This window comes from Prevotella sp. AM34-19LB (assembly GCF_003468525.1).
GTDB lineage: Bacteria > Bacteroidota > Bacteroidia > Bacteroidales > Bacteroidaceae > Prevotella.
Genome location: NZ_QSIG01000005.1, coordinates 57,672 through 115,342 on the forward strand (window position 1 = coordinate 57,672; position 57,671 = coordinate 115,342).

Below are 57,671 nucleotides of genomic sequence, written 5' to 3' on the forward strand. Positions count from 1 at the left end.
CTATATAGTCGTACAACTGTAACTTTATAGTCGTACAACTATAGGGGTTTTTGTTGTACAACTGCAGTTTTTTATTTATGAAATAGGGGAGTGATGTATGTTGAAGTCATTTTTTCGCTTCTAGATTACCTACTGATCAATAGACAAAATATGGATATAAATACTTACATCAACTGATTTTATTAAAAAATTAAAAAACATTTGGCTATCTCGTTTTTTATTGCGTAATTTGCGTTGCGTAAAAAGCGCAATGGTTGTAAGTGTAACGAAAACAATAAGATAAAAGCAATAATATGGCAACATTGAACAATCCTTTTGTAGTATATGGTTATAAAGGCACCGAGTATTTCTGCGACCGTCAAAAAGAAACCGAGAAGATGATTTCTACGCTGCATAACGAGCGTAATATCACGCTTGTTGCTCCTCGCCGTATGGGCAAGACGGGCTTGATACATCATGTCTTCCATCAGATGGAGGAGCAATATGAGGGGGTGAAGTGTTTCTATCTCGACATCTTTGCCACCAAGAACCTGGAGCAGATGGTGCAACTGATGGCTTCTGAAATCATCGGCAAACTGGATACGGTTTCCCAATCTGCTCTCCGAAAGGTACAGGAATACTTCAGCAGTTGGCGACCTACCTTGACGATTGATGAATTAACCGGTATTCCAACCTTTTCTTTGGATTTGAAGCCGAGCGAGGGAAGGGAGAGTTTGAAGCGAATCTTCGAGTATTTGAAGCAATCGGGAAAGCGATGCTATATTGCGATAGATGAGTTTCAGCAGATATTAAGTTATCCGGAGGATGGGGTAGAGGCGATGATCCGTTCTTATATCCAGTTCTTGCCGAATGTATATTTCGTGTTTTCTGGCAGTCAGCAGCACATGATGCAGGAGATGTTCCTGTCGGCAAATCGTCCTTTCTTCCAGAGTTCGCTGGTGTTGTCATTGCCTTGCATCGAAGAACCGGTTTATCGTAAGTTTGCCAATCGTCTGTTGTCATCTCAGCATAGGGTGATAGACGAATCCGTCTTTTCTTATATCTATCAGCAGTCGGGCAGTGTAACCTGGTATGTGCAGGCGATATTGCATGGCATTTACGAGCATGGTTCTTATGGGATAACGAAGCCGTTGGTAGATGAGGTGATTCAGGAGTTGATAGAGGAGCAGGCGATGGCTTATCAGAATTATTGTGCCTGGCTTACGGAGAACCAGCAGATGCTGTTGCTGGCTATAGCTAGTGAGAGCCTGGTATCTTCGCCTTTGAGCCAGCAGTTTATCAGCACCCACCATCTGCCAGCCACAAGCAGCGTGAAGACGGCATTAAAGGCATTGATGGATAAGCAGCTGGTAAGCAAGACCCCAAGCGGCTATTTAGTAAGCGACCGCTTCTTTGCGAAGTGCTGGTGAGAGGGGGAATCACATTATAGTCCAGTCATATTTCTGCTGGCATATTGATTATGATATGTAAATAATATTTCAGAAAGAGACCGTCAAGGAGAAACTCCCGGAAAATGGGAAAAGAAGAGATTGAAAATTTTCCCTTAAGGATATTTATTTTTTTCCTTAAGGGAAAATGTTTTTTTCCTTAAGGGAAATAAAATCTTCCCTTAAGAGATTTTTTTCACCAGACTTTACTTGTAAAGCTATTTTTATTACTAATCTTATGTTTTATAAGGTCGTGAACGCAATATTGCTATTCGTTGGCAAAGAAAATGCAAACGAGCGCAAAGAAAGCTTGCTTTCAATTTGCCGAGTGCAGCTTTTCTTCTGCAAAGATACGACTTTTCCTCGTAACTTCCAAGGTTTTAGGGAAAAATGTAGGGATGATGATAAAGAAAAATAGGCGGCTCTCGGAATTGAGAGTCGCCTATTGAATATTATTCTTGATTCCATTCGTTGAGTCCCTTTTCGATTTCTTCAATGGAAGGAAGGCTACTGCGAAAATCTTTCGGCAGAGCTTGACCTAATTCATAGTCAGATACACCAATTGGCTTCTGTATATCACGAAGCGCATATTCTGCTTTTATTCTGTCTTTGGTCTTGCAGAGAAGCAGGCCGATAGTCTTGTTGTCGCCTTCTCTGCAAAGCGTGTCATCTATGGCAGAGCAATAGAAATTGAGCTTACCGATGTATTCGGGCATGAAGTCTGTGGCTTTCAGTTCTATAACTAAATACCTGTGCATAAAGGTGTTATACATCAGCATATCGATATAATAGTCATCACCTGAGACCTCAATGTGATATTGTCTTCCCATAAAAGCGAAGCCAGCTCCCATTTCGACCAAGAACTTTTCGATATGTTTGATGAGCCCAATCTCAATGTCTCTTTCGTCATATTGGTCGGTGAAAGTGAGCATGTCGAAAATATAAGGGTCTTTCAACAACGATTTTACCTCTAGTGCTTCTGTAGCAGGGAGCGTTGTGTCGAAGTTATTGGCGAGAGCGCCATGCTTGCCATAATAATCGAGCTTGATGGCTTCTGTTAAGTATCTTGTCTGCCAATGCCCTATAATGCATTGTATCATGTACCAATATCTTGCTTGAATATTTTTTACTTGCTGTATGAGAATGATATTGTGAGTCCAAGATAAGTGCTTGATAGGTAGTTCGGTCGGGGCGTTTCCTAATTGCGCAATCATTGATTGCGTAATTGGGATATTTCTAACTTTAGCCATGGTCAACTCCTTGTTGTACTCATTATAGAACTGCATCATGCACTGCATGTTTCTTACGGAGAATCCTTTCCTTTCAGGATACTCATTCTTAAGATCTACAGCTAGGCGCTGTAGAGTCTTCTTGCCCCAACCATCAGTCTCTTGGCTTTTGGTAAGCATTTCACCGATGTCCCAATTCATACGGAGCAACTCCTCGTTTGCTGCGTACATGGCTTTCTGTTGGGCAAAAGAAACACGATGCTTGATTTGTCTCAACAAAGAAGGATAACCTTGGAAGTTTCCCATGCCTAATTCTTTATGTTCAATTTCTTGTTTCATATAGAAGATTGTTAGTTTTAATCTGCAAAGAAAATGCAAACGAGCGCAAAGAAAGCTTGCTTTAAATTTGCCGAGTGCAGCTTTTCTTCTGCAAAGAAAATGCAAACGAGCGCAAAGAAAGCTTGCTTTCAATTTGCCGAGTGCAGCTTTTCTTCTGCAAAGATACGGCTTTTCCTCGTAACTTCCAAGGTTTTAGGGAAAAAATACTTGAAAAGGGGGAGGAGAAAAAGAAAATAGGCGACTCCCGAAATTGAGAGCCGCCTATTGAATGTTATTCTTTAATCTTCTAATAATCTCCAAATGTTTAGGGGGATATTATTCTTCCTTGTTTTTTAGCAAGTCCATCATTTTCTTCATATCAGGCAAAGCCTTGCGTAACCTTTCAGGCATGTCATCCAACGTCTTGTAGGTAGCAACTCCCATCGGCTTGCTGTAGTCTCGAACAGCATATTCTGCATAAGAGTAGTTTGCTGATTGGCAAAGAATGATTCCAATAGACGGATTCTCGTGTGGCTTACGCACCTTGTCGTCGAGAATTTGGAGATAGCCAAAAAGTTGCCCAAGATAAGAGGTCTTAAACTCGCCAAGTTTTAGCTCTATGCAAACCATAGCGTTCAATTCTCGATTGAAAAACAGCAGGTCTGGGAATTGTTCAACACCATAGATTTCCAAATGGTATTGGTTGCCGATGAAAGCAAAGTCTCTGCCAAAGGTCATGATGAAATTCTTGATGTTCTGAACGATGCTTTGTTCTACAACTCGTTCGTCGACATCTATTTTTTCGCGTTCCCCAATCTCTTCTACATTGATAAAGTCAAGTAGATATTCATCCTTGAACATTTCTACTGCACGTCGAGCTTCCCTAGGATTGTTGATGGTCCTGGTAAAATTGTTAGGCATGCGTCCTTGGCTATGGTAAGCATCCTCCTTTATAAGTTGGCGGAGCTTCTTTACGGAAAGATGTTCCTCTACAGTGCGGTGAATATAATAAAAGCGTGCCGAAGTTTCTTTTGGTCCACTAATGATGGCAGAGTGGTGTGTGAATGGTACTTTAAAGAAGTCCTCAACAGGAAAATCTGGAATATTAGAAATAGATAAAGTATGGAATATATCTATTTGATTTTCACTATTTTGTAATTCAGCGGTTGCAACCGCTGAATTCTCAAAGCACAATTTAGCGGTTGCTGCCGTTGAATTACTGTCAAGCATATCCCATGCTTCATAAAAACGTCTCATGTCTCTTAGTTGAGTTTCCGAGAATCCTCGAAGACCTGGTAGTTCCTTGCGAAGTTGTTCGCTGATGGATGCTAATGCGCCCTCGCCCCATACTCCTTTGCGGGTATGTTGTGAAAGATATTTTCCGATGGCAAAATATAAAGCAAGTTGTATGCGGTTCACATCTTTGGCTGCTTCATATTGTCCTTGAAGTATGGCTGTCTTTATAGCGTTGACAGCATTGTTATATTGTATCAAACTATCCATAGAGTAATGTTTTAATTTGGTCTTCTAACAGAAGGCATACGGATTTTGGGACAAAGAAAATGCAAACGAGCGCAAAGAAAGCTTGCTTTCAATTTGCCGAGTGCAGCTTTTCTTCTGCAAAGATACGATTTTTCCTCGTAACTTCCAAGGTTTTTGGTAAAAATGTAGGGATGATGATAAAGAAAATAGGCGGCTCCCGATATGTTCGAGAACCGCCTAGTAATTTAGGCGTACCTGCATAGTTCCGTGGATGAGGTTATCCAAAGATGCAGCATAGCCTATACATAAAGAATTTTACATCAAGTACTCCATGCAGTTGTGCCCTAAAGTTTTTGAAAAAACTCTTCACTCTTCACCGGAAGAACATAAATATCTGTAACTTAGAAACTTGCACGGGTGAAGAGTTTGCGCCACTCTTCACCTCTCGCAACCCCAGTGTTTATCGGGGTTTCAGCCGATTTGGTGAAGAGTGAAGAGTAAAAAAGAGAGTTGTTGTTTATACCAGCTCCCGACGTATAGTTTTGTGCCTGGCAATGGCAGGTTATTGCCCTGGTAAGGGGCAATGTTGTGCCATAGTGAGGCAATAATCGCTACAAGCCGCTTTACGACTCGTCAGTACTATCATGGCGACCTCTCAGTAACGTCTTTGCACCTTGTAAGTACTATCGCTATTGCTTGTAAGTACTATCGTTGCGATGAGTTGTTGGAAAGGATGAGGATAAAGCTATTTAGGGCACAACAGTATGGTGTCATAGATGTCAAGTTCTTCCTGTTTAGATTCATTAACATAAAGCTCTAAAGCTGCCAAAGGAGAATAAGAGAGGTTGGAACGTAAACAGTTGGGAATGAGTAGATTTGCACAAAGTTGCCAAATCGGCATAAGGCAAGCGAGTGAGGAATATTGAAGTAGTTCAGTTACCAAATCGTGCACCCATTGGAAGTGAAAGCGTCTTGTTTTCCATCTCCTTATTTGGATACAAGACCACGTATGCACTATCTTGAATAGCATCTTTCGGTGTCGCCTTTAATATCTCATGGAGATAGAAACTTGAAAACTCCTCGTATTCCATCCGGAACAAGTTGGGGGACATTCCTGAGCGTAGCTTCCTTGGTAAGTTTGGGTTGGGCTCTATATTTGTAGTTATTGTTCAGTTGAAATCTTGCGGAAACGTTCTTGAAGTTCCGCCATTCTTTTCATGAGGGCAGAGAAGTCCAAAGATTCACCATAGATGAAGCTACCTCTCATCTCATTGTAGTCTGCCTCATAACTTGGCAAGAGCGCATCGCTTGGAACAATCTGGATGCTTTGTGGCAGTTCTTTGTCATAATCCACATACCCTACATGATAGAATTTGCGTCTGTGGTTGACGATGTCTTCGTATAATGCCACATCGTTGAGAGCCACTTCTGCGTATGGAGTCTGCATCAGTTTTTCCAAATCGTAGAAATGACGTGTCATCCGATGGGTACGTGGATCGGCCTTCTGATATTCCTCGCAGAGAAGAAATGCCTTTTCGAGGAAAGTGCGAGCAGGCGTAACCGTGCGAATGGTTTGAACCAAATCAGAGTCCACATCCTCGCCATCGAATGCTTGTTCTACCAATGACGATATGCGTCTCATTTCAAAAGGCTCAGCCATAGACAAGACGCTAATCTCAATTTTTACCGTTGGAGTGGCGTATGCAGCGTTGCTTTGGTAGAGCGAAGGATATTTGACGAAAATCACAGATGGGTCTTTGTCGTGAGGCACTTTGAGCGGCTCTCCATTCTCACCCAATACGTCATTGTCTCCAATAACCGTTACGGGAAGTCCCAATCTTTTCAACTCTTCCTTTAACTCAGACTTGAAGTCGCCAAGAATATAATCCTGTGCCTTTTCTCGCAAATGGTGGATTTGTGTATTCGAAGTACAGTTGGCACAGGCAAGGCTCTTGACATTCAAGAAGAAATCTCTTGAAAGTGCGAGGTCAATGTCCTCACTGAAACGATTGATGATATTCCATCCCTTGCTAAGGCTTGTGCCACCTTTGAACAAGAGATACTTGCCTATGCTGGTATGGAATATGGCATAGAGTACAGCCGTTACCCACCAGTCCTTTTCGGCAGATGCCTCGTCTATCTGCTTTTCCTCGCTGACAGCCTGTATCATTGCCTTGCGCTCATCTATTGTAAAATCTATCCATTTGCTCATAATGCCTTGCTTTTTATGTTTCTTCTGATAATATTTCTCATCCATACGGGAGCCAACAGCAGGTCGTGCTCTATAGTCTCCTCTTCAGGATTTTCCGCCAACAGCTTGGAAATTTGCTTCTCATCGTCAGCCGTTATGTTGTTTTCGCCAATACAGCGAAGTGCCTGTACAAGATCACGCATCAAGACACCTTTAAAAGCAAAGTTTCTTGGAGCGCCATGTTTCAATACTACCATGCGTTTTCCCATGGAGAGTTTTCTGCTGGAGCCTGTCGTGAGGAACTCGTTGTCATAGGCACTTGTGTAGAGAAGCCCAACAGGTTGGCTGCTGTCACTCCAGTAGGAATAATCACAGCCTTGTCTCTCTTGGCTATTTCTGATGCTAATTCAGAAGCAGAAGGGTACAGTATGCCAAAGCGAGTCTTGCGTGCCTTGACATACACACCTTTTGATATTCGGGAGATAATCCCCTCTTTCTCGAATATCGCCAGTAGCTTGGTGACGTATTCCACATCATACTGCGGAAAGGATGACACGAAGAACACCTCCCCGAACTTACAATGTGCGATTTTGCTCTTAATCTTGTTTACTACAGCTTCTTGCATAGCTTTACTATTTGATTTTTGGTCGGAATCATTGCAAATATTTCCGACTGCAAAGGTAAGGTTTTTATACCGTAAAGCCATACTTGTACTCTATTTTTTATAGATTATTATACAAATATTTGCTCAGATTTTTATATAAAGCATGAATATTAACCTAAAAAGTTCTAATTTCCATAGTTTTCTTCTTGCAAGCTATGCGAAATTTGGAAAAATGTCGTATCTTTGCACGCCAAATAAAGGCGTTCTTTGCATTTGTAAAATACAGAAACGAGCAGAAGTCCGCTCGTTTCCATATCGTTATCTATATAGAATAGGTAATTTTACAACTTCTTGATATTCAAGAGAAGTCCTATTTAGAGCGAGTTTGACTTACTAACATCTATGCCTAAACACTGGTTTATGCAAGTGCCCCTGGTTTTTGGGAAAAATATAGGGATGATGATAAAGAAAATAGGCGGCTCTCGATATGTTCGAGAACCGCCTAGTAATTATGAACACACACAACATATATGTGTGTACTATTTGTACAAAATGTTATTTCACTTCAACGAAGGCATAAGCACCTGTGATATCATTAAAGTAGATATTATATGTACCTGCAGGAACAGAAATGTTGCTGCTGCCACCAGAAGTGATAAGAGTACCCTTATTCTCATAGTTCTGACCTTCAGCAAAACCCCAGTTCCATCATCGCGCCACTTGTGATCAGCACGAATCTTCAAGCCACCAGCAGGAATCTCTTGCTTGGCAAGATACCAATTGTGAGGAGCCACTTGCTTCAAGTCGATGTCATCACCTTCATTCCACTTGCCACCTACACCTATCAGACTAACATACTTAAACTCTGTAGGATTCTGGTTGGCAAGTTTTGTCCACTTATAAGTCATGGTAGAGAAGTCGGCTGTGAATGTATAGTAAGCATCCTTCTCTTGGCAAACGTCACGTCCTTGATTACCAACTCGTCTTCAAACAGTCCATTCTTATGCAAAGATACGACTTTTCCTCGTAACTTCCAAGGTTTTAGGGAAAAATACTTGAAAGGGATGAGGAGAAAGAAAAAATAGACGACTCCCGGATTGGAGGAGAGTCGCCTATTCTATGAGTTTTTAACCAAATCAGTAAAGTTCGACCAACTTTCAACTTTGAATCCTCTTAGATCTCTGACGGATTTCTTAAACCACTCTATTTTAGAAAGCTCCATAACTGTTTTTACAAGTGCAGTCAAATCATCATTCATCGTCATGTATGTACTGCCTTGCACCCACTCGAAACCATTCTTCTTTAGAAGCTCTTTTATTTCGTAGTAAGCCTTGTTGTAAGGTTCGCCATAGTATTTCTGTAAATCAGAAATTACCATATCAAATGCTAGTGCGTACATATTGCCTCCTTTGCTGGCTCAAATAAGTCCTTATATCCAAAGAATATGTTCCCATCTGCGGTTTTTGCGGAGATGACAATTCCTACGAAAGGATTGTTCTCAACTTCAATCACTTCGCCCTGTGTCCAGTCTTTGGCATGTGTCAAGTCTGGAGATATTAATACTTTGTCGCCTGTTCTCATAATCATAAAAATATAAATGTTGTACTTATTCGGTGCAAAGATACGACTTTTCCTCGTAACTTCCAAGGTTTTTGGGGAAAATGTAGGGATGATGATAATGAAAATGAGGGTTTCAACATAAAGTTACCTTCAGAAATAGCTTCTCAAAAATAACAATTAAAATTTCATTCTCCTTTCACAATCATCAGAATATACTTATAATCAGTTGCTTAAGTGTGAAAGGAGAATTCTCTGAAACAACAATAATAATCAGTAGATAGGACTATTCATATAAGGAGAAAGCAACTTAGTCTAAGGGAGAAAGCAACTATCACAAAAGGAATAGAAAAGACTTCTTTCTATCGGATGACCCGGGTCATCCATATAGATGACGGTAGTGAGCCATATAGATGACCCGAGTCATCCATATAGACGAACTTAGTCGTCCAGCCGATAACTCACCCCTTTTCTCCTGCCAACATCTATCCCTCATCCTTCTGGTTACTATCCTTTATCCCAGCATTCATAACAAAGACACCCACTATTCATTATCAAAGACACCCACTATTCATTATCAAAACACCCACTATTCCCTATTGGAGCAAGGCACACCGCCATATTTAAGCTTAGCCATCAATTACCATCTCAAAATAAAGAGATTTTTCGGCTCAGGGGAGATTGTCCGTGGATAAGACAATCTCCCCTGAGCCTTTTTCTTTCCATTCTTGGTAATCGCTTTTTGAGTTATATACATTAGTTCATTCCTGCAGAATGGCACTTTTCTATATTTTGAGCATTAATAATTTAAACTGTTTTTGTCTAACAAGAAGTCTTTCAGCCCGATTGTAAGGATGCCATCTTCATTTCTCTTGGGCTTGATATCATCTTTCACAATGATTATTTTCTTGAAAGAGTCCTTAATTCTCAATAGTGATGCCGATTCCTGCGCCTCTTTTTCTAATGTTGGCATGGCGAAAGCTGACTGAATGTAATATCGCTGACTTCCTTGATTCACCACAAAATCCACCTCCAACTGCTTTCTGAACAACTTGCCACTTTTGTCTGGCTCTCTGACTTCCACCATACCCACATCTACATGATATCCTCTCGTACGCAATTCATTGTATATGATATTCTCCATGATATGTGTCTCTTCTTGCTGGCGAAAGCCTAAGAGAGCGTTTCTGATTCCAAGATCCGAAAAGTAATATTTTGCCAAGGTGTTGATATACTTCTTCCCCTTGATATTATATCTGATGGACTTTTCCACAAGAAACGCATCTTCTAAAAAACCTAGATACTTGTTTATCGTCTGATGATGAATGGCCACATTCTTGACACTCTTGAATGTATTGGCAAGCTTCGTTGGATTGCATGGAGCACCAATGGAAGAGGCGATAATTCGCAGCAATTCATCAAACTCTCCCATGTTTTTTATCTTATGGCGTTCCAACACATCTACGAGATACACACTCTTATACAAGTTATTCAGATAATCTTCTTTTTTCTTATCTGTATCAAGCGTCAAAATAAGAGGAAGCCCTCCGTATGTATAATAATCTTTCCATGCATTGTCTATTGTCCCTTTATATCCTTCACAGTATTCAGAGAATGACAATGGAAATAAATGTATCTCATCACCTCTACCACGGAACTCTGTCACTACATCCGTCGATAGAAAATGCGAGTTGCTGCCTGTAACATATACATCTGCATTTGATATATGCAGCAAGCTATTCAATACATCTGTAAACTCATCTACCATCTGTACCTCATCAAGCATGATGTAGTAGAGATTTTTGTCTGTTATCTGCTCCTTGATGTATTTCAACAGATTATCAGGATCACGCAGTTCCTTATTGGTACGATCATCGAGGGCAACCTCTATGATATGGTCATCTGAAATCCCTTGCGAATTTAGATACTCATGAAATAACTTGAACAGAAGATATGACTTTCCACATCTTCTGATACCTGTAATAATCTTAATCAAGCCATTCCTTTGGCTTGCGATAAGTTGGTCTAAATATTGTTGTCTTTTAATATCCATAATTATACTATATTATCAAAAAGTGGCAATATTACCACTTTTCGTCACTGCAAAGATACAAAAAATATCTAAGAATGCGCAACTTTATTATCAAAAAGTGGTAAACTTACCGTTTTTCGTCACTAAAAAGGCTCAAACGAAGGCTTTTACCATGATTTACAAGCAAAAAGTGGTAGTTTTACCACTTTTCGTCACTTTCCCATTTTCTAGTTCCCAAAAAATGACATAAATGGTTCAGAAGAGATTGTCTATCCACGGACAATCTCCCCTGAACCGATTTTTCCTTTCACACTTAACTCTCTTATTTTCAATACAATCCACATTCTGTGAAAGGAGATTGATAATTCACCTTAACTATTTTCTGCAAATTTATCCCCCTAAAATTTGGTGGATTCAAAAAAGTAGTACCTTTGCACCCGCTTAAGAAAACCAAGCTATAGTCATCCGTAAGCCATCTGTAAATCTCGTCTTGTATTTATGCTACCAGCTTACAAAAAACTCAGGTAGGGCGTCGAACCCGACCTGAGTTTGCTAAGGAAGAGACCTTTAGGATCGTTCCCCAGCTGTTCTCTTACTAATAAAGAGTTATGCTGCTTGATACAGTTCACTTGCTATACCCGTTATATTTATATCCATTAGATTCTAATTGTTTTAGTGTCCACCAATATGGTCTTGCACCTTTTGTAACAATAAAACTGTCTTTTGCATTAAACGTTTTTGCAGATATGTAGATGTCATTATTTAAAAATTTTTCTACGACACATAACTGGGTTCTTTGTTTGCATATATCTTTATCTGCTAATTTTAAATCCAATCCTGGAGTTTTATATCCGTATGATTTTTGTGGAAGAAAATCTGTAGATATATATCGAATATTGAACATAGGAGAAAGGGTATATAGGCTAGGAAGGTTCTTCGTACCTTCGAATATCTTATTTGAGCTTGTTTCTAAATCAGATTTTGATGAATAAAATCCATCTTGAAATACAAAACTAGCTTGTGTTGAGTATTCTTTTTGGGCAGGATTTATTATTGTCTTATATTTTGCAGACGTTTCAACCTTGTATCTAAAGGCTACATTATTTGGTGTATCGAAGTAATTCTGTAATGTTGCGGTAGATTCTATTTGATAGATTGGATAGTCTAATAAATTCCAAATTCCTAATGCATAACCCAAAGTATTTAATGGAATGCTGCTTATTGGGGCAATAATACCAGAACCAGGATTAATGCTTTTTCCTGTGATTTTAACGTTTCCTTTGCTAGCTATGTTTATTGTTTGTTCTGATATTTTTGACGTTGATTTTCCAAAGATTGAACTAAAAATTTTGTTTGCACCAAGTTCTATTAAACTTCCTATTGTTTTGCCTACAATACCTTTTTCTTGTTTTTTGTTTTTTTCTAAATTCTTTGTTACATATTTATTTGCAGCATCTCCAATTGCTGTAGCAACTCCTTTAAATACATTGCTTTGTGGCTGTTCTGTGGAAGTAATGATTACTCCTTGTGAATCAAAATCCATTGTGCCTGTAAAATCAAATGAGGTTTCGTTCAAGCAAATTGCATCAATATTCAAAGTTTCGTTAATGCTATTTTCATCGTAGGCTAATTCTATTTGAAAACAATTCCATCCTGTGTGGAATCCTTTAGATACTTCATCAATTGTTATATTTGAAATGTAAACATCTTTACTCTTTGGGCCGTTGTATGGAATTGCATCTATACCAGCAAAGTTAAATAGCCTAGTGGAGTCATTTGTACTTATGTGCCATATTCCCATATTATTTTGTTCTTCTACATTGGGTAAATAGCAAAAGCCTTTTAAAAGACCATTAAAGTGATTATAGAAAATAATATAATTTACACCTTTATCGGTTTCTTGATAATTGTATGGCTGTGAGTAATTGTTAATTTTAACGCTTGAAAAAAGAATATCCCATCCGTCTTCTTTTTTGACATCTTTTCTTATGCCTATTGGAATTGTTGTAGTAACATTATTTTCAGCCCATGGCGTTCTGATAAGTTCTGAATGTCCTTTGATAGTACAATAATTATAATTAGTCCAAGTATCGTTTGGAATATCTGTTGATCTTGTATTTCTTGCAATGTAAGTGGAGTTTTGCTGTTCTTCACTTTTGTAATCTTCATTGTAGCATCCAGTTAAAATTAATGTGATAAAAACGAATAATATTAGCTGTTTCATCTTTTTATAGAATTAATAAAAGAGGCAACCAAGGTTGCCTCTTTAAGTTTGTATATCTTACTTCTTGATCAGTTCACACTTTGCATAGCCATTAGCCCATGCATAAAGCTTGATGTCGTAGGTGCCAGCTTCTACAGAGATATTATCACCGCCTTGGGTGAGAGCATTTGTATCGCCACCCCAGTTGATTGCCCAGTCGTCGTTGGCACGGAACTTGATTTCACCAGAAGCCAATGTGATGTCCTTTGCCTCCCAGTAGCCAAGTTCTTTAGTTTCTGCATTGTAAGGAACGTATGTCATATCAACGTCAGAATCCCAACCATTAGGTGATGCGCTACCAATGATACCGATAGTAGTGATAGGAATCAATGTATATGTCTTAGCAGACAAGTCTACATCTACCTTGTAGTAACCGGCTTCTTCTGTCATAGTGATGTTGGCTGCATCAGGAGCTGTGTCGAAGTTTGCGCCATAGTTGGTGCCCTTCCACTCTGGCTGAGTACAGAACTTGAAACCATTCTGGTTCAAGTACATGTAACCAGTAAAGTGTACACCATCATCACCTGCGAGGTAGTCATTTGTTGCCCATCCATTAGCATCACCTGCCATATAGAGCACTGGCTTGCCTACGGTGTAAGTAAGGTTGTTCATATCAAGAGTAACAATCCATGTACCAGCTCCAGGGATAACTGGAGTCTGAAGTTCACCCCATGAATCGCCATTATAGAGAATGTATCCGAATGCTTCTTCTGAACCATTCTCCTTGCAGCCCAAGGCTCCCTTGTTGATGGAATCCCAGTCATTACTTACGAAGTTGCTGCCTGCATAGAACTTAAACCAGTTCTTGTCTGCTGTAGTTGTAACCTTCAACTGATAAACTCCATCGCTAATCTTGTTCATCCAGACAGGAGATTTTGCATCCCATTCATTTCCGTTTACCTGGCCGAGCATATAGTAGCCCTTCTCATCGAGTTGAGGTGTTGCAGTTGGAGTAAACTTGCCTGTTGTCTCGCCCTTGTTAGTAATGCTTACCGCATCACCAGAAGCGAGATTGATAGAAACTTGTGTCTCCACATTCAGGTCGCGAGCAACAGAGGCACGAGACTTATTCTGTTCGCAAACGATTTTCTCCAATTCAGATGCACTTACCTGAACGTTGTTGCCAACCATTGTTCCATTGACAGCTACTCCGTTTACCTTGAAATCTTTGAGGGTGAAACCAGTGACATTGGCATCAGTAGAATTGACTGTTACGAGATTGATGATACCATCTTCATCAGCCATGCTGCCTTCTGCCTCAGAACCGTTGGCAAAGGTTACCCCATATTCGGCTGCAGATGCTTCCTGCTCGTTGGCCTGTGGGTTAGCCCAGTCGTCGTAGTCGCCAGCGCAGCTGGCAAGTGCGAGACTTGCCATTGCTGCTAAGCTATATAATAATGTCTTTTTCATTGTGTTCATGTTTTTAATTATTTAACTTCTGCTGTGTTCTTGTCGAAGTTGACATAGAGCTTCTTACCTGCAGCGCAAGTTACAGAGTAGCCGTCACCTGCCTCAGTCCAAGAGTCAACAATGTTCAGGTTTCTCCAGAAGCAGTTGCCCTTGAAGATAGTGAACTCTGTACGCCACCAGTCGAGTCCTGGAATCTTGATATATGCGCGGAGCTCGCCATCACCACCGAAGGCTGGAGATACCCATTCGCCTGTCTGGTCTGCAGGAGCTGTCATAGCCCAAGCGGCAGAAGCGTCGTCCCAATTGCCACCAGCAGCAGCACCAATGATGTATGCAGCACCAGGATATACGTTCAAGGTATAGTTGATGTTCTTCTTGTCTGCTGACATTTCACCAACGAAGTGGAGAACGAACCAGCCGCCATGAGCAACCTTCAAGTTACCATCTCCATCCTCAGAGATTTCAGCACCAGCATTATCGTTGACAGCAGCCAGACGGCTAAAGCCACGCCAGTCATTCTCGTATGTACCCCACTTGAATGTACCACCATCTGGAACATAAACCATGGTATAATAGTTGCCAGCCATACCATATACTGGAGCTACTGGCTTCCAGCTGCTCCAAGCCTCCTGAATAGAAGAGCCAACAACGAACAAGTTCTCTGGATACTTAGCATCAGGAGCCTTGTAAGTAGCCTTCACTGAAGGCAGGGTGATGATGTTGGAATAGCTCTGACCGAGGTAAGGGTCGAGTGTACCATCAATGACAGCGCGCAGTCTTACATACACAGGCATTGTTTCTGGCACGCTTGTGTCTGGGTTGGCTGCCTGGAACATATCTACGAGTGTAGAGTTCAACTCTGCTGCGTCCACAGCCATCTTGGCTGTGGTGTATGAGGTTGATAACTCTTTATGTGTGGTTGTTGTATCTGTCAGGAACTTCTGATCCAAAGCTACCTGTACATAATAGCGAACCACGTATGGTATACCGCCATAGTTTGGTTGGGTACAAGACAAGGTCAAGTTGTTGGCACTTGCCAAGTCGTATGTATTTTTTTCTGCGTATGCTGGTGTGTTCAATACAAATCCGTCAGCAACATGACTTAAATCCAATGTAGGATTGCTGTCATTGTCGTCAGAGCATGAAGTGAAGAGCAAAGGTAAAACCATTGCAGGCAACAGCATCAATTTTAAAAAAATCTTTTTCATAATTGTTTTCTTTAATCAATTATTGTTCTTTATTCCGAAGAATCCCCGTTTTTCTAAGATTAGTAATTAGGATTCTGAGTCATGTTAGGATTACCTGCAATGTCGGTAACAGGGATAGGATATACGTTGAACTTAGACTCGATACCGATACCTCCTGCTACACCTCCCTTGAAGTCCCAAAGATACTTGGAACCTGTGAAGAGGCCAAAGCGGATCAAATCAGAACGACGGCGACCTTCTACGTAGAACTCACGACACCACTCGTCAATCAAAGTCTGTTCATCGACAGCTCCAGAAATCTCCTTGCGATTAGCACGCTTCTGGATAGTCTGGATATCTGCGAGAGCATCTGTTGTATTTCCCAAACGATAGTTAGCTTCTGCACGTGTCAGGTAAATCTCAGCCAAACGGAACAATGGAATATCTGTATCCATGAATGTACCATCGTGGATGTCGGAACCGTCTGCATGGCGATTCTGCCATTTCACGATAGATGCGCCATTTGTGAAACCTGTAATCTGCTTGCCAGGGCTAAGTGTGCGGATGCCGCCACCTACACCCATGTAGAACATGGCACGGTCATCACCAGCTTTGTTGATGACATCTTTTGTTGTTACTTTCAATTCTTCATCCTTAGCGATAACCTGCTCCTCGGTGGCATCCTTCAACGCATCGTTTTCACCTGCCATAGGGATATTGTCCTTAGGGAAGAACTTCTCAACCAAGTCCTTGCGGGCAAAGTTACAGCTCCAGTAGTTGCTGGTGAATGAGTTTGGCATTCCTGAAATTCGCATTGATGCTACGAGGTATGTAGAACCTGAGTATTCCTGAGTCTTCTTGCCATCCTGGCGGATAGGGAAGATAATCTCCTTCATAGCCTGGGTGTTCTGGTCGTTGTCGCCCATGAATACCTGCTCATAGCCTGTGAAACCATTCTTTGCCTCGGTTGACAATGCGTAAGCTCCACTAGAGAGAATCTTATCACAGTAGTCCTTTGCCTTTTTGTAGTCCTTTACCTGGCCATCTGTGTAAACTGCAGAGTTCAGAGCCAGACGAGCATGGAGGGCATAAGCTGCACCACGGTCTGCACGGCCAAAGCCTTTTTCGTCATTGTAAGCACCAACTTCCTTGAGCTGTGGCTCAATGGCGGTCAACTCCTTGTCAATCCAGTCGTAGAGATCCTTACCGGTTTTCTCAACAGGCAGTTCGCTATCAAATGTATCCTTGAAAGGTGCCTTGTGGAAGAGATCAAGGAAATAATAGTAGTTCAAGCAGCGGAGGAAACGAACCTCTGCAATAACATCGTCGCTCATCTTGCCAGTTTGCTCACTGATAAACTGGTTGTGAAGGGTGATGTCGTATGCCAGGCGCTGGTATGCCCAGTTGGCACGTACTGAACTTGAGTTCCATGCAATATTGGTGATGGCAGGGATATCGGTATCAGTCTGCCAAGCCCAGATAACTTCATCTGTACAAAGTTCCTGAAGATTGAAGATGACACGGTAGAAACCGCTTTCACCCTCATCCTGGCTCATATCTCCCTTTCCTGCAGGACCTGCCTGACCTGTCAGACCAAGTGTGGCATATTGTTTAGCTAAAAGACCGTCGGCATCATAACTAGGTGATGACTGAGGATCAATTGAGCTGATATTCAAATCGTCTGCGCAAGAAGCCAATCCCAAGCAGAGGAAACCGGCAACTGCAGTCTTTATTAATATATTTCTCATAATTATAATCCTTTATATATTAGAAGTTGAGGTTCAAACCAATCTGGAAACTCATTGGACGTGGATATGGATTGCTGTCGATACCACTGGTTACCTCTGGGTCGATACCCTTATATTTTGTAATGATGAATGGGTTCTGTGCTGTGAAGTAGATACGTCCGCTGCAAGAATTCTTGATCAATGCAGGGAAGCTGTAGCCCAATGTAATATTGGTGCACTTCAAGTAAGAAGCATTACGTACAAAGTAATCACTCAAGTAGTTCTGGGCAACTGTCAAACCTGTGAAACCGAGCTTAACGGCCTCTGGAGTGGTGTTGCTGAATGAACTGTTAGAGTAAAGACCTGATGGCGAGATGGAAGCTCTGTTGGCCAAGAAGTCATAATATACGTAGTTACCCAAAGATGCACGGAATGCCATGCTGAAGTCCCAGTTCTTATAAAGGAACTTAGTGGTGAGACCCATGATTACATCTGGAGAAGGGTTCTTGTAATAGTAGCGGTCATCGTCGTTAATCTGACCATCAGCGTTACGATCTACATACAGACCCTCGATAGGCTTGCCATTCTCGTCATATACCTGCTGGTAAACGAAGAAAGAGTTGACTGCTTCACCCACCTTGTTCTTCAAGATCTTTGTGTTGTTACCGCGAGAAATCTTGTCTCCTGTCCATACCCAGTCCTGAGCACCGGCATCAAGAGAAGTAATCTCATTGTGATTCCAACCTACATTATAGGTAATATCCCATGTAAAGTCCTTGGTTACGATAGGCTTCACGTCGAATGCCACCTCAACACCATAGTTCTTGAGGGAACCTACGTTCTTCAACAGGTTATCACCGAATGTGGTACCTGCTGGTACGTCAACTGTTGCCAACAAATCGGTTGTCTTGCGATAGTAACCATCAATGTTGAAAGAGAAACGGTTGTTGAGAGCAGCGAAGTCGATACCTGCATTCCATGTTGTGGTCTTTTCCCAAGTCAACTTGTCGTTATACTTGTTAGGACGTACAGTCTGGTGATAGTCGTTACCGAAAGGATACTGAGCATAAGAGTTACCTACTACATAAAGTGGAGCATAGTAGAAGTCATCGATACCATTCTGCTGACCAGTCTTACCCCAACCTACACGGAATTTGAAATCATCAAGCCATTTTACATCTTTCAGGAAGCCCTCGTTGTTGATCTTCCAGGCAAAGGCTGCTGATGGGAAGTAGCCCCACTTATGACCTTTGGCGAAACGAGAAGAACCATCGGCACGGAATGTGGCGGTAATCAAGTAGCGGTCGAGAAGATTATAGTTCAAACGGCCGAAGTATGATACCAGAGAGTTGTGGTTAGCCCACTCCTGCTCGCTGCGCTTTGATGGGTTGTGCTGCCAATTGTAGTAACCTGTCTCCTCGTTGAGGACTGGGTTATTTGCCTTCAGATATTCATCTGTACCAAAGCCCTGGTTGTAGCCATGTCTGTGGTAGTGGCTCTGCTCGGCACCTGCCATAACATCGATGTCGTGAACACCAAACTTATGAGCATACTGTGCATAGGCATTACCAATCATATTGTATTTCCAATAGTGAGTCATACCAGCCCAACCGAAATAGTTGTTAGAGTATGAGTACTTGGAAATCTCATCGCTTTGCTGTGTAGAGGTGTACTGAGCACCCAAGCTTGCATGCAGATGCAAATCCTCGAAACCATGAATCTTGTAATCTACCTCGAAGTTGCCGCTGTAGTCACGGGCATGAGCTATAGTTTCTTTCTGATTGAGAAGAGCTACTGGGTTCTGGGCAGCATTAGAGTTGGTAGTATTCTTCCAGTTAGGGTCTGTCATATCATCAGCCTTGTTAATCAAGTTCTGATAGTAACCGCCTGTAACTGCATACTGGTCGCCTTCACCAAAAACAGGTTCTGTTGGATTCATAGACAAAGCTGCACCGATAGCGCCGCCTGCATCTGCATAGCGATCCTTCTCATACATGAACTTACCTGTGAGGTTGAAGTTCAAGTGCTTGTCGAGCAATGATGGAGCCAAGTTGAGGGAAGCGTTGACACGATTCATCCAACTGGTTTTTACGATACCATTTGAGTTGTTGAAGCCTACACTGGCACGATATGGCATGTTCTTCAAACCGCCCTGTACGCTTACGTTATGGTTGGTTGAAACTGCTGTGCGGAAAATCTCATCCTGCCAGTTGGTATCAGCATTGCCTAATTTGGATGCATCAAGACCATTGACAGAGCCGACAAGTTCCTTGTACTGAGCAGCGTTCAAAACATCATATTTCTTCTGGATAGTAGAAATAGTTACATCACCTGTGTAAGAAACAGAAGGCTTCTGACCATTGCGACCTTTCTTAGTAGTGATGATGATGACACCATTAGAAGCACGGCTACCATAAATAGCGGTAGCAGAAGCATCCTTCAATACGGTGAATGACTCAATATCGCTAGGATTGATCATAGCGAGAATATTACTCATACCTGTAGCTGTCTGGTTATCAATAACCAAACCATCTACTACATAGAGTGGGTCGTTTGATGCATTCAGAGAAGCACCACCACGGATACGAATCTGAGCACCTGCACCAGGTGTACCACCAGCAGTCTGTACATCTACACCCGCAATCTTACCAACTAACATATCTGATGCGTTGTTGGTGATACCCTTAGAAAGCTCATCTGGCTTGATGGCAGTAACAGAACCGGTCAAGTCGTCCTTCTTAGCACGGCCATAACCGATGACTACGACTTCGTTCAAAGCCTTAGAGTCATCTGCCAAGATAATCATCATGTTAGATGTGGCTTTGATAGTCTGTGGAGTCATTCCCAGATAAGTGAAAGTAAGATTAGTACCTGGAGCTGCGTCAACAGAGAAGTTACCATCCATGTCGGTAATACCTATAGCCTTACCGTTCACTGTAATGGTAGCACCCATGATTGGTTCACCGGAAGCATCCTTCACATGTCCCTTAATCGCATTAGTCTGCGCAAAGGAACTCACCGTCAGAAGCAGACCACCTGCGAGGGTCAATGCTCTGAGAGGTAATTTAATTTTTACCTGCTTCATCATTTGCTTGATTTTTAAGTTTATGTTTATACTATTGTTATTCTTAAAATGAATATTCTGCTTTTAGTCTCTGGCCTGTTTATGTAAAGAGGTCGAGTTGTCTAATTGTTTATTCTTTCTGGGTGCAAAATTAAAGTCTTTTTCGATACGATGTACTATTTTTCAGTTAATTCCGTTATTTCTTATGCGCAAACGTTTGCATTCCTTTTGCTTGATTTAGGTCAACAAAAAAGGTGCGAAATAGCGGATATTTGCCTAATTTTGCAACGTGATTTAAAACAACATGAACGAAAATAACAACATAACAATGAAAGATATAGCTCGCGAACTGGGAGTCAGTGTTGCTACAGTGAGCCGGGCGTTGAAGGACAGTCCTAGAATCAGTGCTGCCCAGAAGGAGCGTATCCAGACTTTTGCGCGTGAACATAATTTCTTTCCGAACATGCTTGGTGAGGCTTTGCGCCATAGCAAGGTACAGCCGATGAAGGTCATCGGAGTCATTGTGCCGGAGTTCGTACATTATTATTTTATGTCCGTCCTTTCGGGCATAGAGGAGGAGGCGAGAGCCCGCGGATATCGTGTGATGGTGGCTCAGAGTAACGAAAGATACGACAAGGAAGTGGCCATCTGCGAGGACTTCTATAAAAATAAGGTATGCGGTATCATCGTATCACAGGCGAAGGATACCAAGCAGTACGCACATTTCGAGAAGTTGATGAACAATGGTGTGCCGCTCGTCTTCTACGATAGAATATGTACGGGCGTGAACTGCTCCCGAGTGGTAGTAGATGACTATATGGGTGCCTTTACCGCCGTGACTCATCTCATTGATACGGGCTGCAAGAAGATAGCCTTCTACGGTTCGCCGATGAATATGGAAATCTCCAAGAACCGTTATAACGGTTATCATGATGCTCTGGTGAAGCACGGATTGACGGAGAACCCCGACTGGGTGAGAATCTGTGACAACCGTGCCCAGGCAGAGGTGGTTACACCAGAGATATTGAGGGAAGAAAATCATCCGGATGCTTTCTTCGCCATCAATGATGATACGGCGATAGGCATTCTCTATACTGCCAAGCGAATGGGCTTCGATGTGCCGAATGACATCAGTATCTGCGGCTTTACCAATGGTGACAGAGCCAAGGCTTGCGATCCGATGCTCACCACGGTAGAACAGCGTGGAGTGGCAGTAGGCGAAGAGGCTGCAAACATTCTCATTGGTCTGGTGGAAGGATCCAATCCTACGCATGACGTTGAGAAGCGAGTGGTAAGAACTCGTCTGGTGGTAAGAGGAACTACAAGATGACAACGAACATAGAAATCTAAAATAACAATAATATGACACAAAAACCTGATTTAAGTTTCTGGAAGCTCTGGAACCTGAGCTTCGGATTTTTCGGTGTACAGATCGCCTACGCTCTTCAGAGCGCCAACATCTCCCGAATCTTTGCAACGTTGGGTGCTGATCCACACAACTTGAGCTATTTCTGGATTCTCCCTCCATTGATGGGAATCCTTGTACAGCCTATTGTCGGCACATTGAGTGACAAGACCTGGTGCCGTTTCGGTCGCCGCATCCCTTATCTCTTTGTGGGAGCCACGATAGCCGTACTCGTGATGTGCCTGCTGCCGAATTCCGGTTCTCTTGGTCTGACGGTAAGCGGAGCGATGCTCTTCGGCTTGATTGCCTGATGTTCCTCGATACGAGCATCAATATGGCGATGCAGCCTTTCAAGATGCTTGTAGGCGATATGGTAAACGAGAAGCAGAAGGCAAAGGCTTACTCTATCCAGAGTTTCCTCTGCAATGCCGGTTCTGTAGCCGGATATATCTTCCCATTCCTCTTTACCTTCCTGGGTATCAAGAATGTAGCTGATGAGGGCGTGGTGCCTGATTCTGTAATCTGGTCGTTCTACGTGGGCGCTGCTATCCTCATCCTCTGTGTCATCTATACCACGATGAAGGTGAAGGAGTGGAATCCTCAGCAGTATGCCGAATACAATGGGGTAGCCGGTGAGGTGGAAAAGGAAGAAGAGGGCAAGGCTGACTGGATTACCCTCTTGAAGAATGCGCCTTCTACTTTCTGGAAGGTGGGTCTGGTTCAGTTCTTCTGCTGGGCTGCTTTCCTTTATCTCTGGAACTATTCTACAGGTGCCATCGCTGAGACCGTATGGAATACCACCGATCCTAAGTCGGCTGAGTTCCAGGAGGCTGGCAACTGGGTAGGTATTCTCTTTGCTGTTCAGGCAGTAGGTAGTGTGCTCTGGGCTGTGGTTCTTCCTCAGTTCAAGAACACCAAGATGGCTTATAGTGTGAGCTTGATTATAGGTGGTGTGGGCTTCGCTCTCATCCCATTCCTGCATGATCAGTATCTGCAGTTTATTCCATTCCTGATGATTGGTGCCGGCTGGGCTGCCATGTTGGCGATGCCTTTCACTTTCGTGACCAATGCTCTGCAGGGTTATGGCCACATGGGCGCTTACCTGGGCTTGTTCAACGGAACCATCTGTATTCCTCAGATTGTGGCTGCCATCTGCGGTGGAACTGTTCTGAGTCTGGTTGGTTCTCATCAGAGCGATATGATGATTGTGGCTGGCGTGTTGCTTATCGCCGGTGCATTGTTTGTAGGCATTATTAAAGGTCATGAATGAGTGTATAAGTAAAACCCGTGCAAACGTTTGTGCAGGATTTGTCTGAAATTGTGCACATAGAAATTATATACTTACGATTTTTTTTGCTAATTTCGCACTGAAAATAATAAAATTAAATATAAACTAACTTCTAACGGACTCTTATGACGATACATTTTCATATAGAATACGGAACAATGTTCGGCGAGCAACTCGTCTTGAACATACAGGAGGATGATGAAGAAAAACTGAAACTTCCTATGGCTACTCTCAATGGTAAGGAGTGGTCGGTTGACTGGTGTGTAAAACAACCCGCCAAAGCCTATACCTATTATTATAGTGTAGAGCGAGACGGCGTGGTGGTTAAGACAGAATGGCTTCTTGTTAAGCATCGTCTGGAACTTACAGCCCTGAAGGCTAATAATCTGACCCAGTATGATCATTGGAAGGTGATTCCAGAGGATGCATATCTCTATAGCAGTGCCTTTACAAACTGTATCAATCATCAGGCTCCTGAAGAGATGAAGGAGCAGAATGATGCCAAGACCGTGCGCCTCGTGGTGCGTGCTCCTCAGCTTCGCGACGGTGATTGCTTAGGTGTTGTGGGCGCTGATAACCTGTTGGGCGCATGGAATGCCAAGAAGATGCTGAAGATGACTCAGCACTCTTATAATGAATGGGTTGCAGAACTGGATGCTGCCCATCTGCAGACTCGTCACATGGAATTCAAGTTTGTGGCTTACAATGAGAAGAAGGATTCGCTGATCTGGGAAACATCCATGAACCGCACCATCGACCTTCCTGAGATGAAAACCGGTGATGCCATTGCTTATGAGCTGGACCAGGTATTCTTCGCTCTTTACAATCGCAAGCTTGCCGGAACCCTGGTGCCAGTATTCTCTCTGCGCAGCGGGAAAAGTGCCGGTGTAGGCGATTTCGGCGATCTCAAGACGATGATAGACCTCGTGGCATCTACCGGTCAGAAGGTTCTTCAGCTTCTGCCAATCAATGATACCACCATCACCCATACCTGGACGGACAGCTATCCATATAGCTGCATCAGCGTCTTTGCTATCCATCCGATGTATGCCGATCTGAATGCCTTACCTGCATTGAAGGACAAGAAGGCTTGCGAGCAGGCAGAGAAGACCCGCCAGGAGCTTAATGCCTTGCATCAGATTGATTATGAGAAGGTGAATGATTTCAAGCAGGATTATCTGCAACAGATATTTGCACAGGAAGGTAAAGAGATGATGTCGGGAGCCGATTTCAAGGCTTTCTTTCAGGAAACGCGACAGTGGCTCGTGCCTTACGCACAGTATTCTTACCTGCGTGACAAGAATGGCACCGCCGACTTCACTCAGTGGCCAGACCATAATGTCTGGGATGAGGCTGAGCGCAAGGATTTGACCAACCCTGAAACCGAGGCATACCAGAACGTGGAGTTCTTCTACTTCGTGCAGTTCATTCTGAACAAGCAGATGCAGGAGGCACACGAGCATGCCAAGGCTAAGGGTGTCATCCTGAAGGGTGATATTCCTATCGGTGTGCATCGCCATAGTTGTGATGTGTGGATGGAGCCTAAGTACTTCAACCTGAATGGTCAGGCGGGTGCTCCACCGGATGATTTCTCCGTAAACGGACAGAACTGGGGATTCCCTACCTACAACTGGGATGAGATGCTGAAGGACGGCTGCCTCTGGTGGACCCGCCGCTTCCAGAATATGTCGAAGTTCTTTGATGCTTACCGCATCGACCACGTGCTCGGCTTCTTCCGAATTTGGGAAATCCCAGTGAATTGCGTTCATGGCTTGCTCGGACAGTTTGCACCAGCTCTCGCCATGACCCGTGGGGAGATTCAAGCTACGGCTTGAACTTCCAGGAGGACCGCTTCACACGTCCGTTCATTACCGACTGGGTATTGGACCGTATGTTCTATGAGCGTGCCGATGAGGTGAAGGAGAAATATCTCGACCGTCTGGATGAGGAGCGCTATCAGATGAAGCCTGAGGTAGATACCCAGCGCAAGGTAGAGGCTCTTTTCCAGGATGTAACTGATGAGAAGGAAATCTGGTTGCGTGATGGCTTGTATGCCCTGATCAGCGATGTGCTCTTTGTGCGTGACCGCAAGGACCCTGAACTCTTCCACCCACGTATCTCTGCACAGCTCGACTTCATCTACGAGTCGCTCTATGATAACGACAAGGCTGCGTTCAACCGTCTTTACAACGACTACTTCTACCGTCGCAACAACCAGTTCTGGTATGGCGAGGCGATGAAGAAGTTGCCTAAGCTGGTTCAGGCTACCCGTATGCTGGTTTGTGCCGAAGACCTGGGTATGGTGCCTGATTGTGTGCCATGGGTGATGGACGAGTTGAAGATTCTGAGCCTGGAGCTCCAGAGCATGCCAAAGGACCCAACGGTTAAGTTCGGTCATCTGAGCCGTAATCCATACCGCTCAGTCTGCACCATCACCAGCCATGATATGCCAACCTTGCGTATGTGGTGGGACGAGAACATCTCCCGCACCCAGGAGTATTACAACACGATGCTCTATCGTGAGGGACCAGCTCCTCATCCGCTCCCAGGTTGGTTGGCAAGAGACATCATCGCCCGTCACCTGGCGTCTCCATCTATGCTCTGCATCTTGAGCGTACAGGATTGGCTCGCCATTGATGAGAAGCTCCGTCTGCCGGATGCTGAAGCCGAGCGCATCAACATTCCTGCCAATCCAAAGCACTACTGGCACTATCGCATGCACCTCAGTCTGGAGGAGTTGGTTGCCAACAAGGAGTTTATGGCTAACATTACAGACCTTGTGGCACAGGGCGGACGCAATTAAGCGGGTGACTCTTCAAACAAGGAATGAAGGTGTGCAACCGTTTGCACATTGCTATACATCAAAATACCCTTCTATTTTTAGGAGGGTATTTTTGTTTTTCGTATCTTTGCAAGCAATAATGCAAGTGCGTGCAACGGAAGCTGTTTTCCTGATTGCCGGTGCTGCTATATCCCATAGTCTAACGAATAAACAAACGAATAAACAATAGGTAAACAGAATGAAGAAACTGAATTTATTAGTGATGGGTCTCTTGCTCCCGATGTTGGCAGCAGCCCAGACCGTCAAGTCGCCTAACGGCAACGTCTCGGTAACTTTTTCTTTATCCGAAAAGGGACAGCCTACCTACGAGATGAGCTATAAGGGAAAGACTGTATGTAAGCCATCTCATCTCGGATTGGAGCTGGCTAAGGATAAGCATGCCTCTAAGGGCATGGAAGAAACCAGTCTGATGGATGGTTTCACAGAGACTGGCAGCAAGACATCGACCTCGATGAGACCTGGAAGCCAGTATGGGGTGAGACTGCTACCATCCGCAACAACTATAACGAGATGGAGGTAAACCTGAACCAGGCTTCCTCTAAGCGTAACATCACCATCCGTTTCCGTGTATATGATTATGGTATGGGCTTGCGCTATGAGTTCCCTCAGCAGGAAAGCCTTAACTATTTCGTCATCCAGGAGGAGCATACACAGTTTGCCATGGCAGGTGATCATACTGCCTATTGGATTCCTGGTGATTACGATACCCAGGAGTATGACTACAACATTACTCCGTTGACAGGTATCCGCCCAATTATTGCGAAAAACCGTGAAGCTTACAAGAGCAATTCATCTACCACCGTCTTCTCTGATACCGGCGTTCAGACCTCTCTCCAGATGAAGACCAAGGATGGACTCTATATCAATATCCACGAGGCTGCCTGCCTGGATTATCCAACCATGCACCTCAATCTGGACGAGAAGACATTGACCTTTGAGTCTTGGCTCACTCCTGATGCCGTGGGCAGAAAGGGATTCATCCAGACTCCGTTCAATACTCCTTGGCGTACCGTGATGGTAAGCGATGATGCCCGTGATATGCTTTCATGCAAGTTGACGTTGAACCTCAACGAGCCTTGCAAGATCGAGGATACTTCATGGATTCATCCTACCAAGTACTGCGGTGTATGGTGGAACATGATTGTAGGTACCAAGTCCTGGAGCTATACCAACGACCTGCCATCTGTTCGCCTCGGTGTAACTGATTACAGCAAGTGCAAGCCTAATGGTACCCATGGTGCAACCAACGAGGAAGTAAAGCGCTACATCGACTTTGCAGCCAAAAACGGTTTGCAGGAGGTGCTGGTAGAAGGCTGGAACGAAGGTTGGGAAGACTGGTTCGGTCATCAGAAGCTCGATGTCTTCGATTTCGTAACTCCATATCCTGACTTCGATATCAAGATGCTCAACGACTATGCTCACTCTAAGGGTGTGAAGCTGATGATGCACCACGAGACATCTTCTGCAGCTCTCAACTACGAGCGTCACATGGAGGATGCCTTCAATCTGATGAACAAATATGGCTATGATGCCGTGAAGACCGGTTATGTGGGCGATATCATCCCAAGAGGTGAGTATCACTACAGCCAGTTGATGAACAATCACTACCAGCGTGTGGTTGAAACTGCAGCCAAGCATCATATTATGGTGAATGCCCACGAGGCAACCCGTCCTACAGGTATCTGCCGCACCTGGCCTAACCTGGTGGGTAACGAGAGTGCCCGTGGTACAGAGTACGAGTCATTTGGCGGCAATAAGTCTTATCACACCGTGATGTTGCCATTCACCCGTCTGCAGGGTGGTCCGATGGATTATACCCCTGGTATCTTCGAGACCAAGCTTTCTGAGTGGAGCAACAATCAGAGCTATGTTCATTCCACACTCTGTGGTCAGCTTTCTCTCTATCTCGTAATGTACAGTCCGCTGCAGATGGCAGCCGATCTTCCTGAGCATTATGAGAAGTACGACGATGCCTTCCAGTTCATTCGCGACGTAGCTTGCGATTGGGACGATTCCAAGTATCTGGAGGCAGAGCCAGCTAAGTATATCACCGTAGCCCGCAAGGCTAAGGGTACCAATAACTGGTTTGTTGGTGGCAAGACTGATGCTGCCCGTACATCCGTAGTAAAGCTCGACTTCCTGGATAAGGGCAAGAAGTATGCTTGCGCTATCTATCAGGATGGCAAGAATGCAGATTACGAGAAGAATCCTAAATCTTACCAGATCATCCACAAGACTGTGAAGAAGGGTGATGTCTTGAAGATTAATGAAGCACGTGGTGGTGGTTTCGCCATCTCACTGCTCGCTAAATAATTTTGGGGAATTTGAGAGATGTCAGGGATAAGACCATAACCTCGTGTTATGAGGATGATTTCCTGACTTCTCTTGAATTCCTTTTCCCATTTTAAAACTAGCAGTTTAATGACCATAGTTTAATGACTAACAAGAACTTAAATAATATGAACATTCAGAAACTAATAATTGCAGCATTGACAGCTACTGTTTTACCAACTTCATTGAGTGCGCAGCAGACATTCAATGAGATGATGTATTCCAAGGAGAAAACCATGTTTGTACTCAATGCCCCAACAGCCGGCAAGTCTTCTGTTACCATCCGTCTTTATAAGGATGGACAAAAAGGTAAGGCTTACAAGACGCTGAAGATGAAGAAGATGGGCGATGAGCGATGGGAGGCTACCGTGAAGGGCGACCTGAAGGGTAAGTTCTATACCTTTGATATCGGTAAGGGCGAAACTCCGGGAACCTTTGCCAAGGCGGTAGGCGTCAACGGAAACCGTGGCGCCATCGTAGATCTCAATGATACCGACCCTGTGGGATGGGACAAGGATGTGCGTCCTGCCATCCAGTCGCCAGCCGACCTCGTTATCTACGAGCTCCACGTGCGTGATTTCTCCATTTCTCCTACATCGGGCTTGAAATATCAGGGCAAGTATCTCGCCCTCACCGAACCTAAGGCTATCGAATATCTCAAGAACCTCGGCATCAATGCCATCCATTTCCAGCCGGTATTCGATTACGCTTCAGTAGATGAAACCAAGCTTGATAAGCCTCAGTTCAACTGGGGCTACGATCCAAAGAACTATAATGTGCCGGAAGGCAGCTATAGCACCGACCCATATTCTCCGGGAACCCGCATCAAGGAGTTCAAGGAGATGGTGATGGCACTTCACAAGGCTGGCATCCGAGTGATTTTCGATGCCGTGTATAATCATACCTTCGATATCAACGGCAGTAACTTCCAGCGTACCTATCCTGACTATTACTATCGCAAGACCAAGGAGGGCAAGTATAGCGATGGTTCAGGCTGCGGCAACGAGACTGCATCAGAAAAGCCTTTGATGCGCCAGTTTATGCTTGAGAGCGTGAAGTACTGGATTGATGAATTCCATATCGACGGCTTCCGCTTCGACCTGATGGGTGTTCACGATATCGAGACCATGCAGGCTATCCGTGAGATGGTAAACCGCATCGATCCTAGTATCTATATCTATGGTGAGGGCTGGAGTGCAGGCAGCTGTGCTTATCCTACGGAGAAACTCGCCATGAAGGCGAATACCCATCAGTTGAATGGTATTGGCGCTTTCAGCGATGATATGCGTGATGCCCTTCGTGGTCCTTTCTCTGATGACCATAAGGGTGCGCTCCTGGCTGGTCTTCCAGGACAAGAGGAGAGTCTGAAGTTCGGTATCGTGGGTGGCATCGCTCATCCGCAGGTGGATATGAATAAGGTGAATTATGACAAGAAGCCTTGGACCAATAATCCAACCGAGCAGATCAGCTATGTAAGCTGCCACGATGATATGTGTCTGGTAGATAGATTGAAGGCGAGCATCCCATCCCTGACAGACAAGAAAATCTCTGAAGAGATGCGTACTGCTGAGTTGCTCCGCATCGACCAGCTTGCCCAGACCTGCGTGTTTACTTCGCAGGGTGTTCCTTTCATCCTTGCCGGCGAGGAGATGCTTCGCGACAAGGAGGGAGTGCACAACAGTTACAATTCTCCAGATAGCATCAACCAGTTTACCTGGACCAATCTGCAGAAGTATCCACAGGCATTCACCTTCTATAAGAATCTGATTCAGCTCCGCAAGAACCATCCAGCCTTCCGTCTTTCTACAGGCGATAAGGTGCGTCAGCATCTGGAGTTCCTGCCTAGTCAGGATGCCAATGGTAACCAGCAGACTTGCCTCGTAGGTTTCCAGCTCAAGAACCTGGAGGGCATCGATGCCTGGAAGCAGATCATTGTTATCTATAATTTCAACAAGCAGGCAAAGAAAATGCAGATTCCTGAGGGCAATTATACCGTGGCTTGCTGCAATGGTGTTATCAACGAGGAAGGTTTGGGCTTCATCTCCGGAAAGGAAGTAGAGGTTGCCCCTCAGTCTGCCTTGATTCTTTATCAGAAATAGTCTATATATAATAAGGTGTAAGAATAGTCTATATATATAATAAGGTATAAGAATAGTCTATATATATAATAAGGTGTAATTATGAAAAAGATAATAGCTTCATTAGTGCTAATGGGTAGCGCAATAAGTATGAACGCGGCAGTCAACGTAAGTCGCATTGAACCTACCGACTGGTATGTGGGCATGAAGGATGCTTCGCTCCAGCTGATGGTGTATGGAAAGGATATCAAGAATGCCGATGTTACGGTGGATTATCCGGGTGTGAAGGTGGATAGCATCGCCCGCCTCGATTCTCCTAACTACTTGCTGGTGTATCTCAATCTCGATGGTGCCAAGGCAGGAGAGATGACGCTCAACTTCAAGCAGGGCAAGCAGTCGAAGAAGGTGAAGTATGTGTTGAAAAATCGCGAGATGGCGGGTGACAAGCGCATCGGTTTCTCTAACGAGGATGTGCTCTACATGCTGATGCCCGACCGTTTTGCCAATGGCAATCTGAAGAACGATGCATTCAAGAACATGCGTGACAAGACCTGCGACCGCACGGCACCAAGTCTTCGTCATGGTGGCGACCTGGAGGGAATCCGTCAGCATCTGGATTATTTCAACCAGTTGGGTGTAACCGCCCTGTGGTTTACTCCGGTTTTGGAGAACGACAGTCCTAATGATGGCAAGAACAGTACCTATCATGGCTATGCTACCACCAATTACTATCGTGTAGATCCACGCTTCGGAACCAATGCAGAGTATAAGCAACTCATTGATGAGGCTCACAAGAAAGGTTTGAAGATAGTGATGGATATGATTTTCAACCACTGTGGTTTCGAGCATCCTTGGGTAGCCGATATGCCATCGAAGGATTGGTTCAATAGCCCGGAATGGCTTGCTCCTGAAAACCAGACTCCAGAGCATCAGAAGAAGATTGGAACCGTGGATGGTGCAGCCAAGGTAAACGACAAGTATCTGCAGACTAGTTATAAGTTGACTCCTGTGCTCGACCCATACGCCAGCAAGGTAGATTCCCGTGAAACCGTGGATGGCTGGTTTGTGCCAAGTATGCCTGACCTCAATCAGCGCAACCCACACGTTATCAAGTATCTGATTCAGAACAGTGAGTGGTGGATAGAGACCGTTGGCATCGACGGCATTCGTATGGATACCTATCCATACGCTGACCGCGATGCGATGGCACACTGGATGAAGGTGCTGGGCGAGGAGTATCCTCACTTCAATACCGTAGGCGAGACTTGGGTAACCGAACCTGCCTATACTGCAGCTTGGCAGAAGGACAGCAAGCTTTCTGAGAAGAACAGCTATCTGCCAACCGTTATGGATTTCGCCTTCTTCGACCGCATCAACAGTGCAAAGAAAGAGGAGACCGATGACTGGTGGAACGGTATGAACCGTATCTATAATGTATTCTGCTACGACTATCTCTATCCGAACCCAAAGAGCGTGATGGCATTCGTAGAGAACCACGATACCGACCGCTTCCTGGGTGAAGGCAAGGATACTCTGGCTTTGAAGCAGGCGTTGGCACTTCTCCTCACCGTCAACCGCACCCCACAGCTCTATTACGGAACCGAGGTGCTGATGAATGGTACCAAGAGCGTAACCGATGGCAATGTCCGCAAGGACTTCCCTGGAGGTTGGGCAGGTGACAAGCACAATGCCTTTACTGCCGAAGGAAGAACACAGGCTGAAAACCAGATGTTCGACTGGCTCAGCCGATTATTGCATTGGCGCCAGGGCAACGAAGTCATTACCAAGGGCAAGCAGACCCAGTTCTGTCCTCAGAAGGGTGTATATGTCATTGCCCGCCAGTATAAGGGAAAGAGCGTGATGACCATCATCAATGGCAAGAAGGAAGCCAACGAACTGAATGTTTCCCGCTATGCTGAGATTATCGGCAATGCAGAGAAGGCTACGGATGTAACGAATGGCCGTACCGTTCTGATCAACAAGAACGTGAAGCTTCGTCCTCGCCAGACTATGATACTCGAATTCTAGAAAAAACTCAAGAAAGTGCCTAACGGTGTATTTTTACACTGATAGGCACTTTTTTCTTGTATTTATTCTTTTGTTTCAAATATTCTTCGTACTTTTGCAAGCAGATGGTATAAAAGAAATTAATGACTAGATACATTCTTTCCCTGATAGCAGCATTATTCATAACCTTGAGCAGTTTTGCGCAAGGCAGCCTTCCTAGTCGCTTTAATGTAAGCTATCTCAATATGGCGGCAGGAATGCCTAATAATTTTGCGGATGATATTTTCCAGGATTCATACGGCTTCATCTGGATCAGTACACATGGCGGTGGACTGGTACGTTATGATGGATTCAATTATATGAACTTCAATCTGGGCTCATCCGGTATCAGTCTGCGAAGCAATAGCTGTCGCAATGTCTATGAAGATCATTTCAAGCGCCTTTGGATAGCTTTCGAGGAAGGTCCGCAGGTGCTCGACCTCAAAACGATGCAGCCCGTCATTCCACCTTGTGAGAATGAAAAGGTAGAAACTCAGCTCAAAAAGGCACTCAAGAACCTTTGCACCCGAATGTATTGCGATGCCAAGGGAAATGTATGGATGGTATCCATCAATCTCCTAACCCGATTCTCCTTCAATGAGAAGGGCGAGGTGAATAGTGTCTTGTCTATCAGCTACCCTTATAATGCTCCTGATCTCGGTCTTTGCGATGTATATGGCAATGGCACGGTTGTGCTGTGCAACAATGGAGTCGTAAACGAGTTCTCTGTCAAGAACAATCAGTTTGTAGCTAAGAACATCTCGTCTCTGTTCCCTAAACTCGATTCCCGTTATGCGGGAGCCGTCATATCTTATCACGGAAAAATCTGGTTGGGAACCAACCGTGGCTTGTATAATAGTGCCAATCAGGAGTTTCATGCTTCAGGCACAGCTCATTCACTCCAGCATGAGGTGGTAACAAGTCTTGCCATCACAGAGGATGATAAGCTCCTGGTGGGTACCCTCTGTGGTGTGGATATTATAGATGACAAGACTGGTACGATCGAACATTGGAATTGTAGCAGTGTGAATCCGTTGAGTAGCAACTTCGTGAACAGCTTGTTGTCTAAGGATGGACAGATTTGGGTAGGTACCGAAACTGGTGGTATTACCAAGTTGGCACCACGCCAGTTGCAGCTGGAATTTTTCAAGCACGATGCAGCGAATCCAGCCAGTCTTTCTCCGAATGCGGTGAATGCGATGTATGCAGCCCCGGATGGCACCCTGTGGGTAGGAACCGTAGAGGGCGGACTCAATGCTCTGGCTCCTGGCAGCAGGAACTTTACCCATTATACGATGGCAAATTCCGGCTTGCCCCACAACAGTGTTTCCACGCTTGCTGCTGATAACTGGGGAAATCTGTGGATAGGCACCTGGGGTACGGGCATTGCAGTGATGAATCTCCAGCAGCCGGGCAGGATCATTCCTCTTGTGGTAGATGCCAAGCATCAGCCTTTCCTGAATTTTGCAGGAGCACTGGTGTATGATCCTATCAATGATGGTATGTGGCTGGGAACCAATGATGGTCTCTTCTTCTACGATTTGAAGCGTCAGCAGTTGATAGAGCCTTTCAAGGGCTGTCTGAATGTGCGTGGCTGCATCGGAAACCTGATTACACCAGATGGCAAGCTCCTGATGGGATGTGTGCAGGGTATGGTGGAGATCAATCTGAAGTCCCGTTCTCGTGGAAAGGGCGAGTTTGCCGTCGAATATCATCCGTATAAGTTGGATGCCCCAGAGAGTGGCGTGATAGACAAGATTCTCTCTTTCTGTCTGGCGAAGGATGGCAAGATCTGGCTGGGCAGCAATGGCTACGGCTTGTATTGCTATAATTATAATAAGGAGGGAAAGACATACGTGAAATCCTTCACCACGAATAATGGTTTAGCCAACAATACCGTGAAGGGTATTGTAGAGGATAACCAGGGTATGTTGTGGATAGCCACGGATAATGGACTCTCCATCTTTAATCCGAAGACCGAGACCTTCAGCAGTTATTCCCGTAAGGACGGACTGCTCAGTTCGCAGTTCTATTTCAATGGTGCCATTCGTGATGCCAAGGGTAAGATTTACCTGGGTACTGATGAGGGATTGATGGCGGTTACGGGTGTGAACCATGCGGTTCATAACACAGCCAGACTACGCTTTACCGAACTTCTGGTAGATAACCAGCCGGTGTTTGCCGGCAGTGATTATCTGGACGATGATATATCCATTGCCAAAAGGTTGTGCATCCATGAGAGCGACAAGTCGTTTACTATCTTCTTTTCTGCCTTGAACTATGGCAGCGAGAGTCAGGGTGTATATCTCTATCGCATGAAGGGATATGAGAACGATTGGGTTCAGCTGAAACCGGGGCAGCACAGTGTGCGTTATTCTACCTTGCCGGCGGGCAGCTATCAGTTTGAAGTGAAGTATATTCCTTCCTTCGATTCCGATAAGGAGCAGGTTATCTCCGTAGATATCAAGGTGACTCCTTATTTTTGGAAGAGCTGGTGGTTTGTCTCCTTGATGGTGATAGCTTTCATCGCCTTCCTGCTCTACATCTATACCAGCAGACTGGAAAAGATGCGCGAACGCGAGGTGGAGGAACTCTATCGTCCGATAGAGGCTGCTCTGAAGGATAGTGATGAACCGGGCAAGTTGCAGAGTCGCATCCAGATGATTCTGGAGAACCAGAAGCGCTATCAGGATAGTCAGAAGAAGTCGATAGAAGCTGACAGGAAACAGGTAGCCGAAAAGGAGCGTCCGTTTATGGATATCGTGATGGAGGTGATGGAGAAGAACTACGATAACTCGGAGTTCGGTGTGCAGGAGTTGGCTGATGAAATGCGGATGAACCGCAGTGTGCTCAGTAAGATGCTGAATGCTGAGGCTGGTCAGCCTACCGCCCAGTTTATCCGCAACTATCGTCTCGACATCGCGAAGAAGATGATTACAGAAAATGTGGCAAACCGGAACATCACGGAAATAGCCTATCGTGTGGGCTTCAATGATCCGAAGTATTTTACCCGTTGCTTTACCAAGCAATATGGTGAATCACCTTCCGCTTTCAAGGAATCTCTCGAGAAGGAAATGAAATAATGAGTATGTATTTATATCAAATCGCTTGACCTGTGTCAAGCGATTTTTTTGTTTGTATGTTAGCTTATCTAGTTTTTTGTTCCTTTTTGTTAAATTCACCTATGAGGTTGTATAAATGGTGGAAAAGTGCGTAAAATATGTAAAAATCGACAGATTATGCAGTTTGTCCACCTATTATTCACGTTTGTCCACCCTATATAAGCTTATTAATTGTACTTTTGCCACCGAAAATTAACGATCAAACCGATTTGCAGTAACAAACAAACCGTTTGAAAATTAACAAACCAAAGAAAATTTAGAATAAACAAAATCATAAACCTAAAAAGTTTTAAGCAATGAGGAAACAATTATTCTCTATGATGCTATGCCTAGGAGCTGTCGGTGGTGCTTCTTTCGTAACCCCGATGACCGCTATGGCCGCTGTAGCACAGGATCAGGTGATTACAGTCAAGGGACAGGTTGTAGATGATCAGGGTGAACCTCTGATTGGTGCAACAGTGAAGACCAAGGATGCCAAGACCGGTGCTGTAACTGACCTCGATGGTAACTTCGAGATCAAAGTAAAAGCTAACGCTACTCTTTTGGTTAGCTATTTGGGCTTCAAGGAGCGCCAGATTGCCGTTCGCGGACGAGCTATCCTCGAACCTATCCAGCTTTCTTCAGACAATCAGTTGCTCGAACAGGTTGTCGTAGTGGGTTATGGTACCCAGAAGAAGGCAGATCTTACCGGTTCTGTAGCTATTGTCAATGCTGAGGAGATGAAGAAGGTGTCTAACTCCAACATCTCTACTATGCTCGAAGGTAAGGTAGCTGGTGTGCAGATTACATCCGATGGTCAGCCAGGTGCCGACCCAAGCGTACGTATCCGTGGTATCGGTTCTTTCGGTAGCACAGCTCCTCTTTATGTCATCGATGGTGTGCCAATGGGTACCACTATCCGTGATTTCTCTCCTAATGATATTGAGACCATCCAGATCTTGAAGGATGCTTCTGCGGGTGCCATCTATGGTTCTCGTGCAGCTAATGGTGTCGTTATCATCACAACCAAGAATGGTAAGAAAGACCAGCCTCTGAAGGTGAACTACTCTGGTTACTTCGGTGTTGACCAGATTCCTGGCGATGTATATGATGTGATGAATGCCGACCAGTATAGCAACTATCTGGGTCAGGCTTGCTCAAACTCCAACACTCCTCTGCCTGGTGGTTACAAGATGGGCGAGGATGGCAAGTATCACTTCCAGGATGCTACCAATACAAATTGGTTTGACGAAGTGTTCAAGACTGGTATCCGCCAGAATCACAACGTAGCCCTCAGCGGTGGTAGCTCTCACAGTACTTATAATGTATCTCTCGACTACTATAACCAGAAGGGTACCTTGGAAGGTGCAGGTCCTAACTACGAGCGTTATACAGCCCGTGTGAACAACACCATGGACACCAAGTTCGTGAAGTTCCGCACCAGCATGGTTTATTCTCATTCCAACCAGGACAACATGGGTCTTTCGAATGCCTCAGAGTATGTCCAGGGTCTTTATGGTGATGTAACCAACGTACTCCGTGGTACACTTCTGATGCAGCCAACTATCAAGGCTTACGATAACTCAACATGGGTTCTCGATGACAAGGTAGGTGCAGCCAACGGTTATCGCTACGATGCATACGGTTATGGTGTTTACTATGACAGCGTACATGGTGATATCTCTGCTTCTAACCCATTGCTGGTTAATAACCTCCTGCAGCGCAACACCTTGGTTGACCGCTTCGTAGGTACCGCTTCTGCCGACGTAGATTTGTTGGGTATGGTAGGTATCAAGAGCAAGAACCATGGTCTTCACTATAATGTAAACCTCTCTTACAGCAAGACCGAGGCAAAGGATAAGACCTGGATTCCTTCCTGGATTCAGAGCAACCGTGTATATCTTGCCAAGGAGAATGAGCGCCTTACCAAGGGCTCACGCAACTACAGCGACGCCTTGGTTGAGAATACCATTACCTACAATGGAACAATCGGTAAGCACAACATCAACCTGCTCGCTGGTATGACTTACGAGGAAGAGAACACCAACCTCTTGACAGGTTGGGGTATCAACTTCACAGAGCCTTACTTCCTCCAGCTTCAGAATGCCAAGAACACTTACTCAGAGTCATACGAGTATAAGCATAGTCTGGCATCATACGTTGGCCGTTTGAACTATAACTATGCTGAGAAGTACCTGATTTCTGCAGTAGTACGTCGTGATGGTAGCTCCCGCTTGAGCAAGAACATCCGTTGGGCAACCTTCCCATCTGTATCTTTGGGCTGGCGCTTCGATAAGGAAAAGTTCTTCCCAATCAGTCAGGATATCGTTAACATGTTCAAGATTCGTGCCAGCTATGGTGAGCTCGGTAACGAGAACATCGGTGAGTACCAGTATATGGCTACCATGAACCGTAACAACATGACTTACAGCTTCGGCAACAGTCCTGTAACCGGTTCTGCCGTTTCTACCTTCGTGAACAACGATATCGCATGGGAGAAGAAGAAGACCACCAACGTGGGTATCGACCTCGCGATGTTCAACAATCGCCTGGAGTTCACTGCCGAGTGGTATAAGAACAAGTCAGAAGACTTGCTTTACTCTGTTCCTGTTCCTGCACAGACTGGTGTATCCAACACCTCTGTAACCATGAACGCTGCCTCTATGGAGAACAGTGGTTTCGAGTTCAGCGCAACCTATCGCAACCGTGACCACGCCTTCAAGTATGACATCAGTGCCAACTTGAGTACCTTGAAGAACAAGGTAACTTCTCTGGGTATCGGTAAGGACTCTTACATCTCTGGTGCATACGCTACCTACGTAGGTCAGGAGATCGGTCAGTTCTATGGTTGGGTTTACGAGGGAATCGCCCGTACACAGGCAGATCTCGACAACCACGCAACTCAGCAAGGTGTTAATGTAGGTGACTGCCTCTATAAGGATATCTCTGGTCCTGAAGGAACTCCTGATGGCGTAATCGATGCATACGACCAGACCGTATTGGGCAGTGGTCTTCCAAAGGTGAACTTCGGTTTGAGCACCCACATGGAGTATAAGGCTTCGACCTCAACATTTCTACCTACGGAGTTTTGAACTATCATGTGTCAGATGATATCTATAATAGCTTGAACTCTTGCTACGGCTATGGTAACAAGGAAGTAGGCATGCTGGATGCCAACCGCTGGTCAGAGGATGGTACCTACCTTTCAAGTGTTCCACGTACCTACGCTGCCAACAATGCAACATTGGCATGGAACGACCTCTTCAGCTCTCGCAAGATTCAGAATGCTGCTTACTGGAAGATTGCCAACGTAGAATTGGGCTACAACTTCCCAGACAAGTGGTTTGGTGGATATGTCAGTGGTGTACGTCTCTATGTATCAGCACAGAACCTCTACACTTTCACAGGCTATCATGGATATAATGTGGACTATGCCGGTGGTACCTTTACCCCAGGTTACAACTTCTGCTCTTTCCCAAGTGCCAGAACATTTATGGCAGGTCTCCACTTCACATTCTAATAGTTTAAGAGATAAGGAAAACTACGAGAATTATTATTTAAAAGAACATTTGATATGAAACTATATAAATTATCATTAGCTCTCTTCCTTGGCCTCGGTGCTATGGCTACCACCTCATGCGAGGACAAGTTGGATGTTACCAATCCTAACCAGCAGACCACCGGTACCTCGGTTTCAATGCAGATGATCTGGAAGAGTGCGTTATTGCAGCATACAACCATATTCGTATGGAAGGTTCTTCGGCACGTGTGGGTTATACCCTCGATGTAACACGTGGCGATGAGGTATGGAACTCATCACAGGTGTGGTACATGCCTTTCGATGATATGAACGACCCTGTGACAGATGAAATCTCCATGTGGCCTTGGCGTGAAGCTTACTATACTATTAATGTATGTAACTTCATCCTTTCACGTACCACAGGCGATGATGCTTCGCTCAGCGAAAGCATGAAGCGAATCAAGGGCCAGGCACTCTTCCTCCGTGGTTATTCATACTATACATTGGCAGGATATTACCAGAATCCTGCGCTGATTACTGATTATGCCAACTATTCTACTCTGGATGGTCTCTATGGCAAGAACAGTACTTATGATGATGTGCTCGATCAGGTAGAGAAGGATTTCGCCGAGGCGATGACTCTTCTTCCTTCCCGTGATGCTGGTGGCGAGTGGGCTAAGGGTCGTGCTACCTGCGGTGCAGCTGCCGGCTACTATGCCCGCACCTTGATGCAGCGCCATAAGTATAGCGATGCGCTCGTTGTACTCAAGGATATCATGAACAAGAAGTATGGCTCTTACAAGCTGATGGCTAACTATGGCGACAACTTCCGTGAGGGTTCTGCTTACGAGAACAATGACGAGAGCCTCTTCGAGATTCAGTATCTCGACTACGGTTCACAGGGTGTGGATGATGAGTGGACTCCTGTCAATACCAGTCCTAACGCTACACAGGGTCATGCCGTAGAGTCTAACTTCGCTCCAGGTAGATTCGGTGGATGGGCAGACCTCTCTGCATCTCCATGGTTGTACAACCTCTTCAAGCAGGAGCGTACCAAGGATGGTAAGCTCGATCCTCGCCTCTACTGGACTATCGGTACCTACGAGTCTGACTGGATTGGTTTCGAGAATGGCAACGTAGCTTACAAGAGTGAAATGACTCCTAATGATACCATCATCACCAACAACAACTATGGTGGTCTCCCTATCGCTAAGTGGACAAATTTCCGTACCAACCTTTATGACAAGGTAACTACAGGTCTTCATTGCGGTATCAACCTCCGTATGATGCGTTACTCAGATGTATTGCTTCGTGCTGCAGAGTGCGAGAACGAGGTAAATGGTCCTACACAGCAGGCTATCGACTGGATCAATCAGGTTCGTGAGCGTGCCAGTCTGAAGGATCTGAGCCTCTCTGATTTCGATACCAAGGATAAGCTCTTCGAGCAGATTGCCAATGTAGAGCGTCCTAAGGAGTTCGGTTGCGAGTATGGTCGTGGTTACGATTTGATTCGTTGGGGATTCTTCTATGACAATGACCGATTGGCTCAGTTGAAGGAACACGGAACCTTCCGCCGTTCTCCATACAAGGCTAAGGAAGCTGTCAGCTACTCTTTGGTAGGTGTTGATCCTGAGTTGAAGAGCTCTTACGATACCTACGTACCGGGTCATGAGTTCCTGCCAATCTATCAGGGCTTGCTGAACGATAACCCTAACCTGACTGGTAACTCTGCGAATACCAATACAGACAACTCTACTGATTTCTTCGGAAGAGGCTGGACTGTTCACCCAGTAGTAAACTTGGGCAAGTAACAATATCACAATATAGAATATATAAAATATGAAACACCTAAATAAAATAGCATCTGTCTTCTGCGTGGCAGCAATGGCTTTGACAGCATTGACAGGATGCGAGGGAAGTGACATGTTCAGTGTTAACTCTCCTGATTGGATTTCAGAGAAGATTGACTCCATCAATGCTGCTAAGGGCAATGACAATGCATTGCCAGAAGGTGAGGAGGATGTTTACACCGTTGGTGCTACTGACTATTCTTCTGGTTTCTGGACAGCCTTCTCTAAGTATTATGTCATACCTGAGGGCAAGACCTGGAATGCCGTGTTCAATCTGAACATCAACCCATCGGCTCCTAATACCTTCAAGAACTTCGCCCTCATCCTTGCTAGTGATGATGATCGTGGTGGCGCTAACTATAAGGAGTATGGAGCTATCCGTTTCGATAATCAGCCTAGCGGTAACTCTGAGTGGGGTGATTATATTGATAGAAGTGGTGTAGTAAGTGATCTTACTTTTGAAACTGATACCGACGAAGGCGTACAGAAGCTCGGTGGTACAGTCGTTGTTACAGTTGACCGCTCAGACCCTAATGCCTTCAGCGTCAAGATTACCAATGGTACAGTAACCAAGACATACAAGCAGTCAACCCCTCTTCCAAATCTCAATCCTGATGCAAGCAATACCAACATCCGTGCATTCCTTGTACCGGAAGGTTCTTACATCAACTTCCTCCAGTCTAACCTCGAGCCAATCGGTGGTTTCACTTCTGCAGAGGATAAGCAGCCTCTTTCTATGGAGTTGCACTCTGTTCCTAAGAAGGTTTTGGTAGGTACATCTCTTGAGGATGCAATGGCCAACGTTTCTGCTACCATCACATTCGAGACTGGCATTACCAAGGAGGTTCCTGCTGCTGAACTCGGATTTGTGGCTGTTCCTAATATGGATCAGGTAGGTGTGAAGACACTCGTTGCTATCTACAACAAGACGTTCAAGAACGAGAACTGCAGTACTCCTATCGCAGGTCAGGCTCAGTTCAGCGTGGTAGATAAGATGTTCAACAGCCTGGGTGCTACCGACAACTCAACTCCATTCTTCGGTGCTCAGACTGAGGCTGTGAAGGTAGCTCCTCATGAGACTCAGGTGATGCAGTTTACCAACTATACCAATGGTGGTAATAACTGGGAAAACTTCCTCGTTGTGATGGTCAACGGTGCCGGAACAGAATATGGTGTTACCCGTGCCGACTGCTTCGGTTGGGGTACTGCTTACGATGGCAAGGCAACTCCTTTCGGTGCTCCTGAAAATTGGGCTACATGGCTCGCTGACATGGATGGCGCCAAGGTTACTCTCTATACAACCAACAATGGTGATGGCACTGTAGATATCAAGTACGATATCGTTGCAGCCAATGGTCATAAGTATCACATGGGCTACACTGGAATCTCTGGCGTAGATGCCAACGATTTCTTTGTCAAGCTCTCTCTCGAGAAGGCTCACCTGGAGTTTGATTCTGTTGTAGGAGATGAAAATAATACTTCTGCTTTCTTCGGAGCTCTCTCTAATGTGTTTGATGTTCCTGCAGGAAAGACCGTTTCTACTCAGTTTGTCAACTATACAGCTGGTGGTGAAAACTATCACAACTTTGTAGCAGTTCTTGTCAACAAGGCAAACGACAAGGAGTATGCTGCCGTTCGTGCCGACAACTTCGGTTGGGGTACTGGATATGATGCATGTACTCATGCCTGCTCATGGGAAGACTGGGGTGCTTGGCTTGCTGCCATGGATGGTGCCAAGGTTCAGCTCTCTGTAACCAATGTAGGTAATGGTACAGCCAACATCAAGGCAACCATGATAGGCAACAATGGTGTAACCTACACCCAGACCTACAATGGCATCAACAACATCGATGCCAATGACCTGGCGTTCAAGCTCACCATAGAAAAGGCTCATCTGGTATTCGATTTACCATTTGCCAATTCTTCATTTTCATCAGCACGCAAGCATTACTCACGTGCACATCGCAGATAAGAGATTTTTGAAATAGTATGATAAGGCATGACCTATGCGGAAACACATTCCCATAGGTCTGCCTTTTTTCAGAAAAAGAAGATAATAAAACTAACTAAACGAAAAGAAAAATGAAAAAGCTTCATATATTTGCCCTTTTGCTGGCTTGTACGCTGATGGTAGGATGCAGCAGTAGCAGTGATGATCCGGAGATTCCTGTGAATCCAACTCCTACACCGACTCCAACCCCTACACCAACTCCTGGTGATCAGACAGCAGAGGAACTGGCTAATTACAAATGTCCTACCTATAATGATAATTATACATCGGTGTCAGCCTGGACACAGCACTTGAAGTGGAATCTTGCCAATATGCACGATCCTACGGTGGTGAAGGCATCTGATGGATATTATTATATGTATCAGACTGATGCCAGCTATGGCAATGCACATCAGAAGGATATCCGCAACAGCAACAAGCACGGACACTTCTTCTGCCGCCGCTCCAAGAATCTCGTAGATTGGGAATTTGTAGGAGCCACCATGGTGGGCTTGCCTTCCTGGGTAAAGACAAAACTCAATGAATTCCGCAAGGGCATGGGAGTGGCTGAACGTCCTGACAGCTATTTCGCCAATGACCTGGACTTCGGCTTCTGGGCTCCATGCGTGCGCAAGGTCAACGACCATCTCTACCGTATGTATTATGCTATCACCTGTCCTGGCACCATCAATGGTGACGGAACCTGGAGTGAACGTGCCTTCATCGGACTGATGGAGACCAGCGATCCGGCTTCCAACAAATGGGAAGATAAGGGATATGTCATCACCAACGCTTCTGACAAGGGATTGAATTATAAGGTAAAATCAGATGATTGGGCAAACTGCTATTTCAAGTATAATGCCATCGACCCTACTTACGTCATCACTCCAGAAGGAAAGCATTGGCTGATATATGGTTCCTGGCACAGTGGTTTCGCTGCTGTGGAGCTTGATGCCAATACGGGTAAGACCAAGGCTGCCTTGCCTAACCCATGGGGTACAGCCGATGATATCGCTGCTTACGGAAAGACCATCTTTACACGTACGTTGAATAACCGTTGGCAGGGTTCTGAGGCTCCGGAGATAGTATATCATGATGGCTATTATTATCTTTTCGTTGCTTACGATGCCCTGGATGTTCCTTACAATACCCGTGTGCTCCGTTCCAAGAACGTGGATGGTCCGTATGAGACCATGAATGGTAAGATTACCGATGCTGCCAAGGGTGCCAATGAGGAACCTACCGTGCTGACTCATCCTTACAAGTTCAGCGCAGGAAGCGGTTGGGTAGGTATCAGTCACTGTGCCGTATTCGATGATGGTGCAGGCAACTGGTATTATGTTTCCCAGCAGCGTATGCCTGCCAATGTTGCAGGTATTGCAGCCAGCAATGCCATTATGATGGGTGGCGTGCGTTCTATCCAGTGGGATAGCAACGGATGGCCTGTCGTGATGCCTGAGCGTTATGGAGCTGTACCACAGGCGAAAATCACCGCCAGCGAACTGGAGGGAACCTGGGAAGGTATCGAACTCTCTTATGAGTATGGCAAGCAGAAGACCAGCAAGACCTTCAAGCTCAGCAGTAATGGCGTGATGGAGGGTGGTTCTGCCTGGAGCAATGTCAAGGCATGGAGCTTCGATGCTTCTTCCAATACATTGACCATCGGTACTACCAAGCTGAAGGTTCAGCGTGAGGTAGATTGGGAGGCAAGTCCTCGCAAGGTTACCATCGTTTACTCGGGAGTGAGTGGCAACAGAAGCTATTGGGGAAAGAAGAATTAAGATCTTTAGTTAGTTTTTAAAAGTTTGGCCGCATCAGCGGTTTTTGACAGTTATAAGGGGAGCTAAGCTGTGAAGCCTTCAGCTCCCTTTTTTAATAACTCAACTTAGTAAGTAATCCTATAAACAGTAACAAAAAGACGTATGAAAAATTTTTTAATTAAAGATATAAGAGTATGGGTTCTCTCCATACCCTTAATGGCAGTTTGTGCCGTTTTCGCAAAGGCGCAGACGGCTCTTTCTCAGCCGGTTGTGGTGGATTCACCAATGGTTCACGATCCCGTGATGGCTTACGAGAATGGTAAGTACTATCTCTATTGTACGGGTCATGGAGTGGCTCAGATGACTTCTACCGACCGCCAGCACTGGACTCTGAATCCGCAGGGTGTATTGAAGGATGAGGCTCGTGGTGCTTTTCCGGCATGGACGCACGATAGTGTACCGGGATATGAAAGTCATACCTGGGCACCGGATGTCATCAGGTATAAGGATAAGTGGTATATGGCTTATTCCTGTTCTACCTTTGGCAAGAATACTTCTGCCATCGGATTGCTGAGCAATTCTTCGCTCGCCGATACTGATGGATGGAAGGATGAGGCTGCCTCATATCTTCAAAGGGTGGTAGAGACAACTGGAATGCCATCGATCCGAATTTTGTGATTGATGAGAAGGGAAAGCCTTGGCTTACCTGGGGCTCTTTCTGGGATGGCATCCAGCTTATTCCTTTAGACAAGAAGACGATGCATGTGAAGAAGGGTGCCAAGCCTCAGACCATTGCCCGCCGTTATGCGCTCAATCAGATAGATGTGCCTACCAATCCTACCTCCCGTGATGCCGGCACCAATGCCATCGAGGCTCCTTTCATCATGAAGCATGGTGGTTATTACTATCTCTTCGTCAGTTGGGATTACTGCTGCCAGGGTATGAAGAGTACCTATCGTGTTGCCGTGGGTAGAAGCAGGAAGGTGGCTGGTCCTTATTTGGATAAAGAAGGCAAGGATATGCGCAATGGCGGTGGCACCCTGCTGCTGGAAGGCGACAAGAAGGAATATGAGGCGATGGGTCATTGCTCTGCCTACTCCTTCCCTGATGGCGATTTCTTCTTCTGCCATGGTTACAGCGTGCCGAAGAATGGTGCCAGCATCCTGGTTCAGAAGAGAATCCGCTGGACTAATGATGGATGGTTAACATTAGAATAAAAAAAGTTCTTATCCTTAGCAGAAAGCTATGTTCATAACTTTTGAATGTGTATTCAGCACTATTGAACTTAAGTTCAGCACTGTTGAACTTAAGTTCAGTACTTTTGAATATAGCTTTCTACTAAGGATAAGAACTTTTTTTATTGGTAATAAAAGCTTTTTTGATTCTTTATTCTTCTTTGATAATCCAATTGCTGATAGTGCGCTGGGTGCTATCAAAGCTGATACCGATTTTTACCAGCCGCTTGCCCTCTGCATGATATGGCAGCATATAGCCTTTTTCGTCTATCTGTGCCAAAGCCTCCTCGGCACTCTTATCAACCTTCAGTTCGAAGACATATATCGTATCTGGCATGTGCATCACGGCATCAGCCCTGCCTATGGCGCTCTTTACCTCTGTGCGGATATAGATGTTGAGAAAGCTGAACATCAGATAGAAGATGGTCTGATAATGCTTCTCGCTATGATTCTCCAGATCGTATGGTATCGTAGCCATATAGGTGCGCATGTGCTCCAGTGCCGCCTCGATGTCATTTCTATAAACCGCCTTGCAGAATCCCAGGAGGAAGGCATTGTTGTCAGAACGGCGAGGATTCACATAATGGGGAATCAACGAATTGAGCAATCCATTACGAACCTCCCTGTTTGGAATGCCCAGCGTATATTCCTGAAACATCGGTTCATATTTCTTGATGGTCAGATAGCCGCTCTGGTAAAGCAAAGGCAAGGCATCTGTCATTTCCTCTGTTGATTGGTCGAAGGAACTCAATACAGTCTCTTGACTCTCTAAAGTAGAAAGATTGACATGATACTTATCCAAAAGTTTCAAGAGGAAGGATGGAGTGCCGGAACCAAACCAGTAAGGAGCAATCTTGCCTGCATTCAGTGCCTTTACCAGACTGAATGGATTAAAGACATCCTCTGATTTCTCGCTGAAATGATAACCGTCATAGAATTGCGTCAGCTCTGCCAGGCATTCTTCATACGACATGCCAAGGGCCTCGCCCATAGCCTCAATATCTGGTTTCATCTGGGTGGTCAGCTCAGTCTTGCTGATACCGCAGATGGCTGAATACTGGTCGAACAGACTGATATTGTCGAGGTTGTTGAGTTCGCTGAAGATGCTGAGCTGCGAGAACTTGGTGATACCCGTGATGAAGGTGAACTCCAGGTATGGGTCGAGCTTTTTCAGAGGACTGTAGAAGTTCTGCATGATGCGACGGAGCGGTTGCAGGTTTTCCTTTTCATGTACCACATCCAGCAATGGGGCATCATATTCATCGATGATGACTACCGCCTTTTCGCCCGTCTGCTTGTAAGCACGCTTCACGAGTCCATCCAGTCGGTCGTTTGGATACAATTCATCATCATCCTTGCCATAGAGTTTCTCGTATGGCTTCAACTGCAAGTCGAGATAATGCTTCAAGCCATCAGCATCAAAATGCTTGGCACCGCTCAGATCGAAGTGGAGCACAGGATGCTTCACCCATTCCTTCTCATAATCAGCAATTGCCAATCCCTCGAAAAGTTCCTTTCTTCCTTCGAAATAGGCCTGGAGGGTAGAGGCAAAGAGTGACTTGCCGAATCGTCTTGGACGACTCAGAAAGATATACTTCATACCTTTTCCTCTGAAATCCACGATGTATTTGGTCTTATCTACATAGAGATAACCTTTCTCGCGAATTTCTTCAAAAGTCTGAATTCCTACAGGATATTTATTTACTATTTTTGCCATATTCCTACATGCTTTACGTTTTGCGCTGCTAAGTTACAAAGAAAATCTGAATTAGCCAAGCATAATGGTTAAAAATAAAATGTTTTGTAAAATAAGGCGTTCGGAATACCCTGAAATATGTAAAATAAGGCGTTCTGTGTAGTTAAAAACATGTAAAATAAGGCATTCTTCATTATTTTTTCTTATCTTTGCATCCAGAAAAAGTAAGTGTTATTATGCTGGATAAGAGAAACTTAGAACAGATTCTTTCTGATCAGCAGGAAGAACTGGAGATACGTAGAGGCGAAACTTTGTGTCATCGACCAGAAGAGGCGCAGATAGACTTGGACAGTACGCAGGCTCAGGTCGTGATAGGTGTGCGCCGTAGCGGCAAATCTACTCTATGCTTCCAGGCATTGGAGAAAGTAGGTGTGAAATACGCTTATGTAGATTTTGACGATGAGCGGTTGACTAACATCCAGGCAGAAGATTTGAACGATGTTCTGGAAGTGTTGTATAAGATATATGGTGATTTCAATTATCTGTTTCTTGACGAGATACAGAATATCGAGGGCTGGCACCTTTTCGTGAATCGCATGCTTCGCAGGCGGATGCATGTCATTGTAACAGGTTCTAATGCCAAACTTCTGAGCAGCGACCTGGCTACTCATCTCTCGGGGCGGTGCAAGGAGATACCTTTGTTTCCATTCTCCTTTTATGAGTATTGTCTGATGAAAGAGGTGGATACGGAAGGAATGACTACCAAGGTACAGGCATTCAGGAGAGCTGCCTTCGATCATTATCTGAAACAGGGAGGATTTCCTGAACTGCTCGTTATCGGCGAACACCAGAATTATGTGAAGAATCTGGTAAGCAATATCCTGCAGAGAGATATTGAACAGCGTTTCAAGATTACCTATCAGGCTATCTTCGAGCAGTTGGCTCATCATCTGCTCAATGTGGCTCCGCTCATCGTGTCTTCTTCGGAACTGTCGGTTACACTGGGGGTAAAATCGGAACATACCATCAGGAATTATATCGGATACATGAAGCAGGCTTATCTGCTGCTGGGGCTTCAGAAGTATTCTGCCAAGAGCAAGATGAGAATAACCCAGGAGAAGGTGTATCCCATAGATGTGGCATTGATGGATCAGAGAGATAATGCGCTGGTGGGAGAGAACCTGGGATGGAGATTGGAAACCATTGTTTATCTGCAGCTGGTTAGAACTTATAAGCCGCAGGGGTATGATATCTATTATCTGAGCGACCGCTCGGGCGAGTGCGATTTCGTGGTTTGCAAAAACAATCAGGTGAAACAAGCCATTCAGGTTTCGTATGACATCTCTTCACCCAAGACTCGCAAACGGGAGATTGAAGGATTACTTCTGGCTCATCGCAAGACGCAATGCACCGACCTGCTGCTGCTCACCGACCATGAGTACAACCAAGTTACAGAAAAAGGCCTTGACATCAAGATACGACCGGTATATGACTGGGTTGTGGAAATGGGGAAGAGGAAATAGAGAAAAATCAATCGCAATATAAGAAATGAATAAATTAAAAGCATTATTGGGCTTCGACCCGAAGACTACTACGGTTAAGACTGAGTTGACATCTTCCTGCTCTTCAATTATGCTTTCGGATAAAAGAAGCGATAGATAAAAATAAGGCGGCAATCTGCATCACGCAGGTTGCGCCTTCCATTTTCTAACTAACTTTCTTATCAACTATTCAAAATGGATTTTATGATGGAGTTGTCTAGGGCTTAATGCCCTAGACGTAGCTTGTTTCTTACTTCAAACGGATGATGTTCAGCGAGCTGGCTGGAATCTCTACCGTGGCACCATTCTTCTCTGTAGTTACGTAGTTTTCTACAGGATAGATGTTGGTAGGATTGTCGATGGTGTTCTCCTCCAGACCGTTCTTGGCTGAAAGGCGGATGAGCTTGCCAGCCTTAATCTCCTTACCCTGAAGATTGATCTTCGCTGTGGTATGCTCGGTGCTGGTGTTGGCAATCTTCAGGATTACCTCGCCCGTCTGCTCGTCGAGTGTAGCTGTAGAGAAGATGCCAGGAAGGGTGTTCGCCTTCAACTTGGTGGCGAATACCTCCTTGCCATCCAACTTGGCGAAGATGCTGTCGCTACTACCTTCAGCTCGATATCATACCACTTGCCGGTTTCAATCTTGCCTGGGCAGGTAGCTATCTGACTCTTGGCACCATTCACGATAGACTCCACACCATGCTGGGTATTGTTCCAGCCACCAAGGTTCAACCAGCAGTAGTTGTTCTTATCCACGTAGTTGAAGATGATGAGGAAGCCCTCGTTGCCGGCATCCTTTTTCGCGCGTACCTTATATATATAGCCGTTGTTGGTAATCTCGCCTGGGTTCAGACGGATGCAGCTCTCCTCGTTGCTGGTCTGCTTGATGAGGCTGCCCTCAGCTTTCCACTGTCCACGGATGTCGGTAGGCAGTTCCTGCATGGTCATTGGCAGCGCCTTGCCGTTCTCATCGCTGTAGCCCTTGTCCTCGAAAGAAACCTGGGTGCCCCATGTTCCCATACCCACACGGCAGATGGCTGGCTTCACCTGAGTCTGCTCATACTTGTATGGATTCTCCTGGTTCACCTTCAATACACGGGTACCGATGTTGTTCGCCATCACGTTCTGAACGTAGTAAGATGGAGTTCCGAATACCTTATCAGATGTATATTGAATCATATCCGGTGCCCACATACGGTTGTTGAGGTTGGCGAAGATAGGAGCGTAGGATGCCATGGTCACGATGTCAGAATTGTTCTCGATGCCCATCATATAGACAGCCTCACCAAGTGCTGCATCGAGTGAACCCATATTGCCGAAGCCCTGGGTTACGGCATATTCGCCTACATAAATCTCGCTGCCCTTGCGGTCGTAGTTATCATACTTGTTGAAGTTCTCGGCAAACCAGGCTGGGTTTCTGTAGTAGTGCTCATCGAGCAGTTCCACGCTCTCCTGGCTTTCCCACTTAGGGTTGTCATCGCCCCAGGCTACCACGTTGCCGATGAGATGCATCTTAGGATATTTCGCCAGAACGGCATCCTTGAACTTCTTGAAGCGCTCGTAGTAATGGTCGCTCTGAGCCGCAGGATCCGGCTGGTTGTTCTCATTACCAATCTCCAGATACTCGATGTTGTATGGCTCCGGATGACCGTTCTTGGCACGCAGCGCACCATACTTGGAGGTAACAGGACCGTTGGCATACTCCAGGGCATTCATGCACTCATCAATCCAAGGCTGGATGCTATCCACCGGAGTCATACCGCCGTGCCACAAACCTACGTTGACTACATAGAGCGGCTTGGCGTTCAGATCCTCGGCAAGCTGCAGATACTCATCGAATCCCATACCATCGCTGGTACGGTAGCGCCAGTTTACGTTCTTATGGCCCGGACGCTCCTCGATAGGACCGATGGTCTTCTCCCAGTGGAATGCATTCTCTGGAGATTCCTGTCCCTCTACGTAGCAACCGCCTGGGAAGCGGACGAACTTAGGATGGATGTTATAGAGAAGCTGAGCCAAATCAGGGCGCAAACCGTTCTCGCGATTCTTGAAAGTAGGAGGGAAGAGGCTTACTACATCCAAAACGATGGTACCCTTGCCGTCGGCTACGAGTTCAAACTGTGCTTTCGCATCGTTGGCATTGGCTGTGAGTTCAGCAGTAAATTTTGTCCACTTCTTGCCTACCTTGGCATTGAGGGATGTTTCAGCATACACCTTGTCGCCCTTTGCTTGGTGAGTCGAGCCTTCAATCCGCCCTTGTAGCTACCCTTTGCCCAGAAAGAGAGCTTGTAGGTTCTGCCCTGTACGGCGTTGATGCCCCAGAAGCCTCGTTGATGAGAGAGGCTGTGGCAGCTGGTTTGGCAGCAATGGTAAGCTGGAGAGCCTTGCCCTGTGCCTGGTTGAGCAGACCCTTGTTGATGAGTTGTGTCTGGATCTTTGCACCTTCCTGGGCGGAAGTTTTCCAGGTAGGGATGTTCTTGTCATCGTCTTCGAAGGAGCGGTTGCTGATGAGTTCGGCATAGAGTCCGCCGTCAGCCGCATGGTTGATATCCTCGAAGAAGATACCATATAAATTAGGTGAAACCTTGACGCCTGGGTTAGAGGCATCTACCTGAATGGTTACTTGGGCGCTGGCTGCCATGAAAGAGGCGAGAGCTGCCGAAAGTAAAAACTGTCTTTTCTTGTTCATTTGCTTATTTTTAGGCTTGTTTTTATTTTGTTGCTTGTTATTTGCTGGTAGCATGAAGCCGCAGCTTTTGGAAGTTACTTCCTGCTGCGATTCATACACAGCCGCAAAAGTACACAAAATACACGGAAAAGAGGTGGACAAAACGGAGAATATAGTGTAAAAGGTGGATTTTCTGCTGAAAATCCACCTTTTTATCCTCTGTGAGGGTGTGTCATTATTCATCGGATTATGCACGGAAAATCTATGAAGTAATCCCCCAATCCAATATGCCTTTTCCTTCCTCGTCCAGTTCTATGCCGAGGCCTATCACCTTTCGCTTGTCAGCCTTGAAAGGTTCCAGGTATTGGTTGTCTAGAATCTGCTGGATGGCAGCCTTCTTGCCGCCATTGTTTCTCAGCTTCAGTTCTATCACGTAGATGTAGCGGGAAGTCTGGGCTATGAGGTCGATTCTTCCTGTGGCAAGCATGTGCTCTACTTCTACTTTCAGTCCGATGGCATTCAGAATGGTACTGATGATGAGTCTATAGCGCTCTTCCATATCCATTGAGGCAAGCTTCTTGTTGCTGTAAGGCACGTCGGCAACCAATGCTTTCAATGTTTTCATAGCATCTGCGATTTCACCAGTACCCAATTGACGGAACAGACTACTCTGCAGACTGATGATATCGCTTTCAGATCGCATCGTCAGCGTGGGCAGTACCACCTCGTAGAGAGCCTGTTTCACTTCCTGATTAGGGAAACCGAGGAAGTAACCAAATTCATCGCTGCTTTTGATGGTAAGATAGCCCGTCTGATAGAGGAAAAGCTCGGCACCACCATTGATTACATCAGAACTCTCAAGCGTCTTGCGTAAGATTGGACAATGTTCGAAATTGCGTAAGCGAAGCTCCATGTTATCCACAAACTTCGGCAGCATGGATGTAGCCCCAGATGAAACCCAGAAACAGCTCAGGTCTTGTGTATCAAGTGCATTGAGGAGACTGAAAGGATTGTAGATGTCCACCATATTTCTGCGACTGAAATGGTAGCCGTCGTAGTAATCCTTCAGATTATCATGGGTTTGCTGCAAAGTCCAGCCGTTCACTTCTGCCATTCTTTCCAGTTCCGGCTTGAAGTTCTGTCCGATTTCTTCTTCTGTGATGCCGCAGATGGCAGCATATTCTGGAAGGAAACTGATATTGGTCAGGTTGTTGAGAACCGAGAAGAGAGAAATCTGCGTAAACTTGGTAATGCCCGTGATGAAGACGAAACGCTGGTAGGCATCATCAGCCTTCAGAATGGCAAAAACGCTTCTATATACGTCTGTGCAACCCTCATGCTCGGGAGTTTCCAGGAGTGCTGGAGAGGAGAGTCGTATTCATCGATGAGAATGGCGACTTTGAGCCCTGTTTGCTTATAGGCGGTTTTGATGATGAGGTCGAAGCGGTTTCCCAGTGAATCTGTTGGTTTAATATGGATGCCATATAATTGCTCATAAACATCAAACGTTTGATCCAGATATGCCTTAACTTCATCTGCGGTTGCTCCCCCTCGGCTCATATCAAGTCGAATTACCGGGTACTGTTTCCAATCTTTTTCCAGCTCCATGATTTTCAGTCCTTCGAAGAGATCTTTTCTTCCTTCGAAGTAAGCCTGGAGCGTATCAACAAGCACAGATTTTCCGAATCGGCGAGGACGGCTCAAGTAATTATACTTAAAACCTTGGTTCGCCAATTTCCAAATCATGTCAGTTTTATCAACATAGAGGTATCCTTCCTCTCTGATAACATTGAAAGATTGTATGCCTACCGGCAGCTTTCTGTATTCATTGTTTGCCATAATCATTTCTCCTATTCCTTTCTTTAGCCGCAAAGATACGGCAATTTTTTGGATTGTGCAAGTTTTTGGCAATTAAAAAGATGTAAATCGATTCCGACAGGGGGGATTGCAAATCCCCAGGTTTGATAGGTCGAACCTTTTTATACGACGGATTGCAAATCATAAGTGGTTGATAGTTTTGTTATTCAATAGAGGTAAATTCTATGGTTTTTCAAATTTTTGCATTTTTTTCTTGGAGTTTTCAGAGAAAAATCGTAAATTTGCCATCAGATATCAATTATCTCAATATTTTGCCATGGGTAAATATATTAACCCCTTCACATCTACTTGTCTCTTCCTTTCTTTGACAAGAAGGCTGAAGAATGTGAAAGTGATTTTGACAAATGGATTTATGTATTAAAGCATATGGAAGCATTAGAGAGAATGCCGTTTACGGCACAGAAGAAGATTTTCAAGCGTCTAGCTGAACTGGCAGATTCCCGCTGTCTGAGTCAGGAAGAGCAAGAGAAATATGATGAAAGCTTAAAGGCCGCCGATGATTACTATGGTGTCTTAATGAGCTATTACATGAATGGTATTGATGAAGGTGAAGCTAAGGGTTTTGCCAAAGGTGAAGCTAAGGGTTTTGCCAAAGGTGAAGCTAAGGGTTTTGCCAAAGGTGAAGCAAGAGGTAGTTATCACAAAAGTCTTGATATAGCGAAGAAAATGCTATTAAAGGGTATGGATGATGACTCTATCATGGAACTGACAGGCTTAACCCATGAGCAATTGCATCAATTGAAATCATAAAATTATCAGATACAAGTTCTCCCCATAAGCCAGGCGATAGATAACTGTACTATCGCTGTGCCTTGTAAGTACTATCGCTGTGCCTTGTAAGTATTATCGTTGCTGCATCGATTTAACGTAAATAGTCTTCGGAGTAACCTTTACTTGTTGCCAGAAGAACTAATAGTATAAGCCGGAAAAGCCTATCTTTCCAGCCGCACAACAGCTGTTGTGCGCTTGCATAACAGCTGATATGCGCTCGCCCAACACCTGTTGTGCAAGTGGAAATCAGCTGGTGGGCGGATATTTATTTTAAATCTTCCTGTCTTCCGTGATGCGTCCCAGCGGATTTGCAATGCGTGAGGTGGCTGTCTTCCGTTAGGCGTCCCAGCGGATTTGCAATCCGCTGCAACTTGTAGCGATAATCCGCCAGTTTCAAAAATACTCTTCACTCTTCACCGAAGTGGTGTAAGTCATTGTGTATGAGTTGTTTTGATAGGGTGAAGAGTGCGCTCGACTCTTCACCACTCTTCACCACCCTTCACCCGGAAAAATTTGTGATGATGAATAAAGCAGGTTAAAGTGCCAAACTTGGGTTAAATCAAGACCTTTAACGTTAAAATAATGCAAGAAGTTTGGCGGTGTGAGGGGAATAATGTATTTTTGTATCTTAATTATGTTAAACGTTTTAAAGGAGAAGATTATGAAATCAAGAGCGATAGGATTAAAAGAACCACAGTTAGTGGTTTCAATATCAGACCCATCTTTGGTCAATAAACTTAAAAGTGCCATTCAAATGCTCCATGGAGTAAGTTCTATTTCGGTTTTGAAACCTAAGAAAACGGAATTGGAACTTGCTGAAGAGGATGTTGCTAAAGGTAGAGTTACACAATGGAACTCTGTTGATGAAATGTTTGATACTATTCTTGGTAAGTGATGTATAAATTAGGAACAACTAAAAGATTCGACAAAGCGTTGAAACTTTGTCGCAAGCGTGGCTATCCGATAGAGAAATTACAGAAAGCGATTTACTTATTGGTAGAAAATGGTACTTTACCTTCAGAATACAAACCACATATACTTCATGGTAATCATGAAGGTGAATGGGAAGCTCATATTGAATCAGATTGGCTTTTGATATGGGAACAGAATGATACGGAATTGACGCTGTTGATGTTAACTACAGGTACTCATTCTGATTTGTTTGGCAAAACGAAAAGATAAAATGGATCACCGGCAAAAGGTGAAGAGTGGTGAAGAGTGGTGAAGAGTGGTGCGCCACTCTTCACCTCTCGCAACCCCTGTGTTTATCGGGGTTTCAGGCGATTTGGTGAAGAGTGAAGAGTAAAAAAGAGAGGGGGGATTTTCTCTCCCGACGTATCGTTTTGTGCCTGGCAATGGCACGATATTGCCCTGGTAAAGGGCAATATAATGCCGTAGTGAGGCAATAAGCGCTGGAAGCGTCTTTGCCACCCGTCAGTACTATCATGATAACCTCTCAGCGACGTCTTGACTCCTTGTCAGGAGTATCCTGACAAAACGAAGGGCTGGACTTTCTCACGAAAGCCCAACCCTTCTTTTTAAAAACAGCTGTTTTTTATGCTATGTTTATATATAAGTAAAAGATGTTATAATATTTATCACTTATCTTATGTTTATTGCAGAACATGTACCAGGCGGATTGGCATGGCTCTGTAGATACCTGTATTTCTTCCATTGCTGCCGCTGACGAAACGCAAGTTAGACAATGTCATAATCCTGCCATAGATATCAAAATAGCGATACCAGAATCCATACTCAGGACTGGTGGTGTCGAAACCCTGGTTACCAGAGAGCAATGTCTTTGTCCATAGGGAGACATGGGTAGGGTTCTTAAGGCTCTCACCTTCTACATAACCGGTTGTAGGCAGATAGATAGTTGGCAGCACAGAGTTGACTGTCGTTATTTCTATACTGTTGTAGACCTCACCCGACTCGGTGTAGCGATTGACTACCTTAAGTTTTCCACCGTCTATAATATCTTGGATATCGTCATTTTCGGGAATTTTGAAACCATGGGGAATCAAGTCTTTTAACAAGCTGCCTGCAAGATTTTGAGCTCTTTTTTCGTTAGCAATTTGGAAATATCCACCAATAGCGTTCCTGTTGGCTTGCAGTGCTTTTGTTTCTATTGAATAGTTACCATTGTTGGATGCCCCGAGGTTTCGGTCCAGCATGATATACGTTTTGTTTTTGCCTTGCACTTTAATGACACCATAATAGAATCTGCCTTTGACCGTTGGCAATTTTTCTTCACCATTACCATTAGGATCGACAGGTGGCTGTTGGTGGGCATCTGATATTTCATGGAAGATACCACTGTGATAGACTGGATATTTAATGTTAATCGTGTGCCCGTCACTGGTGGTGTAAGAGATGGTGAAATCTCCTTTCCAAAAGTTGAAGTTGTTATCTTCGTTATTTACCAAATCTACTTGCCAATAGCTCTTTCTGTTATTGGTGATTTCTTGGATAGTATATCTGTCACTGTTCTCGGACCCTTTGGTACAAGTCTCATTTGATTCATTCTTAGGAATCCAATACCTGTAACGATTGCTTACTACGGTGAAGTGGAGACCATCGTTTCTTACGGTTCCATATTGCAGGTCTTCCGGTTTGATACCTTGTGTCTGGTCTATGAAATTATGGAAATAATCATCTGAAATTTGACGATTATCACTCTTATCAAGAAGAATGACCGTGCGGGTGTCCGAACGTTTGAAATCGTTACCCTTTTGCGTGATGGTGATGGTGCGGGTCAAGTCACCAGACCTGACTACGACATGTCCTTCCCGTGTTTCTTCTGAGTAGCGGTTCTCTGTCAATGGGATGGAGAGGCGATATTTCTTTCCTGATGTAGAGTTTGGACCTGCTGCATCCGGTATGTCAATCGTTGCGCTAATACTGATTTTGCCAATCCAATCTGCATCCTTAGATTCCACTTTCCACGAACCGTCCTTAATGGTGGTGACAAGTGTGGCGGTAGTGGAGTCGTTCCATGCCGCGCTCACCTGGTCGCTCACACCGAGGTGATAGTCCTTGCAGGCTATCATATCTGTGATGTTGGGATTGTCATCTATGACATCCACTTTCATACGATTCTCCGGGTATGGGTCAGCCATAGCCTTTGCTTCTGTATCCCAGCCTTTCGTATTGACATGTATGATTTTTACAGTATAGGCA

At 44.8% G+C, this 57,671-nt stretch carries 32 protein-coding genes and 7 pseudogenes (1 of these 39 only partly in view); 18 read left to right on the top strand and 21 right to left on the bottom strand.

Features of this window, described 5'->3' with window-relative positions; all coding sequences use genetic code 11:
* Positions 1-293 precede the first annotated feature (293 nt).
* Together DW830_RS02710 and DW830_RS15725 are read left to right on the top strand one after the other, a co-directional pair.
* Positions 294-1,409, top strand: a complete 1,116-nt coding sequence (locus DW830_RS02710) for an AAA family ATPase (protein WP_119248776.1) — start codon at positions 294-296, stop codon at positions 1,407-1,409.
* A gap of 271 nt (positions 1,410-1,680) precedes the next feature.
* Complete coding sequence (locus DW830_RS15725; RefSeq protein WP_158573415.1) at positions 1,681-1,845, top strand: hypothetical protein; 165 nt, start codon at positions 1,681-1,683, stop codon at positions 1,843-1,845.
* A 34-nt stretch (positions 1,846-1,879) separates the two neighbouring features.
* Here the strand turns inward: DW830_RS15725 and DW830_RS02720 are convergent, their stop codons facing one another.
* The 14 genes from DW830_RS02720 to DW830_RS02795 all read right to left on the bottom strand — a co-directional run bounded on the left by DW830_RS02720 (position 1,880) and on the right by DW830_RS02795 (position 20,512).
* Positions 1,880-2,995, bottom strand: coding sequence for a YhcG family protein (locus DW830_RS02720; protein WP_117586792.1), 1,116 nt, complete (start codon positions 2,993-2,995; stop codon positions 1,880-1,882).
* A gap of 315 nt (positions 2,996-3,310) precedes the next feature.
* The gene (locus tag DW830_RS02730; RefSeq protein ID WP_119248778.1) at positions 3,311-4,477 is read right to left on the bottom strand and encodes a YhcG family protein; all 1,167 of its coding nucleotides are present in this window, start codon (positions 4,475-4,477) and stop codon (positions 3,311-3,313) included.
* A gap of 1,141 nt (positions 4,478-5,618) precedes the next feature.
* A complete protein-coding gene (locus tag DW830_RS02740) occupies positions 5,619-6,668 on the bottom strand; it encodes a nucleotidyl transferase AbiEii/AbiGii toxin family protein (RefSeq protein ID WP_117662223.1) in 1,050 nt (349 codons plus the stop codon).
* Complete coding sequence (locus tag DW830_RS16850) at positions 6,665-6,904, bottom strand: hypothetical protein (protein WP_255415606.1); 240 nt, start codon at positions 6,902-6,904, stop codon at positions 6,665-6,667. Before DW830_RS16850 ends, DW830_RS02740 begins: the two co-directional genes overlap by 4 nt.
* Positions 6,898-7,272 carry a DUF6088 family protein gene (locus DW830_RS16855; RefSeq protein ID WP_255415607.1) on the bottom strand — a complete coding sequence of 125 codons (375 nt, stop codon included), beginning with the start codon at positions 7,270-7,272 and terminating at the stop codon, positions 6,898-6,900. Before DW830_RS16855 ends, DW830_RS16850 begins: the two co-directional genes overlap by 7 nt.
* A gap of 539 nt (positions 7,273-7,811) precedes the next feature.
* Positions 7,812-8,159 carry a hypothetical protein gene (locus DW830_RS02750; protein WP_119248779.1) on the bottom strand — a complete coding sequence of 116 codons (348 nt, stop codon included), beginning with the start codon at positions 8,157-8,159 and terminating at the stop codon, positions 7,812-7,814.
* A gap of 209 nt (positions 8,160-8,368) precedes the next feature.
* Entirely contained in the window at positions 8,369-8,650 is a 282-nt protein-coding gene (locus DW830_RS02755; protein WP_022120086.1) for a virulence associated protein D, read from the bottom strand.
* The gene (locus tag DW830_RS02760) at positions 8,638-8,832 is read right to left on the bottom strand and encodes a transcriptional regulator (protein ID WP_119248808.1); all 195 of its coding nucleotides are present in this window, start codon (positions 8,830-8,832) and stop codon (positions 8,638-8,640) included. The genes DW830_RS02755 and DW830_RS02760 overlap by 13 nt, the downstream gene beginning before the upstream one ends.
* A gap of 775 nt (positions 8,833-9,607) precedes the next feature.
* Positions 9,608-10,861 (bottom strand): ATP-binding protein, encoded by a 1,254-nt coding sequence (locus tag DW830_RS02765; protein ID WP_089544380.1) that lies wholly within the window; start codon positions 10,859-10,861, stop codon positions 9,608-9,610.
* A gap of 604 nt (positions 10,862-11,465) precedes the next feature.
* A complete protein-coding gene (locus tag DW830_RS02775; protein WP_119248780.1) occupies positions 11,466-13,064 on the bottom strand; it encodes a hypothetical protein in 1,599 nt (532 codons plus the stop codon).
* Positions 13,065-13,121: 57 nt separating this feature from the next.
* On the bottom strand, positions 13,122-14,522 hold the full coding sequence (locus tag DW830_RS15730; protein ID WP_158573416.1) for a DUF5115 domain-containing protein: 1,401 nt from the start codon (positions 14,520-14,522) through the stop codon (positions 13,122-13,124).
* A gap of 8 nt (positions 14,523-14,530) precedes the next feature.
* Positions 14,531-15,721, bottom strand: coding sequence for a SusF/SusE family outer membrane protein (locus DW830_RS02785; RefSeq protein ID WP_119248781.1), 1,191 nt, complete (start codon positions 15,719-15,721; stop codon positions 14,531-14,533).
* Positions 15,722-15,780: 59 nt separating this feature from the next.
* Positions 15,781-17,448 carry a starch-binding outer membrane lipoprotein SusD gene (gene susD, locus DW830_RS02790; RefSeq protein WP_119248782.1) on the bottom strand — a complete coding sequence of 556 codons (1,668 nt, stop codon included), beginning with the start codon at positions 17,446-17,448 and terminating at the stop codon, positions 15,781-15,783.
* A gap of 19 nt (positions 17,449-17,467) precedes the next feature.
* The gene (locus DW830_RS02795) at positions 17,468-20,512 is read right to left on the bottom strand and encodes a SusC/RagA family TonB-linked outer membrane protein (protein WP_119248810.1); all 3,045 of its coding nucleotides are present in this window, start codon (positions 20,510-20,512) and stop codon (positions 17,468-17,470) included.
* Between the two features lie 283 nt (positions 20,513-20,795).
* Here DW830_RS02795 and DW830_RS02800 point away from each other — a divergent pair, with 283 nt between their 5' ends.
* From DW830_RS02800 to DW830_RS02855, 12 genes and pseudogenes are all read left to right on the top strand, one after another.
* Positions 20,796-21,821 (top strand): LacI family DNA-binding transcriptional regulator, encoded by a 1,026-nt coding sequence (locus DW830_RS02800; RefSeq protein ID WP_119248783.1) that lies wholly within the window; start codon positions 20,796-20,798, stop codon positions 21,819-21,821.
* A gap of 32 nt (positions 21,822-21,853) precedes the next feature.
* Positions 21,854-23,166: pseudogene (locus tag DW830_RS02805) on the top strand (MFS transporter).
* 143 nt (positions 23,167-23,309) lie between these two features.
* A pseudogene (locus DW830_RS02810) lies at positions 23,310-25,987 on the top strand (4-alpha-glucanotransferase).
* A gap of 217 nt (positions 25,988-26,204) precedes the next feature.
* Positions 26,205-28,339, top strand: a pseudogene (locus DW830_RS02815) (glycoside hydrolase family 97 protein).
* A 146-nt stretch (positions 28,340-28,485) separates the two neighbouring features.
* Entirely contained in the window at positions 28,486-30,456 is a 1,971-nt protein-coding gene (pulA, locus tag DW830_RS02820; protein WP_119248811.1) for a type I pullulanase, read from the top strand.
* Positions 30,457-30,537: 81 nt separating this feature from the next.
* Complete coding sequence (locus DW830_RS02825; RefSeq protein ID WP_119248784.1) at positions 30,538-32,463, top strand: glycoside hydrolase family 13 protein; 1,926 nt, start codon at positions 30,538-30,540, stop codon at positions 32,461-32,463.
* Positions 32,464-32,585: 122 nt separating this feature from the next.
* Entirely contained in the window at positions 32,586-35,564 is a 2,979-nt protein-coding gene (locus DW830_RS02830) for a two-component regulator propeller domain-containing protein (RefSeq protein WP_119248785.1), read from the top strand.
* 335 nt (positions 35,565-35,899) lie between these two features.
* Positions 35,900-39,102 (top strand): annotated as a pseudogene (locus DW830_RS02835) (SusC/RagA family TonB-linked outer membrane protein).
* Positions 39,103-39,156: 54 nt separating this feature from the next.
* Positions 39,157-40,913: pseudogene (locus tag DW830_RS02840) on the top strand (RagB/SusD family nutrient uptake outer membrane protein).
* Between the two features lie 28 nt (positions 40,914-40,941).
* Positions 40,942-42,384 (top strand): annotated as a pseudogene (locus DW830_RS02845) (hypothetical protein); the annotation flags it as partial.
* A gap of 650 nt (positions 42,385-43,034) precedes the next feature.
* Positions 43,035-44,723 (top strand): arabinan endo-1,5-alpha-L-arabinosidase, encoded by a 1,689-nt coding sequence (locus DW830_RS02850; RefSeq protein WP_119248786.1) that lies wholly within the window; start codon positions 43,035-43,037, stop codon positions 44,721-44,723.
* A gap of 195 nt (positions 44,724-44,918) precedes the next feature.
* Positions 44,919-45,919 (top strand): annotated as a pseudogene (locus DW830_RS02855) (family 43 glycosylhydrolase).
* Between the two features lie 169 nt (positions 45,920-46,088).
* Here DW830_RS02855 and DW830_RS02860 read toward each other — a convergent pair.
* Positions 46,089-47,654 (bottom strand): ATP-binding protein, encoded by a 1,566-nt coding sequence (locus tag DW830_RS02860; RefSeq protein WP_119248787.1) that lies wholly within the window; start codon positions 47,652-47,654, stop codon positions 46,089-46,091.
* A gap of 215 nt (positions 47,655-47,869) precedes the next feature.
* On the opposite strand from DW830_RS02860, the gene DW830_RS02865 reads away from it, so the two are divergent.
* Positions 47,870-49,156 (top strand): ATP-binding protein, encoded by a 1,287-nt coding sequence (locus DW830_RS02865; RefSeq protein WP_119248788.1) that lies wholly within the window; start codon positions 47,870-47,872, stop codon positions 49,154-49,156.
* 268 nt (positions 49,157-49,424) lie between these two features.
* On the opposite strand, the gene DW830_RS16230 is transcribed toward DW830_RS02865, so the two are convergent.
* The 5 genes from DW830_RS16230 to DW830_RS16245 form a co-directional block, all read right to left on the bottom strand.
* Positions 49,425-49,754, bottom strand: coding sequence for an alpha-L-arabinofuranosidase C-terminal domain-containing protein (locus DW830_RS16230; protein ID WP_233544347.1), 330 nt, complete (start codon positions 49,752-49,754; stop codon positions 49,425-49,427).
* Positions 49,721-51,388 (bottom strand): alpha-L-arabinofuranosidase C-terminal domain-containing protein, encoded by a 1,668-nt coding sequence (locus DW830_RS02870; RefSeq protein WP_233544348.1) that lies wholly within the window; start codon positions 51,386-51,388, stop codon positions 49,721-49,723. Before DW830_RS02870 ends, DW830_RS16230 begins: the two co-directional genes overlap by 34 nt.
* Positions 51,389-51,419: 31 nt before the next feature.
* Entirely contained in the window at positions 51,420-51,863 is a 444-nt protein-coding gene (locus tag DW830_RS16235) for a hypothetical protein (RefSeq protein ID WP_233544349.1), read from the bottom strand.
* A 241-nt stretch (positions 51,864-52,104) separates the two neighbouring features.
* Positions 52,105-53,220, bottom strand: a complete 1,116-nt coding sequence (locus DW830_RS16860) for an AAA family ATPase (protein ID WP_317125366.1) — start codon at positions 53,218-53,220, stop codon at positions 52,105-52,107.
* A complete protein-coding gene (locus DW830_RS16245; RefSeq protein ID WP_255415608.1) occupies positions 53,136-53,681 on the bottom strand; it encodes an AAA family ATPase in 546 nt (181 codons plus the stop codon). Before DW830_RS16245 ends, DW830_RS16860 begins: the two co-directional genes overlap by 85 nt.
* A 327-nt stretch (positions 53,682-54,008) precedes the next feature.
* Here DW830_RS16245 and DW830_RS02880 point away from each other — a divergent pair, with 327 nt between their 5' ends.
* The 3 genes from DW830_RS02880 (at position 54,009) to DW830_RS02890 (ending at position 55,673) form a co-directional block, all read left to right on the top strand.
* Entirely contained in the window at positions 54,009-54,470 is a 462-nt protein-coding gene (locus tag DW830_RS02880) for a PD-(D/E)XK nuclease family transposase (protein WP_233544350.1), read from the top strand.
* Positions 54,471-55,152: 682 nt separating this feature from the next.
* Positions 55,153-55,386 carry a hypothetical protein gene (locus tag DW830_RS02885; protein ID WP_147381887.1) on the top strand — a complete coding sequence of 78 codons (234 nt, stop codon included), beginning with the start codon at positions 55,153-55,155 and terminating at the stop codon, positions 55,384-55,386.
* A complete protein-coding gene (locus tag DW830_RS02890) occupies positions 55,386-55,673 on the top strand; it encodes a type II toxin-antitoxin system YafQ family toxin (RefSeq protein WP_199656046.1) in 288 nt (95 codons plus the stop codon). The genes DW830_RS02885 and DW830_RS02890 overlap by 1 nt, the downstream gene beginning before the upstream one ends.
* Positions 55,674-56,104: 431 nt before the next feature.
* Here the strand turns inward: DW830_RS02890 and DW830_RS02895 are convergent, their stop codons facing one another.
* A protein-coding gene (locus DW830_RS02895; protein ID WP_119248790.1) for a lipoprotein crosses the window boundary here: on the bottom strand, positions 56,105-57,671 show its 3' portion. The gene runs 824 nt beyond the window's last position; the window shows 1,567 of its 2,391 coding nt (coding positions 825-2,391); its start codon lies off the right edge, out of view; its stop codon occupies positions 56,105-56,107.

Coding starts and splice junctions, on each gene's coding strand:
- DW830_RS02760 (WP_119248808.1), bottom strand. CDS start 8,832: ATGAGAACAGGCGACAAAGTATTAATATCTCCAGACTTGACACATGCC.
- DW830_RS02755 (WP_022120086.1), bottom strand. CDS start 8,650: ATGTACGCACTAGCATTTGATATGGTAATTTCTGATTTACAGAAATAC.
- DW830_RS02720 (WP_117586792.1), bottom strand. CDS start 2,995: ATGAAACAAGAAATTGAACATAAAGAATTAGGCATGGGAAACTTCCAA.
- DW830_RS02785 (WP_119248781.1), bottom strand. CDS start 15,721: ATGAAAAAGATTTTTTTAAAATTGATGCTGTTGCCTGCAATGGTTTTA.
- DW830_RS02890 (WP_199656046.1), top strand. CDS start 55,386: ATGTATAAATTAGGAACAACTAAAAGATTCGACAAAGCGTTGAAACTT.
- DW830_RS02825 (WP_119248784.1), top strand. CDS start 30,538: ATGAAAAAGATAATAGCTTCATTAGTGCTAATGGGTAGCGCAATAAGT.
- DW830_RS16855 (WP_255415607.1), bottom strand. CDS start 7,272: ATGCAAGAAGCTGTAGTAAACAAGATTAAGAGCAAAATCGCACATTGT.
- DW830_RS02800 (WP_119248783.1), top strand. CDS start 20,796: ATGAACGAAAATAACAACATAACAATGAAAGATATAGCTCGCGAACTG.
- DW830_RS16235 (WP_233544349.1), bottom strand. CDS start 51,863: ATGAACAAGAAAAGACAGTTTTTACTTTCGGCAGCTCTCGCCTCTTTC.
- DW830_RS02710 (WP_119248776.1), top strand. CDS start 294: ATGGCAACATTGAACAATCCTTTTGTAGTATATGGTTATAAAGGCACC.
- pulA (WP_119248811.1), top strand. CDS start 28,486: ATGAACATTCAGAAACTAATAATTGCAGCATTGACAGCTACTGTTTTA.
- DW830_RS02850 (WP_119248786.1), top strand. CDS start 43,035: ATGAAAAAGCTTCATATATTTGCCCTTTTGCTGGCTTGTACGCTGATG.
- DW830_RS16850 (WP_255415606.1), bottom strand. CDS start 6,904: ATGGTAGTATTGAAACATGGCGCTCCAAGAAACTTTGCTTTTAAAGGT.
- DW830_RS02865 (WP_119248788.1), top strand. CDS start 47,870: ATGCTGGATAAGAGAAACTTAGAACAGATTCTTTCTGATCAGCAGGAA.
- DW830_RS02830 (WP_119248785.1), top strand. CDS start 32,586: ATGACTAGATACATTCTTTCCCTGATAGCAGCATTATTCATAACCTTG.
- DW830_RS02740 (WP_117662223.1), bottom strand. CDS start 6,668: ATGAGCAAATGGATAGATTTTACAATAGATGAGCGCAAGGCAATGATA.
- susD (WP_119248782.1), bottom strand. CDS start 17,448: ATGAGAAATATATTAATAAAGACTGCAGTTGCCGGTTTCCTCTGCTTG.
- DW830_RS02885 (WP_147381887.1), top strand. CDS start 55,153: ATGAAATCAAGAGCGATAGGATTAAAAGAACCACAGTTAGTGGTTTCA.
- DW830_RS15730 (WP_158573416.1), bottom strand. CDS start 14,522: ATGAACACAATGAAAAAGACATTATTATATAGCTTAGCAGCAATGGCA.
- DW830_RS02750 (WP_119248779.1), bottom strand. CDS start 8,159: ATGACTTATAAGTGGACAAAACTTGCCAACCAGAATCCTACAGAGTTT.
- DW830_RS02765 (WP_089544380.1), bottom strand. CDS start 10,861: ATGGATATTAAAAGACAACAATATTTAGACCAACTTATCGCAAGCCAA.
- DW830_RS16245 (WP_255415608.1), bottom strand. CDS start 53,681: ATGGCAAACAATGAATACAGAAAGCTGCCGGTAGGCATACAATCTTTC.
- DW830_RS02775 (WP_119248780.1), bottom strand. CDS start 13,064: ATGAAACAGCTAATATTATTCGTTTTTATCACATTAATTTTAACTGGA.
- DW830_RS02860 (WP_119248787.1), bottom strand. CDS start 47,654: ATGGCAAAAATAGTAAATAAATATCCTGTAGGAATTCAGACTTTTGAA.
- DW830_RS02795 (WP_119248810.1), bottom strand. CDS start 20,512: ATGAAGCAGGTAAAAATTAAATTACCTCTCAGAGCATTGACCCTCGCA.
- DW830_RS02730 (WP_119248778.1), bottom strand. CDS start 4,477: ATGGATAGTTTGATACAATATAACAATGCTGTCAACGCTATAAAGACA.